The sequence below is a fragment of the Pararhodobacter marinus genome (assembly GCF_003122215.1).
Classification (GTDB): Bacteria; Pseudomonadota; Alphaproteobacteria; order Rhodobacterales; family Rhodobacteraceae; genus Pararhodobacter; species Pararhodobacter marinus.
The window spans coordinates 1-55007 of sequence record NZ_QEYD01000016.1; the positions used below are offsets into that span (position 1 = coordinate 1).

At 67.6% G+C, this 55007-nt stretch carries 55 protein-coding genes (1 of these 55 running past the window's edge); 23 read left to right on the forward strand and 32 right to left on the reverse strand.

The window, feature by feature from the left end; translation table 11 throughout:
• Positions 1 to 83 precede the first annotated feature (83 nt).
• From C4N9_RS20060 to C4N9_RS20075, 4 genes are all read left to right on the forward strand, one after another.
• Positions 84 to 599, forward strand: a complete 516-nt coding sequence (locus C4N9_RS20060; RefSeq protein WP_109535125.1) for a DinB family protein — start codon at positions 84 to 86, stop codon at positions 597 to 599.
• Positions 600 to 612: 13 nt separating this feature from the next.
• Positions 613 to 2259: an FAD-dependent oxidoreductase gene (locus tag C4N9_RS20065; protein ID WP_109535126.1), complete on the forward strand. Its 1647-nt coding sequence runs from the start codon at positions 613 to 615 to the stop codon at positions 2257 to 2259.
• A gap of 2 nt (positions 2260 to 2261) precedes the next feature.
• Positions 2262 to 2450 (forward strand): DUF2783 domain-containing protein, encoded by a 189-nt coding sequence (locus tag C4N9_RS20070; protein ID WP_109535127.1) that lies wholly within the window; start codon positions 2262 to 2264, stop codon positions 2448 to 2450.
• A 219-nt stretch (positions 2451 to 2669) separates the two neighbouring features.
• Positions 2670 to 4043: an L-serine ammonia-lyase gene (locus C4N9_RS20075; protein WP_109535128.1), complete on the forward strand. Its 1374-nt coding sequence runs from the start codon at positions 2670 to 2672 to the stop codon at positions 4041 to 4043.
• Between the two features lie 148 nt (positions 4044 to 4191).
• Here the strand turns inward: C4N9_RS20075 and C4N9_RS20080 are convergent, their stop codons facing one another.
• Positions 4192 to 4884, reverse strand: coding sequence for a thiamine diphosphokinase (locus C4N9_RS20080; RefSeq protein WP_109535196.1), 693 nt, complete (start codon positions 4882 to 4884; stop codon positions 4192 to 4194).
• A gap of 184 nt (positions 4885 to 5068) precedes the next feature.
• Here C4N9_RS20080 and C4N9_RS22145 point away from each other — a divergent pair, with 184 nt between their 5' ends.
• Positions 5069 to 8185, forward strand: a complete 3117-nt coding sequence (locus C4N9_RS22145) for a hypothetical protein (RefSeq protein WP_109535129.1) — start codon at positions 5069 to 5071, stop codon at positions 8183 to 8185.
• A 63-nt stretch (positions 8186 to 8248) separates the two neighbouring features.
• Here C4N9_RS22145 and C4N9_RS20090 read toward each other — a convergent pair whose 3' ends face one another.
• Together C4N9_RS20090 and C4N9_RS20095 are read right to left on the reverse strand one after the other, a co-directional pair.
• Entirely contained in the window at positions 8249 to 8482 is a 234-nt protein-coding gene (locus C4N9_RS20090; RefSeq protein ID WP_109535130.1) for a DUF2842 domain-containing protein, read from the reverse strand.
• Positions 8483 to 8484: 2 nt separating this feature from the next.
• Entirely contained in the window at positions 8485 to 9780 is a 1296-nt protein-coding gene (locus C4N9_RS20095; RefSeq protein ID WP_109535131.1) for an adenylosuccinate synthase, read from the reverse strand.
• Between the two features lie 208 nt (positions 9781 to 9988).
• Here C4N9_RS20095 and C4N9_RS20100 point away from each other — a divergent pair, with 208 nt between their 5' ends.
• The 6 genes from C4N9_RS20100 (at position 9989) to C4N9_RS20125 (ending at position 14583) form a co-directional block, all read left to right on the forward strand.
• The gene (locus C4N9_RS20100) at positions 9989 to 10405 is read left to right on the forward strand and encodes a VOC family protein (RefSeq protein ID WP_109535132.1); all 417 of its coding nucleotides are present in this window, start codon (positions 9989 to 9991) and stop codon (positions 10403 to 10405) included.
• A gap of 289 nt (positions 10406 to 10694) precedes the next feature.
• Entirely contained in the window at positions 10695 to 11093 is a 399-nt protein-coding gene (locus C4N9_RS20105; RefSeq protein ID WP_109535133.1) for a DUF6524 family protein, read from the forward strand.
• Complete coding sequence (locus C4N9_RS20110; protein WP_342748833.1) at positions 11077 to 11490, forward strand: VOC family protein; 414 nt, start codon at positions 11077 to 11079, stop codon at positions 11488 to 11490. The genes C4N9_RS20105 and C4N9_RS20110 overlap by 17 nt, the downstream gene beginning before the upstream one ends.
• 111 nt (positions 11491 to 11601) lie before the next feature.
• Positions 11602 to 12150, forward strand: coding sequence for a preprotein translocase subunit SecG (secG, locus tag C4N9_RS20115; RefSeq protein ID WP_109535134.1), 549 nt, complete (start codon positions 11602 to 11604; stop codon positions 12148 to 12150).
• Positions 12151 to 12355: 205 nt separating this feature from the next.
• Positions 12356 to 13999 (forward strand): CTP synthase, encoded by a 1644-nt coding sequence (locus C4N9_RS20120; protein ID WP_109535135.1) that lies wholly within the window; start codon positions 12356 to 12358, stop codon positions 13997 to 13999.
• Positions 14000 to 14085: 86 nt separating this feature from the next.
• Positions 14086 to 14583, forward strand: a complete 498-nt coding sequence (locus C4N9_RS20125) for a hypothetical protein (protein WP_109535136.1) — start codon at positions 14086 to 14088, stop codon at positions 14581 to 14583.
• 47 nt (positions 14584 to 14630) lie between these two features.
• Here the strand turns inward: C4N9_RS20125 and C4N9_RS20130 are convergent, their stop codons facing one another.
• The 4 genes from C4N9_RS20130 to C4N9_RS20145 form a co-directional block, all read right to left on the reverse strand.
• Positions 14631 to 16229, reverse strand: a complete 1599-nt coding sequence (locus C4N9_RS20130; protein ID WP_109535198.1) for a peptide chain release factor 3 — start codon at positions 16227 to 16229, stop codon at positions 14631 to 14633.
• A gap of 76 nt (positions 16230 to 16305) precedes the next feature.
• Positions 16306 to 16494, reverse strand: coding sequence for a hypothetical protein (locus C4N9_RS20135; protein WP_109535137.1), 189 nt, complete (start codon positions 16492 to 16494; stop codon positions 16306 to 16308).
• 147 nt (positions 16495 to 16641) lie between these two features.
• Complete coding sequence (locus tag C4N9_RS20140) at positions 16642 to 16863, reverse strand: hypothetical protein (protein ID WP_109535138.1); 222 nt, start codon at positions 16861 to 16863, stop codon at positions 16642 to 16644.
• 312 nt (positions 16864 to 17175) lie between these two features.
• On the reverse strand, positions 17176 to 17997 hold the full coding sequence (locus tag C4N9_RS20145) for a sensor domain-containing diguanylate cyclase (RefSeq protein WP_168192301.1): 822 nt from the start codon (positions 17995 to 17997) through the stop codon (positions 17176 to 17178).
• A gap of 401 nt (positions 17998 to 18398) precedes the next feature.
• On the opposite strand from C4N9_RS20145, the gene C4N9_RS20150 reads away from it, so the two are divergent.
• Both C4N9_RS20150 and C4N9_RS20155 read left to right on the forward strand, forming a co-directional pair.
• Complete coding sequence (locus tag C4N9_RS20150) at positions 18399 to 19931, forward strand: DEAD/DEAH box helicase (protein WP_109535140.1); 1533 nt, start codon at positions 18399 to 18401, stop codon at positions 19929 to 19931.
• Positions 19932 to 20198: 267 nt separating this feature from the next.
• The gene (locus tag C4N9_RS20155) at positions 20199 to 21710 is read left to right on the forward strand and encodes a globin-coupled sensor protein (RefSeq protein ID WP_146195188.1); all 1512 of its coding nucleotides are present in this window, start codon (positions 20199 to 20201) and stop codon (positions 21708 to 21710) included.
• 164 nt (positions 21711 to 21874) lie between these two features.
• Here C4N9_RS20155 and C4N9_RS20160 read toward each other — a convergent pair whose 3' ends face one another.
• From C4N9_RS20160 to C4N9_RS20180, 5 genes are all read right to left on the reverse strand, one after another.
• Complete coding sequence (locus C4N9_RS20160) at positions 21875 to 22129, reverse strand: hypothetical protein (protein WP_109535142.1); 255 nt, start codon at positions 22127 to 22129, stop codon at positions 21875 to 21877.
• A 113-nt stretch (positions 22130 to 22242) separates the two neighbouring features.
• Entirely contained in the window at positions 22243 to 23613 is a 1371-nt protein-coding gene (locus tag C4N9_RS20165) for a glutamate--cysteine ligase (protein ID WP_109535143.1), read from the reverse strand.
• Between the two features lie 57 nt (positions 23614 to 23670).
• Complete coding sequence (locus tag C4N9_RS20170; protein ID WP_109535144.1) at positions 23671 to 24186, reverse strand: hypothetical protein; 516 nt, start codon at positions 24184 to 24186, stop codon at positions 23671 to 23673.
• Positions 24179 to 25054, reverse strand: a complete 876-nt coding sequence (locus tag C4N9_RS20175) for a GNAT family N-acetyltransferase (protein ID WP_109535145.1) — start codon at positions 25052 to 25054, stop codon at positions 24179 to 24181. The genes C4N9_RS20170 and C4N9_RS20175 overlap by 8 nt, the downstream gene beginning before the upstream one ends.
• 48 nt (positions 25055 to 25102) lie before the next feature.
• Entirely contained in the window at positions 25103 to 25840 is a 738-nt protein-coding gene (locus C4N9_RS20180; RefSeq protein WP_109535146.1) for a 16S rRNA (uracil(1498)-N(3))-methyltransferase, read from the reverse strand.
• Between the two features lie 21 nt (positions 25841 to 25861).
• Between C4N9_RS20180 and ubiA the strand changes: the two genes are divergently transcribed.
• The 4 genes from ubiA (at position 25862) to C4N9_RS20200 (ending at position 30097) form a co-directional block, all read left to right on the forward strand.
• On the forward strand, positions 25862 to 26866 hold the full coding sequence (gene ubiA, locus C4N9_RS20185; protein WP_245902645.1) for a 4-hydroxybenzoate octaprenyltransferase: 1005 nt from the start codon (positions 25862 to 25864) through the stop codon (positions 26864 to 26866).
• 70 nt (positions 26867 to 26936) lie between these two features.
• Entirely contained in the window at positions 26937 to 28895 is a 1959-nt protein-coding gene (locus C4N9_RS20190; RefSeq protein ID WP_109535148.1) for an OmpA family protein, read from the forward strand.
• 70 nt (positions 28896 to 28965) lie between these two features.
• Positions 28966 to 29289, forward strand: coding sequence for a hypothetical protein (locus C4N9_RS20195; protein WP_109535149.1), 324 nt, complete (start codon positions 28966 to 28968; stop codon positions 29287 to 29289).
• 133 nt (positions 29290 to 29422) lie between these two features.
• Complete coding sequence (locus tag C4N9_RS20200; protein ID WP_146195189.1) at positions 29423 to 30097, forward strand: hypothetical protein; 675 nt, start codon at positions 29423 to 29425, stop codon at positions 30095 to 30097.
• Positions 30098 to 30124: 27 nt separating this feature from the next.
• Here the strand turns inward: C4N9_RS20200 and C4N9_RS20205 are convergent, their stop codons facing one another.
• From C4N9_RS20205 to C4N9_RS20280, 16 genes are all read right to left on the reverse strand, one after another.
• On the reverse strand, positions 30125 to 30565 hold the full coding sequence (locus C4N9_RS20205; protein WP_109535151.1) for a molybdenum cofactor biosynthesis protein MoaE: 441 nt from the start codon (positions 30563 to 30565) through the stop codon (positions 30125 to 30127).
• A 4-nt stretch (positions 30566 to 30569) separates the two neighbouring features.
• Positions 30570 to 30815 (reverse strand): molybdopterin converting factor subunit 1, encoded by a 246-nt coding sequence (gene moaD, locus C4N9_RS20210; RefSeq protein WP_168192304.1) that lies wholly within the window; start codon positions 30813 to 30815, stop codon positions 30570 to 30572.
• 2 nt (positions 30816 to 30817) lie between these two features.
• Positions 30818 to 31486, reverse strand: coding sequence for a CDP-diacylglycerol--glycerol-3-phosphate 3-phosphatidyltransferase (gene pgsA, locus C4N9_RS20215; RefSeq protein ID WP_109535199.1), 669 nt, complete (start codon positions 31484 to 31486; stop codon positions 30818 to 30820).
• Between the two features lie 40 nt (positions 31487 to 31526).
• The gene (locus C4N9_RS20220; protein WP_109535153.1) at positions 31527 to 33077 is read right to left on the reverse strand and encodes a PAS domain-containing protein; all 1551 of its coding nucleotides are present in this window, start codon (positions 33075 to 33077) and stop codon (positions 31527 to 31529) included.
• A 76-nt stretch (positions 33078 to 33153) separates the two neighbouring features.
• Positions 33154 to 35013, reverse strand: a complete 1860-nt coding sequence (gene uvrC / locus C4N9_RS20225; protein WP_109535154.1) for an excinuclease ABC subunit UvrC — start codon at positions 35011 to 35013, stop codon at positions 33154 to 33156.
• A 289-nt stretch (positions 35014 to 35302) separates the two neighbouring features.
• Positions 35303 to 36085 (reverse strand): SDR family oxidoreductase, encoded by a 783-nt coding sequence (locus C4N9_RS20230; protein WP_109535155.1) that lies wholly within the window; start codon positions 36083 to 36085, stop codon positions 35303 to 35305.
• A 7-nt stretch (positions 36086 to 36092) separates the two neighbouring features.
• Positions 36093 to 37031 (reverse strand): calcium/sodium antiporter, encoded by a 939-nt coding sequence (locus tag C4N9_RS20235; protein WP_109535156.1) that lies wholly within the window; start codon positions 37029 to 37031, stop codon positions 36093 to 36095.
• Positions 37028 to 37231, reverse strand: a complete 204-nt coding sequence (locus C4N9_RS20240; RefSeq protein ID WP_109535157.1) for a hypothetical protein — start codon at positions 37229 to 37231, stop codon at positions 37028 to 37030. The genes C4N9_RS20235 and C4N9_RS20240 overlap by 4 nt, the downstream gene beginning before the upstream one ends.
• 13 nt (positions 37232 to 37244) lie before the next feature.
• Complete coding sequence (locus C4N9_RS20245) at positions 37245 to 38054, reverse strand: S49 family peptidase (protein ID WP_109535158.1); 810 nt, start codon at positions 38052 to 38054, stop codon at positions 37245 to 37247.
• Positions 38055 to 38141: 87 nt separating this feature from the next.
• The gene (locus tag C4N9_RS20250; RefSeq protein WP_109535159.1) at positions 38142 to 38813 is read right to left on the reverse strand and encodes a hypothetical protein; all 672 of its coding nucleotides are present in this window, start codon (positions 38811 to 38813) and stop codon (positions 38142 to 38144) included.
• 84 nt (positions 38814 to 38897) lie between these two features.
• A complete protein-coding gene (locus C4N9_RS20255; RefSeq protein ID WP_109535160.1) occupies positions 38898 to 39503 on the reverse strand; it encodes a hypothetical protein in 606 nt (201 codons plus the stop codon).
• Between the two features lie 52 nt (positions 39504 to 39555).
• Positions 39556 to 40122 (reverse strand): hypothetical protein, encoded by a 567-nt coding sequence (locus tag C4N9_RS20260; RefSeq protein ID WP_109535161.1) that lies wholly within the window; start codon positions 40120 to 40122, stop codon positions 39556 to 39558.
• Positions 40119 to 41060 (reverse strand): aspartate carbamoyltransferase catalytic subunit, encoded by a 942-nt coding sequence (locus C4N9_RS20265; RefSeq protein WP_109535162.1) that lies wholly within the window; start codon positions 41058 to 41060, stop codon positions 40119 to 40121. Before C4N9_RS20265 ends, C4N9_RS20260 begins: the two co-directional genes overlap by 4 nt.
• Before the next feature lie 152 nt (positions 41061 to 41212).
• Positions 41213 to 41614 (reverse strand): thioredoxin family protein, encoded by a 402-nt coding sequence (locus tag C4N9_RS20270; RefSeq protein ID WP_109535163.1) that lies wholly within the window; start codon positions 41612 to 41614, stop codon positions 41213 to 41215.
• 19 nt (positions 41615 to 41633) lie between these two features.
• Positions 41634 to 42347 (reverse strand): cytochrome c biogenesis CcdA family protein, encoded by a 714-nt coding sequence (locus tag C4N9_RS20275; protein WP_109535164.1) that lies wholly within the window; start codon positions 42345 to 42347, stop codon positions 41634 to 41636.
• A gap of 90 nt (positions 42348 to 42437) precedes the next feature.
• A complete protein-coding gene (locus C4N9_RS20280; RefSeq protein WP_109535165.1) occupies positions 42438 to 43607 on the reverse strand; it encodes a YbfB/YjiJ family MFS transporter in 1170 nt (389 codons plus the stop codon).
• A 167-nt stretch (positions 43608 to 43774) separates the two neighbouring features.
• On the opposite strand from C4N9_RS20280, the gene pheS reads away from it, so the two are divergent.
• Both pheS and C4N9_RS20290 read left to right on the forward strand, forming a co-directional pair.
• Entirely contained in the window at positions 43775 to 44836 is a 1062-nt protein-coding gene (gene pheS / locus C4N9_RS20285) for a phenylalanine--tRNA ligase subunit alpha (protein WP_109535166.1), read from the forward strand.
• A gap of 14 nt (positions 44837 to 44850) precedes the next feature.
• Positions 44851 to 45450 carry an HAD-IA family hydrolase gene (locus C4N9_RS20290; protein WP_168192302.1) on the forward strand — a complete coding sequence of 200 codons (600 nt, stop codon included), beginning with the start codon at positions 44851 to 44853 and terminating at the stop codon, positions 45448 to 45450.
• Between the two features lie 202 nt (positions 45451 to 45652).
• Here C4N9_RS20290 and C4N9_RS20295 read toward each other — a convergent pair whose 3' ends face one another.
• A complete protein-coding gene (locus C4N9_RS20295) occupies positions 45653 to 46639 on the reverse strand; it encodes a 2-dehydropantoate 2-reductase (RefSeq protein ID WP_109535168.1) in 987 nt (328 codons plus the stop codon).
• Between the two features lie 60 nt (positions 46640 to 46699).
• Here C4N9_RS20295 and dapF point away from each other — a divergent pair, with 60 nt between their 5' ends.
• Positions 46700 to 47527: a diaminopimelate epimerase gene (gene dapF / locus C4N9_RS20300; RefSeq protein WP_109535169.1), complete on the forward strand. Its 828-nt coding sequence runs from the start codon at positions 46700 to 46702 to the stop codon at positions 47525 to 47527.
• 14 nt (positions 47528 to 47541) lie between these two features.
• Positions 47542 to 48801 carry a tRNA (N(6)-L-threonylcarbamoyladenosine(37)-C(2))-methylthiotransferase MtaB gene (gene mtaB, locus C4N9_RS20305; RefSeq protein WP_109535200.1) on the forward strand — a complete coding sequence of 420 codons (1260 nt, stop codon included), beginning with the start codon at positions 47542 to 47544 and terminating at the stop codon, positions 48799 to 48801.
• 195 nt (positions 48802 to 48996) lie between these two features.
• Here the strand turns inward: mtaB and C4N9_RS20310 are convergent, their stop codons facing one another.
• The 3 genes from C4N9_RS20310 to C4N9_RS20320 all read right to left on the reverse strand — a co-directional run bounded on the left by C4N9_RS20310 (position 48997) and on the right by C4N9_RS20320 (position 52224).
• Positions 48997 to 50892 carry an acyl-CoA synthetase gene (locus C4N9_RS20310; protein ID WP_109535170.1) on the reverse strand — a complete coding sequence of 632 codons (1896 nt, stop codon included), beginning with the start codon at positions 50890 to 50892 and terminating at the stop codon, positions 48997 to 48999.
• Between the two features lie 102 nt (positions 50893 to 50994).
• Complete coding sequence (locus C4N9_RS20315) at positions 50995 to 51930, reverse strand: alpha/beta fold hydrolase (protein WP_109535171.1); 936 nt, start codon at positions 51928 to 51930, stop codon at positions 50995 to 50997.
• Between the two features lie 9 nt (positions 51931 to 51939).
• Positions 51940 to 52224, reverse strand: a complete 285-nt coding sequence (locus C4N9_RS20320; protein WP_109535172.1) for an SCP2 sterol-binding domain-containing protein — start codon at positions 52222 to 52224, stop codon at positions 51940 to 51942.
• A gap of 152 nt (positions 52225 to 52376) precedes the next feature.
• On the opposite strand from C4N9_RS20320, the gene C4N9_RS20325 reads away from it, so the two are divergent.
• Together C4N9_RS20325 and C4N9_RS20330 are read left to right on the forward strand one after the other, a co-directional pair.
• Positions 52377 to 52931, forward strand: a complete 555-nt coding sequence (locus C4N9_RS20325) for a tetratricopeptide repeat protein (RefSeq protein ID WP_245902646.1) — start codon at positions 52377 to 52379, stop codon at positions 52929 to 52931.
• A gap of 87 nt (positions 52932 to 53018) precedes the next feature.
• On the forward strand, positions 53019 to 55007 hold the 5' portion of the coding sequence (locus C4N9_RS20330; protein ID WP_109535174.1) for a helicase-related protein. Its footprint extends 1008 nt past the window's final position; the window shows 1989 of its 2997 coding nt (coding positions 1–1989); the start codon lies at positions 53019 to 53021; its stop codon lies off the right edge, out of view.

Genomic DNA, 55007 nt, shown 5'->3' on the forward strand with positions numbered 1-55007 from the left:
CGAGGCCCGCGGCATCGACACCCCCCGCATCTGGACCGCCGAGCGCGATCAGCAGATGTGGAACGACCTGCAGGGGTAAGGCGATGCGCGACCCGTTCCTGACGATGGCCCTGAACAATGCCTGGGCGAACGCGACGCTCTACCGGGCGCTGTCGGGGCTGTCGGAGGACGGGTTCGCGGCCCCGCGCCCGGGCTTCTTTCCGTCGCTGAAGGAAACGCTCAACCATATCTGGCTGGTCGATCTTTACTATATCGACGCGCTGGAAGAGGCGGGCGAGGGGCTTGCGGTCTATGACCGGCCCGAACAGGACAGCATGAGCGCGCTGGCAAGCGCGCAGGCCGAGGCCGATCTGCGCCTTGCGCGGTTCTGTCAGGCGTTGACGCCCGCGATGCTGGACGCGCCGCGCGCGACGCAGCGCCCCGAAGGGCCGGTGACCGAGCGGGTCGGGCCGATCCTGCTGCATCTGTTTCAGCACCAGATCCATCACCGGGGTCAGGCGCATACGATGGTGGCCGATGCCGGAATCGCGCCGCCGCAACTGGACGATTTTCACCTTGAATACGGCCGCGTGCCCAGCGCGCAGGCCTATTTCGGCTGACGGAGGAGCCCCGATGTTCGACGACCGCTACACGCTTGCCTACAAGCTTTATCCCTACGAGAAATCCGCCGATCAGGATCTCGACACCCCCGTCCGGCACCCGGTCGTGGTGGTGGGCGGCGGGCCTATCGGTGTCGCCACGGCGCTGGATCTGGGCCAGCAGGGGATCCCGGTTCTGGTGCTCGACGACCACGAAGGCGTCGGCATGGGCTCGCGTGCGATCTGTTTCTCGAAGCGCTGCCTCGAAGTCGCCGACCGCTATGGCTGCGGCACGCCGATGGTGGAAAAAGGCGTGACGTGGAACCTGGGCAAGGTCTTTCATCGCGACCATAAAGTGTTCGAATTCAACCTTCTGCCCGAGGATGGCCATAAATACCCGGCCTTCATCAACCTGCAGCAGCCCTATTTCGAAAGCTTCATGATCGAACGCCTGCGCGCGCTGCAGGCCGAGGGCGCGCCGATCCAGCTGCGCGGCAAGAACCGCGTCGATGCGATCGAGGTGAAGGACGACCATGTCGTCCTGACGGTGATGACCCCGGACGGCCCCTATACGGTCGAGGCCGACTGGCTGGTCGCCGCGGACGGCGCGAACTCGCCCCTGCGCGACAAGCTGGGGCTGGGCTTTACCGGCAAGGTGTTCAAGGACAGCTTCCTGATCGCCGATATCCGCATGAAGGGCGACGTGGATTTCCCCACCGAACGCTGGTTCTGGTTCGAGCCCAGCCATGGCGAGGGCGCCTCGATGCTGCTGCACCGCCAGCCCGACAATGTCTGGCGCGTCGATTTCCAGATCGGCTGGGATGTCGATCGCAAGGAAGAGATGAAGGAAGAGAATATCCGCCGCCGTCTCGACGCCTTCCTGAAGGGCGTGGAATACGACATGGTCTGGTCGTCGATCTACACGTTCCAGTGCAAGCGGATGGAAAGCTTCCGCCATGGCCGCGTGTTCTTTGCCGGGGACGCGGCGCACCAGGTCTCGCCCTTCGGCGCGCGGGGGGCCAATTCGGGCATTCAGGACGTCGACAATCTGGGATGGAAGCTGGGGCTGGTCATCAGCGGCAAGGCGCCCGAGGCGCTGCTCGACAGCTATTCGGCCGAGCGCGAGCATGGCGCGGACGAGAATATCCTCAACTCGACCCGGTCGACCGATTTCATCACGCCCAAATCCGAGACATCGAAGATCTTCCGCGACGCGGTTCTGGCCCTGTCGGACAAGCACGATTTCGCCCGGCCCTTCGTCAATTCGGGGCGCCTGTCGGTGCCCTGCTATTATGACGGGCTGCCGCTGAACGGCGCGGACGACCTGCCCGGCGGCCCGGCCCGCGCGCGCCCCGGCGCGCCGTGCCCGGACGTGCCGCTGGGCGACGGGTTCCTGATCGAGCGGCTGGGCGCGCGCAAGGGGGCGGCGTTCCAGATCCTTGCCGTGGATGCCGAGGTGCCCGAGACCTTCAGCGCGCACGGGCTTGATCTGGAGGTCGTGAAAGTCTCGGCCGCCGACGCGCCGCTTCTGCGCGAGCGCTATCTGGGCGAGGCGCGGTCGGCCGTCTACCTGATCCGCCCCGACCAGCATGTCGCCGCGCGCTGGGAGACCTGGGACGACCGGGCGGTCGCGCAGGCGCTGGGTCGCGCGACGGGGCATGACATCGGCAAGGAGCAGTGAGAATGGGACAGCTGAACACCACCCGCAACGTGGCGCGCGCCGACGACGTCTATCAGATGCTGATCGACGCGCATGAGGGCAAGACGAAGGACGAAAGCGACGCGTTCAACGCGCGGCTAATCCTGACGCTGATCAACCATATCGGCGACGAGGCGGTGATCGCCGAAGCGCTGTCCGTGGCCGAGGGCTGAGCAGGCCCGAAGGCGGCCGAAGCGCGCTCCACCCGCCCACCCCCGCGCGCTTCGGCCGCCGCCCAATTCCGGCGGCGCGCGGGCGGCGAGGGCGCGGCCGAGTATTTTCGGCAGCGTGAAGGGGGAGGGCGCAAAAGCGGTCCCGGTGGTCGCTGATGGTCGATTGGCGCGGGGCAGGGCCGCTAGGGTGGCGCGAACATCCTTTCGGAGCGCGCGTCCATGTTTCTGTCCGTCTTCGACATCTTCAAGATCGGCGTCGGCCCGTCATCCTCGCATACGATGGGGCCGATGGTTGCCGCCGCGCGCTTTCTCGACCGGCTGCGTGGATCGCCGTTTCAGCCGCATGGCCTGCGGGCCTCGCTGCATGGGTCGCTGGCCTTTACCGGCGTCGGTCACGCGACCGACCGCGCGGTGATCCTGGGTCTTGCGGGTTTCGTGCCCGAGAGCTTCGACGCCGCGCGCGCGGATGCCGTCATGGCCGAGATCGCCGCGACGAAACAGGTGAACCCGCCCGACCTGCCGGCGATGCGCTTCGATCCCAAGGAGGACCTGATCTTCGATTACGGCCCGGCCCTGGCGGGGCATGCCAACGGGATGATCCTGATGGCCACCGATGCGCAGGGCGACGTGATCGCGCAGGAGACCTATTACTCCATCGGCGGCGGATTCGTCGTTACCGAGGCCGAGTTGCATGCCGGCGAGAACGGTCCGGGCGCGGTGCCGGTGCGCTATCCGTTCGAGAGCGCCGAGGCCATGCTGACGATGGCGCGCGAGAGCGGGCTGTCGATTGCCACGATGAAGCGCGCCAACGAGTTGACGCGACGCAGCCCCGAGGAGCTGAAAGCGGGGATCGCGCGGATCTGGTCGGTGATGAATGCCTGCATCGAGCGCGGGCTCGAGGGCGAGGGCATCCTGCCCGGCGGGCTGAAGGTGAAACGGCGCGCGCGCGGCATCCATCAGGCGCTTCTGGCCGAACGGGGCCTGAACCTGACCGCGCCGCATGTGATCAACGACTGGATGTCGGTCTATGCGATGGCCGTGAACGAGGAAAACGCCGCCGGCGGGCAGGTGGTGACGGCGCCGACCAACGGGGCGGCGGGCGTGGTGCCGGCGGTGATCCGCTACTGGCTCGATCATGTGCCGGGCGCGTCCTCGGACAAGATCGAGGATTTCCTGCTGACGGCCGCGGCGATCGGCGGGCTGATCAAGCACAATGCCAGTATCTCGGGCGCGGAATGCGGCTGCCAGGCCGAGGTCGGCTCGGCCGCCTCGATGGCGGCGGCGGGGCTTTGCGCGGTGATGGGGGGCAGTCCCGAACAGGTCGAGAACGCCGCCGAGATCGCGCTCGAGCACCATCTGGGCATGACCTGCGACCCGGTGAAGGGGTTGGTGCAGGTCCCCTGCATCGAACGCAACGGGCTGGGCGCGATCAAGGCGGTCTCGGCGGCCTCGCTGGCCCTGCGCGGGGACGGGGCGCATTTCATGCCGCTCGACAATTGTATCGAGGCGATGCGACAGACTGGCGCGGATATGAGCGAGAAATACAAGGAAACGGCGCTGGGCGGGCTGGCGGTCAACGTGCCCAATTGCTGAAGCGGGCAGGGGGGCTTTGCCCCCCGGTTCGGGCTGCGCCCGACCCTCCCCCCAGGATATTTGTGGAACAAAGATGAGGGGCGCCGAAAAGGTCAGGCTTTCGCGCGATATCGGATAAGTGCCAGCATGTGGCAGTTATCTAGGGCGTTCAGGCGAGATCGGGTCGGATTTGTGAAAGAGCAGGCCAGGAGGGCGCCTCTGCCAGTCCCGCCAGCAGGGCATCGAGCGACGCAACGGGGATCAGCAGCAGCATTTGCGGCGCGGCGGGGGCGAGGCTGACGGGACCCGTCCGCGCTGCATTCGAGGTGCCGATACGCCCCAGCGGATCGAAGCGCAGCGGATCGGTCGGCCATTCGAGCCCGTTCGAGGCGCAGCGCAGCGGCGCCAGCGGGTAAAGCGAGACGCGGGTGCCGGGATCGAGCCGCAGGTCCAGCTCGGGCGGGCAGAGCAGGCACAGATCCTCGCCGGTATCGAGAATGAGGCGTCGCTCGGGGTTGCGCGCGAGCGTGCTCATCGCGGCCAGCGTATGGTCGAGCCGCGCGCCGGTGAATCCCACCGCGATCAGCACCGGCGCCGAGACCGCCGCCAGCACCTTGTCGAAATCGGTGGTCTCCTGATCGGGATCGTGGTGGATGCGCCCGGGGCCGAGCGTCTCGCGCGCGGCATCCGAGAGCGAATCGAGATCGCCGACCACCAGATCGGGCCGGTATCCCAGCGCCAGCGCCGCATCCGCACCCCCATCCGCCGCCACCAGGTGCGGCGCCACCGAGAGCGCCCGCCTGAGCGATTCCCCGCCCGGCGCGCCCCCGCCGATCAGGGTGATGCCCTGCGTTTTGGTCATGAGAACCGACATGGCCGCTACATGTCGCGATGGCCCGGCGCTTGTCAATTGGGGCAGGGCCGGGCAAGCTTGGCCACAATCCGATCAAGAAATTACCTTGGGCGCTCCTTACTGGCGCACCCTTGAGGCAGTCAAAGTCGAGCCTGAGATGTAGACCTCGAAATCATTGAGGGTTGAAAAGCGTATGGTCGGTCCGAGCAAAATCCTGACGGTGTCCTATGGGACCTTCTCGTGCACCCTCGAAGGGTTCGACGAGCCGTTCAGCACGATGAAGGCGATCGCCGAGTATTTCCGCGACCTCGCCGCCGAGGACCGCTATTTCGGCGCCGAGCCGCCGACGCCCGATGCCGAGATGCTGCACAAGATCGCCGAGCGCGAGATCAAGCGCAGGGTCGAGGCGAGCATCCAGGAAAACGGCGTCGTGCTGCGTCCGCAGATCGAGGCGGCGCAGGCGGAAGAGGAACAGTCCGAACAGGACCCGGCGGAGGAAAGCAGCGAGGGCCGCCCCGACGGGGAAGCGCCGCGCCATGCGGCCAGCGCCCGGACCCTGGCCGCCGCCGATGCGGTCGAGGCCGCGGCCAGCCGGGGGGACAGCCAAGCCGAGGCGGGCATGGACGAGAGCGGCCAGCTTGGCGATATCTCGGCCAAGCTGCAGCGGATCCGCGCCGCCGTCGCGCAGGTGCGTGCCGCCGAAGAACAGGACGCGCCGCAAGAGAGCCTTAAGGACGCCGTTCAGACCGCGATCCACGCGGAAGACGATGACGACGCCGGGGCGCAAGGCGAATGGGATGCCCCTGAAGCGCTGGTCGATACGCCCGTCGAGTTGCAGGCGAACCAGCCGGGCGCCGATACCGAGACGCTTGCGCAGTCCGCGTCCTTTGAGGCCGAGCAGACCGAAGCGTCGACGCCCTGGGCGGCCGAGGGCTGGATCGATACCGCGTGGGAGCAAGGCCCTGCCGCGCCCGCCTTCGAGCCCGAAACCGTCTCGCAGGATGGCTGGTCGCAGGATGACGGCCAAGGCCCGGACGGGGGCTGGCAGGACGAGAGCGTTTCCGGCGCCGCGCCGTATCCCGCCCCGCAGAACGCTTATTTCGGCGACAATCAGGTCTATGCCGATCGGCAATTCGACGCCGGTCAGTCCGCGCCTGCCATGAGCGACGCGACCGGCTACGCCGCTTCCTATGAGCCCGCGCCGTTCGACGCCGCGCCGCTTTATGGCTCGATGGAGGAACTGGCCGACGAAACCGCCGATGGCGATGCCGCTGCGGAAGAAGCGGCCCGTATCGAGGCTGAGCGTCTTGACGCCGAGCGGCTGGAGGCCGAACGCCTTGAAGCGGCCCGTCTGGAAGCCGAGCGAGTGGCCGCCGAGGAAGCGGCGCGTCTGGAGGCGGAGCGCCTGGCGACCGAGGAAGCGGCGCGCCTGGAGGCCGAGCGTCTGGCGGCCGAGGAAGCCGCGCGTCTGGAGGCCGAGCGACTGGCCGCCGAGGAAGCCGCACGTCTGGAGGCCGAGCGTCTGGCCGCCGAAGAGGCCGCGCGTCTGGAGGCGGAGCGTCTGGCCGCCGAGGAAGCGGCGCGTCTGGAGGCCGAGCGTCTGGCGGCCGAAGAGGCCGCACGTCTGGAGGCGGAGCGTCTGGCCGCCGAGGAAGCTGCGCGTCTGGAGGCCGAGCGTCTGGCGGCCGAAGAGGCCGCACGTCTGGAAGCTGAACGTCTGGCAAAAGAAGAGACCGACCGGCTGGAGGCCGAGCGCCGGGCCGCGGAAGAGGCCGCGCGGCTTGAAGACGAGCGGCAGGCTGCTGCCGTCGCCGCCCGGCTGGCGGAAGAAGGTTCGATGTCTGACATTGAAATGTCAGACGACCTTCCGGGCGAAGAAGAGGTGGTCGCCGCCGAAGCTGCGCGCCTGGCCCATGAGCGCGACGCCGCCTTCGAGAACGCCCCGGAAGCCTCTGACAAAAAAGACGAAAGCACCGAAGGTCGCGACGACGAGAGCGAGCGTTTCGCCGCCGAGCGTCAGCGTCTGGAAGCGCAGATCCGCGCCGAGCTTGCGGCGCGCGACAACTGGGGGGACGCGGCTGCTCCGAAAGCGGATGCCGAAACGCCCGCCGCGCCGCGTCAGGGGCGCCGCGTTGTGATCGTGCGCCCGGGCCCGCGTCCCGCCGCGCAGGCCCGGCCCGAGCCGGAACAGGCGCCCGAACCCGCGCGCCCGGACAGCACCGAAAGCGTGCGTGCCACGATGGCCGCCTTCGCCGAAGACGGTTTTGCCGATGAAGAGGCGCTGACCGAGGCCCCCTCGGCCGCTGAACAAAAGGACGACGCTGTCCCCGCCGCCGAAGCGCATGCCGATACCCGCACCGGGGTCGAGGACGGGGCCGAAAACGGGGCCGAAAACGGGGCCGAGGACGAAGACGACGACATCGAGGCCCGCGTCGCCCGGGCGCTGGGCGATACCGGTCTTGCCGCCGAGGAAGAGGCCGCGCTGGTCGCCGAGCTCGCCGCGGTCGAGCGGGAATCGGAAACCGCCCGCCGCGCCGAAAGCGAGCGCCGCGCGCTGCTGCGCGGCGAGGCCGCCGATGCCGCCGTCGACCGGCTGATCATCCAGGCCGACACCGAATTGTCGAACGAGGACGCCCAGCGCCGCCAGTCGACGCTGAGCCACCTGAAAGCCGCCGTCATCGCCACCCGCGCGGACGAGGAAGCGGGCTCGGCCCGCAACCCCGAAGTCGCCCAGCAGGCCGAGATCGCCCGCTACCGCGCCGATCTGGAACGCTCGGTGCGCCCCAACGGGGACGAGGCCGCCGACGAGGGCAGCCCGCGCCGTCCGCAGCGCCCGGTGACCCAGCGCACCCAGCGCCCGCGCAGCGCCCAGCCGCCCCTGGTTCTGGTCAGCGAGCAGCGGATCGACCGGCCCGCCGAGACCGAGCTCGTCCGCCCCCGCCGGATCAATACCGGCGCTCTCGCGGTCGAGGAATTGTTCGACGAGGACGCCCCCGCGACACCGATGCCACGGGGCAAGGCCTTCGACGATTTCGTCGGGCCCATGCATCTGACCACCCTTGCCGAACTGACCGAGGCCGCTGCGGCCTATATCACGCATGTGGAGGGGCTCGAGGAATTCTCGCGCCCGCAGGTGATGCGGCATGTGGTTTCCACCAACCTGCCGATGACGCGCTCGCGCGAGAACCTGCTTCGCACCTTCGGTCTGCTGATGCGCCAGGGAAGCCTGGCGCGTTCGCGTCGCGGCCAGTTTCAGCTTGCCCCCGGATCGGAATTCGCCGAACAGGCGCGCCGCTTCGCCGGGCAGTGACCGCCCGCGACAAACGGGCCGGTCAACGAAAACGGGCGCCGATCCCTCGGCGCCCGTTTCGCGTTACAGCTCGTCGTCCGGCCTGTCGTCGGGGTCGGCCTGCCCGACGCCCTTGAACACCGCTTTCAGGGGCAGCGCCCAGACCACGCCCAGCGCGGCATAGATCGCCAGCTCCAACAGGATCGGCGGCCGGTCGAACAGGTTCACAAGGCTGATCGCCACGACGATATAGAGCGGCAGCGCCACCAGCAGGACCAGAAGCGACAGCCGCCGCCGTGCTTTGTACGACAGCGCCATGATCAATCCGCGAACGGGTCGGTGACGAGGATCGTGTCCTCGCGCTCGGGGCTGGTCGAGACCAGCGCGACGGGGCACTGGATCAGCTCTTCGATGCGGCGGATATACTTGATCGCCTGCGCCGGCAGATCGGCCCAGGACCGCGCGCCGACGGTCGATTCCGACCAGCCGTCCATCTCTTCATAGACCGGCGTGCAGCGCGCCTGGCTTTCCGAGGCGATGGGCAGGTAATCCAGCCGCTGGCCGTCCAGCTCGTAGCCCACGCAGATCTTCAGCACGTCGAAGCCGTCGAGCACGTCGAGCTTCGTCAGCGAAATGCCCGACACGCCCGAGGTCGCGCAGGTCTGGCGCACCAGCGCCGCGTCGAACCAGCCGCAGCGGCGCTTGCGACCTGTCACGGTGCCGAACTCATGGCCCCGCTCGCCCAGCCGTTGGCCGACCTCGTCGTTCAGCTCGGTCGGGAAGGGGCCTTCGCCCACCCGCGTCGTGTACGCTTTCACGATGCCCAGGACGTAATCGATCGAGGTCGGACCGACGCCCACCCCGGTCGCCGCCTGTCCGGCGATGACGTTGGACGAGGTGACGAAGGGATAAGTCCCGAAATCGATGTCCAGAAGCGCGCCCTGCGCCCCTTCGAACAGGATCCGCTTGCCCGCCTTGCGCGCCTCGGTCAGCACTTTCCAGACCGGCGCCGCATAGGGCAGGATCTCGCCCGCAATGGCGGTCAGATCGGCGAGCAGCCGTTCACGGTCGACAGGCTCGATGCCCAGCCCCCGGCGCAGCGGGTCGTGGTGCTGTAGCGCGCGGTCGATCCGCGCGGCCAGCGTCGCGGGATCGGCCAGATCGGCCACCCGGACCGAGCGGCGACCGACCTTGTCCTCGTAGGCCGGGCCGATGCCGCGCCCGGTCGTGCCGATCTTCGTGCCCTTCGAGGCCGCCTCTTCGCGCGCGCGGTCCAGTTCGCCGTGGATCGGCAGGATCAGCGGCGTGTTCTCGGCAATCATCAGCGTCTCGGGGCTGATCTCGACGCCCTGCTCGCGGATCTTGGCGATCTCGGACACCAGGTGCCAGGGGTCCAGAACCACGCCATTGCCGATCACGGACAGCTTGCCGCCCCGCACCACGCCCGAGGGCAGCGCGTTCAGCTTGTAGACCTTGCCGTCGATGACAAGGGTATGGCCGGCATTATGGCCCCCCTGAAAGCGCGCGATCACATCCGCGCGCTCGCTGAGCCAGTCGACGATCTTGCCCTTGCCCTCGTCGCCCCATTGGGCGCCCACGACAACCACGTTGGCCATGACGGAGTCCTTCCCCGGTTTGGTGAAACCGTGCGTTCTATAACGATGCGCGCGCGCGGGTGAAACAGTCTTTTCGGGCCGCGCGCGCTTTCGCCCCACGCTGCGTGCCGGTGAGCAAAGGCCGGCCGGTCTTGAGCCGATCACATCGAGGGCATAAACCCTAGCGGGGCGGCGCGGAGCCGCCCGCAGGGAACAAGGAGGACGCCGCATGATCGCCTATGTCACCGTCGGCGCGGACGACATGGCGCGTGCCCGCCGCTTCTACGATGCGCTCCTGCCCGCGCTGGGCTACGGGCTCGACGAAGGCCCCGAGGGGCTGAGCTACGCGCTGCCGGTCCCGCCCGGTCAACGCCCCGTTCTGCCCGATTTCTACGTCAAACCCCCGTTCGACGGCGCCCCGGCCAGGGCAGGGAACGGGACGATGGTCGCCTTCCTGGCGCGCAGTCAGCAACAGGTGCGCAGGCTCCATGCCGCCGGTCTCGAGGCCGGGGGCACGGATGAAGGCGCGCCGGGCTTCCGCGCCGACTATGGCGCAGATTTCTACGTGGCCTATCTGCGCGACCCGCAGGGCAACAAGATCGCGCTCTTCTCCAACGACCCCGACGAGCCGGGCCGCGACGACTGACAACCGGAACTCGCGCTAGCCACGTGGCCGGATCTCCTCCGTGCCGGCCCCTCGGCGCATCGGCGACGTTTACTCGAACCAAGGGTGCGGGGCGGACAGGGTTCGGCCCGCGCCGCGTCCCCCTTTCATTCTGCCACAAATACTCATGCGACCGCCCCACCCGGGATGACGCAGGGACGAGGGCGCCGCACAGACGCGGTCCGCTCACACCCCCGTGCAGGCCGTTCCTCTGGACAGCGTGCCGCCTCTTGGGCACCTATGGGGACACCGTTTCAAAAGGTTTTCCCGTATGCCCTTTCTCATCCGCTGGCTCATCGCCTTCGTCCTGGTCGCCGCCACCTGGAACCCCACGCCGTGGAATTTCACCCGCTGGGCGCTCGATACCGGGACCACGCAGCTGCCGGTCACGGTGCTGGCGGGGCTGATCCTGCTCATTGGCTGGATCATCTATCTGCGCGCGACGCTGCGCTCGATCGGGCCGCTGGGGATGGCGCTGGTCGCTGCCGTCTTCGCCGCGCTGATCTGGGTGCTGGTCGATTACGGCATCATCGACATTTCCGATCCCGGGCTGAACGCATGGCTCGGGATCCTGATCGCCTCGCTGGTGCTGGGGATCGGGCTGAGCTGGTCGATCGTGCGGCGGCGAATCAGCGGGCAGGCGGATGTGGACGATGTCGATGTCGAGTGACCCCGCCAATGCCATGCTCAGCTACCTGACCTTGGGTACGGGCGATCTGGACCGCGCGCAGGATTTCTACGACGCCGTGCTGGGTGCGCTGGGCTATACCCGGCTTGAGAACGACGCGCATGGGCGGGGATATGGCCTGCCCGGCGCTTCCCATAGCGGCTTCTGGATCAACGAGCCCTATGACCGCCGCCCCGCCGGTGCCGGGAATGGTACCATGGCCTGTTTCAACGCGCCCTCGCGCGCGGCAGTGCGGGCATTTCACGCGGCGGGCCTTGCCCATGGCGGCCGCGACGAGGGCGCGCCGGGTCTGCGCGATTACGGCCCGCATTTCTACGCCGCCTATCTGCGTGACCCCGATGGCAACAAGCTGTCGGCGGTCTGCGAGGCGCCGGAATGAGGCCACGCGCGCCTGATCGCGGCTGAAACACGCGGCCACAGGCGGGCCAAGGGGCTTGCGCCCCCAAATTGAGCATCATAGATAGGCGCGAACCGAGACAAAGGCCGCCCCATGCAGACTGTCGTCCTGATCATCCACCTTCTCCTCGCGCTGTCGCTGATCGGCGTCGTGCTCTTGCAGCGCTCGGAAGGCGGTGGATTGGGGATTGGCGGCGGTGCGATGGGGCCGCAGGCCGGGCGTCCGCCGCTGACCGGGCTGGCCAAGCTCACCTGGGGCTTCGCGGCGGCTTTCATCGTCACCTCGCTGGCGCTGACCGTGATCGGCGCGTCGAATTCCGCCGAGACCTCGGTGCTCGACCGGCTGGGTGGCGGGGCCGAGACCGCGCCCGCCGGCGACACGCCGTCGATCCCGCTGCCCGACATCCAGCTGCCGCCCTCGGGCGACCAGCCGGCGCTGCCGCCCGCCGGGGACGAGCCCGCGCTGCCGCCCGCCGAGGCCCCGGTACAAGCTCCGGCAGAGGCACCCGCCGAGGCTCCCGTTGAGGCTCCGGCCACCGACGCTGCGCCGGAAGCTGCCCCCGAAACCGCCCCCGAAACGGCGCCCGACGCCGCGACCGGGACGGGCGACGAGACCGCGCTGCCGCCGGTTCCGGCCGAGTAACCACCACAGACCCCTCCGAATCCCGGTGTCCCGGATCCAGGCGATCCGGGCCGCTCAATCCGACTTTTTCAACCCACATTTTGGGCCCAGCGCCCTGTCCGCTCAGCATGTTGCGTCCGTATTGCGGATCGCGCGGGATTGCGCTATAGCTCGACTCCCGTGATCCGGCCATTCTGGGCGGCGACGAACACGGGAGTTTCCGAACATGGCGCGCTACGTTTTCATCACCGGCGGTGTGGTGTCGAGCCTTGGTAAAGGCCTGGCCTCGGCGGCGTTGGGGGCGCTTTTGCAGGCCCGTGGCTTCACCGTGCGCCTGCGCAAGCTCGATCCCTATCTCAATGTCGATCCCGGCACGATGTCGCCCTTCGAGCATGGCGAGGTCTTCGTCACCGATGACGGCGCCGAGACCGATCTCGACCTTGGCCATTACGAACGTTTCACCGGCGTGCCCGCGCGCAAGACCGATTCGGTGTCCTCGGGGCGGATCTATTCCAACGTGCTCGAGAAAGAGCGTCGCGGCGATTACCTCGGCAAGACGATCCAGGTCGTTCCGCATGTGACCAACGAAATCAAGGACTTCCTTGCCGTCGGTGATGACGAGGTCGATTTCATGTTGTGCGAGATCGGCGGCACTGTCGGCGATATCGAGGGCCTGCCCTTCTTCGAAGCCATCCGCCAGTTCATCCATGAACGCCCGCGCGGCCAGTGCATCCTGATGCATCTGACGCTGCTGCCCTATCTGGCGGCGAGCGGAGAGCTGAAGACGAAACCCACCCAGCACTCGGTCAAGGAACTGCAATCGATCGGCCTTGCACCCGACGTGCTGGTCTGCCGGTCCGAACATCCGATTCCGGAAAAGGAACGCGCCAAGATCGCGCTGTTTTGCAACGTGCGTCCCGATGCCGTGATCCCGGCCTATGACCTGAAGACGATCTACGAGGCGCCGCTCGCCTATCATCGCGAGGGGCTGGATCAGGCGGTTCTGGATGCCTTCGGCATCACCCCGGCGCCGCGTCCCAACCTGACGCGCTGGGAAGACGTGATGGACCGTCTGACCCATGCCGAGGGTCAGGTCCGCGTGGCCATCGTCGGCAAGTACACGCAGTTGGAAGACGCCTATAAATCCATCGCCGAGGCGCTGACCCATGGCGGCATGGCCAACCGCGTGCGGGTCAAGGCCGAATGGATCGATGCCGAGCTGTTCGAGACCGGCGATCCCACCGCCGTGCTGGAAGGCTTCCACGCGATTCTCGTCCCCGGCGGCTTTGGCGAGCGCGGGACCGAGGGCAAGATCCGCGCCGCGCAATGGGCGCGCGAGCGCAAGATCCCCTATCTGGGGATTTGTCTGGGGATGCAGATGGCGGTGATCGAGGCCGCGCGCAATCTCGCCGGGATCAAGAATGCCGGGTCCGAGGAATTCGACCACGAAGCCGGCGCCAAGCGCTTCGAGCCGGTGGTCTATCACCTGAAGGAATGGGTGCAGGGCAATTACAAGGTCCAGCGCTCGGTCGGGGACGACAAGGGCGGCACGATGCGGCTGGGCGCCTATGACGCGGCTCTCAAGGCCGATTCGCTGGTCGCGCAGGTCTATGGCGCGACAGCCATCGAGGAACGCCACCGCCATCGCTACGAGGTCGATATCCGTTACCGCGAGCAGCTCGAGGAAAAGGGTCTGTGCTTCTCGGGCATGTCGCCCGATGGTCGCCTGCCCGAGATCGTCGAGCACAAGGGCCATCCGTGGTTCATCGGCGTGCAGTTCCACCCCGAGCTGAAATCGAAACCCTTCAAGCCACACCCGCTGTTCGCCGATTTCGTGCGCGCGGCGGTCGAGGTCTCGCGGCTGGTGTGACGATCCGGACCGCTGTCCAAGGGGGCGATTTCGGCGGGCGATTTGGCGCTTTGCAGATCGCTTCCCGCATGGGATGATCCGGCGTCATGAGCTTGATTGGCGCCTATCTTCTTCTGTCTGCCATCGCGCTTGTCGGCGCACTCGCCGGGGGGCTTGCGGTGGCGATGCGCGTGGCCCCGTATCGCGGGACCAATCCCGATTTGCCCCTCACCACGCGGCTGGCGATCTTTGCCACGACGGTTGTGGCCGCGCTGCCGCTTCTGGCGGTGTTCCTCGGCCTGATCGACATGACGGGGCTGGCAACCTACGGGCTGCTTGCGCTGACTTTGGGAGCGGGGGCGCTGATGCTGATCGTGCCGCCCGCGCGGCTGCCGCGATCCGAACCGGCGATTCTGGCTGCGCTTGCCGTTGCGGCGATCTGCGCGGCGGCGGCGCTGTTTTCGGCCAGCGTGCAGCTGCGCGACGCCCGAGACCGCGTCCATCGTGCCTGCGGCGCCGCCACCGACACGATTCTGGCCGAGCGGGCCTGCCGGGCGCATGTCGACAGCGTCCTGTCCTTGCCCGAGGGGATCGAGGCGCCGTGACGCGCGGCCCCTGAAGGCTAGCCCCTGAAGCCCGCCCGCGCCCGTGATCAGACCATCATTTCCTTGGTCGCCGTCAGCTTGACGCCCGGATGGTCGCGTTCGATCCGGTCGATGTCCCATTGCAGGCGCGTCAGGTAGACCAGATCGCCGTCATGGTCTGTCGCAATGTGCTGTTTGTTGACGTTGACGACCTTCTCGACCGCCGCCTTCTCGCCCGAGATCCAGCGCGCCGAGGTGAATTGCGAGGGCTCGAAACGGACGGGCAGGCCGTATTCCAGCTCGATCCGCGAAGCCAGCACCTCGAATTGCAGCGCGCCCACGACGCCCACGATGAAACCCGACCCGATGGACGGCTTGAACACCTTCGCCGCGCCTTCCTCGGCGAATTGCATCAGCGCCTTTTCCAGATGCTTGGCCTTCAGCGGGTCGCCCGCGCGGCAGGTCTGCAACAGTTCCGGGGCGAAGGACGGGATGCCGGTGAAGCGCACCGCCTCGCCTTCGGTCAGCGTGTCGCCGATGCGAAGCTGGCCGTGGTTGGGGATGCCGATGATGTCGCCCGCCCAGGCCTCTTCCGTCAGCTCGCGGTCCGAGGCGAGGAACAGCACCGGGTTCGACACCGCCATCGGCTTGCCCACCCGCACATGCTGCAGTTTCATCCCGCGCTGGAAATGGCCCGAGGCCAGCCGCACGAAAGCGACACGGTCGCGGTGCTTGGGGTCCATGTTGGCCTGCACCTTGAACACGAAGCCCGTGACCTTGGTCTCTTCGGGGCCGATCTGGCGCTTGTCGGTGTTCAGGGGCTGCGGCTCGGGGCCGAATTCAGCCATGCCCGCCATCAGTTCGCGCACCCCGAACGAGTTGATCGCCGAGCCGAACCAGATCGGCGTCATCGAGCCGTTCAGCACCTGCTCGCGGTCGAAGGCGGGCAGCAGTTCGCGCGCCATCTCGACCTCTTCGCGCAGCGTCTCCAGCATCGCGGCCGGGATATGCTGGGCCAGTTTCGGATCGTCCAGCCCGCTGATCTTGACGCTTTCGCCCACCCGGTTGCGGTCGGCGCGATCCATCAGTTCCAGCCGGTCGTGCAGCATGTCGTAACAGCCCAGGAAATCGCGGCCCTGGCCGATCGGCCAGGACGCGGGCGTCACGTCGATGGCAAGGTTTTCCTGGATCTCGTCGATGATCTCGAACGTGTCGCGGCTTTCACGGTCCATCTTGTTGCAGAAGGTCAGGATCGGCAGGTCGCGCAGGCGGCAGACCTCGAACAGCTTCTGCGTCTGACTTTCCACGCCTTTCGCGCCGTCGATCACCATGATGGCCGCGTCAACCGCGGTCAGCGTGCGATAGGTGTCCTCGGAAAAGTCCGAGTGACCGGGCGTGTCGACAAGGTTGAACCGGTAGGTTTCGAAATCGAACGACATCGCCGAGGCCGAGACCGAGATCCCGCGATCCTTCTCCATCTGCATGAAGTCCGAGCGCGTGCGCCGGGCCTCGCCCTTGGCGCGCACCTGGCCCGCCATCTGGATCGCGCCGCCGAACAGCAGGAACTTTTCGGTCAGCGTGGTCTTGCCGGCGTCGGGATGCGAGATGATCGCAAAGGTCCGGCGGCGGGCGATTTCAGGCGGAAGGGTGGGGCGATTGTCCAGCATGCCGCGCCTGTAGCTCAAAGCGCGCAAGGTGTCCATTGGCGCGTGCTGCAGGCCCGGCGGGCGGTCAGTCCGCCCGTCAGGCGCGTTCGGGCGTCTGGGGGATGACCAGCGTGTCGGGCCGCGCGGGCGGCGCTTGCAGCATCCGCAGCGAAAGGGCGCAGACCCCCTCGGAATTGCACGGCGCCGGGGGCGTCGACGCCACGGCGATGGAGCCGTTCAGGGTCAGGGTAAGCAGCGTGGCAAGGGCAAGGGCGGTACGGGTCATGGGGCAGGTCCCGGCTGGATCGTGGCAGGCAAGGCAAGGCGCCTTCGGTTGCAGGGAGAACCCGCCACCCGACCGGCAAGTTCCGGTGCCGGCGCGAAAATTCCGGCGCCGGCCTGCGGGGCCCGCCTCTGGCGACTGCGTTCCGTCTCAGTTCCGGCCTGTCTCTGCGGTGACGGCCGATGCGCGCAGAGCCAGCCCCTCGGGCCGTTGCGGGGGCGGGGTCAGCATCCGCAGCGGCAGCGCGCAGACCGCATCGTTGCGGCAGGGCGCGGTTTCAATCGGGTCCATTTCACCCTCCATGGCTGCGGCGAGCGAGCCATCGAGCGACAGGGTGAGCAGGGCGGCCAGGGCAAGAGGCAGGCGAGTCATGGCGGGTCCTTCTGGGCAAAGGGGCGGTGTGGCGCGCCGTTCAGGTCGTCGCGCCGCGGATGCGATGCCCATGGGTCGTGCCAGCCCCCCTCTGCGTTCAAAAAACGGAGCCGATCCGCCGGAGAGCGGACAAAAAAAGACCGCCCGAAGGCGGCCTGAGAAGATTCAAGGGACAAACAAACGAAGAGGCCAGGCCCGAGGGAAAGCCCGGCCTCGTCACCTTGCAAACGCCGGCCCGTGGGAAAGGTTCCGCCCGGCGAGGAAAAAAGTGAAAAATGTTGGCCCGCCCGGAAGGACGCGGATCTCGGGGCGTCAGTTCCGCAGCGCCGCCGGGGCGGGAAGCTCGTCGTCTTCCACGCAGACGCGGTTACGGCCCTCGGATTTGGCGAGGTACAGCTGGCTGTCGGCGCGGTCGGTCCAGTCCTCGACATCGATCACGTCATGCGTCGCCTCGGCCACGCCGAAGCTCGCCGTGACGCTGATCTGGCCATAGCCCGGGATCGGCAAAGCGCCGATGGCGGCGCGGATGCGCTCGGCCACGTCCGCAGCGCGCTGTGCCCCGGCATTTGCCACCAGCACCGCGAATTCCTCGCCGCCGACGCGACCGAAACTGTCCTCGACGCGCAATTCCTGCAACACGCAGCGCGCGACGGCCTTCAGCACCGCGTCGCCCGCGGCGTGGCCCCAGGTATCGTTGATGGACTTGAAGTGATCGAGGTCGAACAGCACCAGCGAGGCGCGTCCATGGCTGCGCTCATGGGCGGCGAAGGCCTTGCGCAGGATCTCGTGGAACGCGCGGCGGGTCATGGCCCCGGTCAGAACGTCGCGGCTGGCCTCGCCCCACAGGTCCACCTGATCGACCACCAGGCGGGCGAAGCCTTCGAGCAACTGACAGTCGCGGTCGGTGAATTCACGCTCGGCGGTGTCGAGGATGCGCAGCGAGCCGATCACATCCTGGTCCCTGATCAGCGGAATTTCCAGGAACGAGCGATAGACGCCGCCATCGGCATTGGCCGGGGCGCCGTGCAATGCGATGGACACCGCGGGAACCGAGAAGACCGATTTGATCAGGTCGATTGCGGCGGCGAATTGCGCGGGTCCGGGCAGGGCTGCCTGGATCGGAGTGTTCAGCATGCAATCGTCCTCGGCCCCGCAAGGCGCGGCACTGACTGGCTGGGATACGGAAACGCGGGCACTCATCACAACATCCTGGTCGTTCACGACGGATGCCTGATTAGTGGCGCCGGAATGCGACCGGGATGGGGACGGGCTGGGGCGAAAACAAGGTTAAATCCTGATTAACCCACGCAAAATTCCCCGGCTCTGCCGCAATTTCGCCGCAAAGCCGCGGGCAGTCCGAAGCGGGGACCGAAGCGGGGGCGTCATATTTCCCTCGGTCATTGACGCAAGCGGCAAATTACGTTAGGTCGCTCCATCGGTCACGGCCTTGCGCGCGTGGCCCGACCGCTGCCGGGGCGCGACGACTGGCGTCCCATAAATCCCTTGCGGCCCGATGCCGCAACAGATGGACGCCCATGACGAAATTTACCGATCTGAAACTGGACCCCAAGGTCCTGAAGGCCGTTACTGAAGCCGGCTACGAAACGCCGACGCCAATTCAGGCGCAGGCCATTCCCGAAGCGCTGGAAGGCCGCGACGTGCTGGGCATTGCCCAGACCGGCACCGGCAAGACCGCCAGCTTCACGCTGCCGCTGATCACGCGCCTGTCGCGGGGCCGCGCCCGGGCCCGGATGCCGCGCTCGCTGGTGCTGGCTCCGACGCGCGAGCTGGCCGCGCAGGTGGCTGAAAACTTTGATATTTACGCCAAGCATACGAAGCTGACGAAGGCGCTTCTGATCGGCGGCGTGTCGTTTGCCGAACAGGACAAGCTGATCGACCGTGGCGTCGATGTGCTGATCGCCACCCCCGGCCGTCTGCTCGACCATTTCGAGCGCGGCAAGCTGCTGCTCACCGGGGTCGAGGTGATGGTCGTCGACGAAGCCGACCGTATGCTGGACATGGGTTTCATCCCCGATATCGAGCGGATCTTCCAGCTTACGCCCTTCACCCGCCAGACGCTGTTCTTCTCGGCCACGATGGCCTCCGAGATCGAGCGCATCACCAACATGTTTCTGTCGAATCCCGTCCGGATCGAGGTCGCGCGTCAGGCGACGACCGCCGAGACGATCGAACAGCAGCTTATCGAACTCTCGCCCACCCGCCGCGACCGTGCCTTTGCCGAGAAGCGCGCGCTGCTGCGCGCCCTGATCGAGTCCGAGGGCGAGGCCTGCACCAACGCGATCATCTTCTGCAACCGCAAGATCGACGTGGATGTCGTTGCCAAGTCGCTGAAAAAGCACGGTTTCGACGCGGCGCCGATTCATGGCGACCTGGATCAGTCGGTGCGCACGCGCACGCTGGAAGGCTTCCGGGACGGCTCGATCCGGCTGCTGATCGCCTCGGATGTGGCGGCGCGCGGGCTCGATATCCCGGCGGTGAGCCACGTCTTCAACTTCGACGTGCCCTCGCATTCCGAGGATTACGTCCACCGCATCGGGCGCACCGGCCGGGCGGGCCGCAAGGGCAAGGCGTTTACCATTGCCACGCCGTCCGACGACAAATACCTGGCGGCCATCGAAAGCCTGCTACAAAAGCCGCTGCCGCGCGGTAGCGCGCCCGAAGGCTATGCCGAGGCGGCGGCCAGCGCGAAGCCCGACCGCAAGCGGTCCGAGAAATCCGACAAGCCGACCCGCAGCCGCCGTACCCGGGGCGAGCGCGCGCCCAAGCCGCAGGACGACGCGCCGGTGACCGAGGTCGAGGAAACCGCCGCTCAGCCCGAGATGGCCGAGGCCACGGCGCCCCGTGACGAGGCCCCGCGCGAGGAAAAAGTCCGCGAGCCGCGTCCGGAAAGCCGCAATGACCGTTCCCATGACCGGGGCAATGATCGCAACGGGGATCGGGGTGATCGGAACGGTCGGGGTCGCCGCAACCGTGACGAGCCGGTGGTTGGCATGGGCGATCACGTCCCCGATTTTCTGCTGCGCGAGTTCCGCGCCAAGGCCAGCTGAGCCCGTATTCCGGGGCCGTGAGGAAGCACGCCCTGCTTGTGACGTTCTGTGACCATGACCACTTTGAAAGCTGGCGCGATCATCGCGCCAGCTTTCTGATTTTATAGCGAATTTTCATTCTCCGGCAGCAGCGAAACCCTACTTTCGGGGCAGGGTTTCATCCGAAGACAGACCTCGGGCTGACCGGCGACGAAGGTGTCCGGGCAATTCCGGTTCCGGTGCGCCAGCCCGTTGACCCTTTCTCAACATTTCGAGCGTTAGCTGCCGTTGCCGAGCCTTTCCCCACGCGGAACCCACGCTCGTTTTCTGGAGCACGAGATGAAAGCGGAACTTGACGAAGAACTTTCCCGATTCGGGTTGGACAAGGCAGCACTTGGATGGCTGGGCCGGGCCTGGACGCTGATCGAACCCGACCTCGACAGGATCCTTGACGCGTTTTACGCCCGCGTCGGCGCGGATCCCTCGGCGCTCGGTTTCTTTCACGACGACAGCCGCATCGCCGCCGCTCGTCAGGCCCAGAAAACGCATTGGAGCCTCTTGCTGTCAGGCAATTTCGGGGACGAATACGCCGCCTCGACAGAGCGTATCGGCCGGACCCACGCGCGCATCAAGCTGCCGCTCGACGTCTACATGTCGGCCTATGCGGGGGCGTCGTCGGGCATCTTGCGGATACTGGTCGCAAAGCGTGGCCGGTCCATGCTGCCGGCGGCCTCGCGGGGCGTCGGCGACATGGTCGCCGCCGTCAATCGGGCCTTCGCCTTTGACATCGCGCGCGTGACCTCGATCACTTTCGCCGTCTGGAACGAAGAGCTGGAGCGGGCCTTTCACCATCTCGAAGGTGCCATCCGTCAGCTTGAGGCGGGGAATCTCCGGCATCAGATCCCGTCGCCGCGCGACAGCGATTTCCCGGAACGCTACGATGGTCTCCGGCTGCAGATGAACAAGGCGGCCGCCCGGCTGGATCGCACCCTGGCGGGCGTCGACAGCCATCTTTCCGCGGTGATCGGCCAGTCGGAGCGGGTGTCTGACATGGCGGATGACCTGTCGACACGCACCAACAGCCAGGCTGCCTCGCTGGAAGAAACGGCAGCGGCCATGCAGGAGATCACCGAAACCGTCGCATCAGCGGCGAGCATGACGGAAAGCGCCCGGGAGGTGACGGGCGAGGCCCAGAGAGAACTGGAAGAAGCGTCGCGCGCGGTTGCCGCCGCCTCGGATGCGATGCACGAGATCCAGGCATCCTCGCAAAAGATTTCAAGCATCACCCAGATGATCGAGGATATCGCGTTCCAGACCAACCTGCTGGCGCTCAATGCCGGGGTTGAAGCCGCCAGGGCCGGGACCGCCGGTGCCGGCTTCGCCGTGGTCGCGACCGAGGTTCGCAATCTTGCGGTGAATGCCGGCACGGCGGCCAAGGAGATCAGGCAGCTGATTGCCACCAGTTCCAGCCAGGTGGAAAGCGGGGTCGATCTGGTCGGCAGAACCGGGCAGCATCTGCGGGGATTGGTGAGCAGTTTCACCCAGGTCGATGATTTGTCCCGCCACATTGCCAAGGCCGCGCAGGAACAATCTCACGGGATCCGGGAAATCAACGTCTCGATCTCGCAGATGGACACGATCACCCAGAAGAACGCGGCGATGGTGGATGATACGCAGCATCAGGTCTCGCGCATGAAGCAGTCGCTGTCGGACGTCACCGGCCTGTTGGGGCAGTTCCGCTTCAATGCCCTGTCGGCACCGGCGGACAACGAACCCGAATATTTTTTGCGTGCGGGCTAAGGTCGCCCCCGATCCGCAAGGCGTGTGTCCGGCAGGCGGCCACGGAGCGAGGCCCCCGTGGGCAAGAGGCTTTCAAAGGGCAGGCCGCCCCATGGGCGATAGCGGTTCCCGCCCATGCGACAAAATCCGCGCGCGCCGCGCTTCAGAATCCGGCCTGCGCGGGCTCAGCGCTGTGCCAGCAGGTCGGCGGTGCGCTTTGTGTTCTGGTAGATGCCAAGACCCAGATACATGAAGCCGGCGATCAGCGTGACATAGAGAAGACCGCCGATCAGCACGCCCACCGCGACCAGAGCGCTGGGGACGCCGCTCTGCGGCGGCAGCATGAACATCGCGCCGGCGGCGACCAGCACGCCCAGCAGCAGGATGACGACCAGGACGTTGATGAGCTTTTCGAGCATGTTGATGAAAAAGTCGCGCATGGATGGCTCCTGAAAAAAGGATCTGGAAAGGGTCGGAGGCGCAGCAAAGCACGAGGGGCGCGACGCGGCAAGCCGCGCGCGCCCCTCCGGTCCCGCCCATCCGGCGGTGGCGATCAGTAGCTGTATTCGCCGTAGATCCGCGACAGATCGCCGTTCCAGTCCCCGTGATAGCGCGCCAGCAGCTCGTCCGCCGGGGCCTGCCCGGTTTCCAGGCTGTCCTGCAGCGCGCTCAGGAAATGCGTCTCGTCGGGGACAAGCCCGCCGGCACCCGGGCGCGCGCGCGCCTTCAGGCCCGCCTGCGCGATATCGACGACCTGTTTCGCCAGATCCATCATGGTGACGCCCGGAACCTCGGCCTGCAGCCCGTCGACGCTGGCCGCGACACGCAAACGGTCGCGGGTTTCCAGGTCCCAGTCCTTGCACAGGTCCCAGGCCGCATCGAGCGCGCTCTGATCGTAGAGCAGCCCCACCCACAACGCGGGCAGCGCGCAGAGCCTGCGCCACTGGCCGCCATCGGCGCCGCGCATTTCCAGGTACTTCTTCAGCCGCGCTTCAGGGAAGATCGTCGTCAGGTGATCGGCCCAGTCCGACAGCGTCGGCATCTCACCGGGCAGGGCGGGCAGTTCGCCATTCAGGAAGTCGCGGAAGGACTGGCCCAGCGCGTTGATATACTTGCCGTCGCGATAGACGAAATACATCGGCACATCGAGCGCGTAATCGACGTAGCGCTCGAACCCCATCCCATCCTCGAAGACGAAGGGCAGGGTCCCGGTGCGCGAGGGGTCGAGATCGCGCCAGATGCGCGAGCGCCACGATTTGTGGCCGTTCGGCTTGCCCTCGAAGAAGGGCGAATTAGCGAAGAGCGCGGTGGCGACGGGCTGCAAGGCCAGCGCGACGCGCAGTTTCTGCACCATGTCGGCTTCGGAGGCGAAGTCCAGATTCACCTGCACCGTGCAGGTGCGGTACATCATCTGCGTGCCATGCGTGCCGACCTTGGGCATGTAGTCGGTCATCAGCCGGTAGCGCCCCTTGGGCATCATCGGCATCTGTTCATGCGTCCATTCCGGCGCCGCGCCCAGCCCGATGAAACCCACGCCCACCTCGTCGGCGATGGATTTCACCTCGCGCAGATGCTCGTTCACCTCGTCGCAGGTCTGGTGGATCGTCTCGAGCGGCGCGCCCGACAATTCCAGTTGCCCGCCGGGTTCCAGGCTGACATTCGCCCCGTCGCGCGTCAGGCCGATGATCTTGTCGCCTTCCAGAACCGGGTCCCAGTTGAAGCGGTCGCGCAGCCCTTCCAGCACCACCCGGATCGAGCGGTCGCCGTCATAAGGCAGCGGCTTGTGGCTGTCCTTGCAGTAGCCGAACTTCTCGTGCTCGGTGCCGATGCGCCAGTCTTCCTTGGGCTTCGAGCCCGAGGCGAGGTATTCGGCCAATTGGTCGCGATGCTCGATCGGCCCGCCGCCGGATTGGGGGATAGACATTGTTAACTGGCGCTCCGGGCTGGTCTTTGGAACGTCAGACCTGTCGCGTGGGGCGGCTCAAGTCAAGAGGCGGCGCGTGGGATGGCGCCAAATCAGCCGGGCGCGCGGCGCCGGCCCGTCATCGACCATGCGCAGAAGGCGCTTCATCTCGAAGCCCGGAAGCTGCGCGAAGGCGTCGAACAAGGCCGGATGGCCGGTCGCGGCGCGCGGGATTGCCAGGATCGTGCCGTCGAAGGCTTCGAGCAGCCAGAATTGCGCATCGGCGCTGAGCGACAGCGCCAGAACGTGGTCGATGGCCACCACGCCGCCACCGCGCGGACCCAGGTAGCGGATCTCGCCCTCGATCACCTCGACGACGCCCGTGGCGATGCCCGGGGCGGCAAAACGCGCGCGCTGTGCCGCGCCCAGCGTCAGCCCCGCGCCGACAAGCGCCAGCAGCCAGCCCGCCCAGGGCACCCAGCCCGGGCCGGTCAGCCCCCACCAGATCCCCACCAGCGTGACCACCAGCGCGCCGCCGGTCTCGCCCCAGCGGTGGAGCGCCGCGCGCATCTCGGGGCGGATGAAATCAAGCATCCACAGGACCCCTCGGCGTTGTCAGCAGGGCAATGGCGAAATCGCCTATGCGTTCGAACCCGATCGCCTCGTAGGCGCGGCTTGCAGCGGGCGAGGCGGCGGAAAGGATGGCCTGGCTGACGCCGCATGCCCGGGCCTCGGCCAGATGCAGGGCGACGGCACTGCGCGCGGCACCCGCATTGCGATGCCGGGGCGGGGTATAGACGCCGCCCACCTGCACCATGTCGGGCAGACGCGCGTTGAAGGCGGTCATCGCCAGCGGGACGCCATCGCGTTCGAAGATCCGCGCAGTCTGCTCGAGGATCGCGCGGGCCGCCCGGCTGCGGCCAAGGGCGGTCGCCCGTTCGGGAGCGGCGCCCAGCGTCTCGGTTTCCGAGGCGGTATACCAGGCTTCGAGCAGCGGCAGATCGGCGGGCAGCGGCCGCCGATTCGCCCCCGGGGCCAGCCCGTCTTCGCGCAGCCGCGAGAGGTCGAGCCCGTAAAGGGGCTCAATCCGGCACGAGGCCTGCGCCGGGTCGTCCATCTTCAGCGCCGTGCAGGCCTGTTTCACCTGCAGGACCGCGCCGGTCAGGCCCAAGAAGCGGCGGGCGCCGATCCAGCTGGCCACGGCCTGCCATGTCGCAGGGTCCGCCTGGGGCGCCTGAAAGGTGCCACAACCGGCATTCGTCAGCCCAAAAACGCCGGTGATCGCGCCCGCCGCATCCCGGGTCAGCACCACGTCCATGGCGCGCGGCGCCTCCGTATTGCCCAGCCCGTGTTCGCGCAGGTTCGAGCGCAGGAACATCGAGCTTTCGGCCCGCACGCGCAGGAAATCCTCGATCTCGGGCAGGTCGGCATCCGTGGCCGGGAAGAGACGGGGCAGGGACATGGGCTGTTTGGTGTCCGGTTTCGCGGGCTGTGTAAAGGGCCGGGGCCTTCAGCCGCTCCAGTCGCCGTGCCGGACCTGCCAGAGCGTCAGCGCCGCCACCGCCGCCGTGTCCGCGCGCAGGATGCGCGGGCCAAGACCCAGACGCCGCACGAAGGGCAGGGCGGCCAGCCGCGCGCGCTCAGGCGCGGAAAAACCGCCTTCGGGGCCGATCAGGATCGCGGCGGGGGCGGGGGCGGGTTCGGCGATCTCGTCGCCCGCAAGGCTTTCATCGGCCCACCACAACAGCCGCTCTTCGGGCCAGTCCGCCAGCAGCCGGTCCAGCCGCGACAGCTCGGCCACCTCGGGCACGAAGGTGCCGCCCGATTGCTCGGCCGCCTCGACGGCATGGGCCTGCAGCCGGTCGCGGCGGATCCGCTCGGAATTGGTGAACTCGGTCTGCACGGGCAGGATGCGGGCGGCGCCCATCTCGACCGCCTTTTCGACGATGAAGTCCGTGCGCGCCTTCTTGATCGGCGCGAACAAAAGCCACAGATCGGGCGGATCGAGTTGCGGCGCGCTCTGGGCCAGAGGCGCCAGAACCCCGCCGCGCTTGCCCAGATCGACGATCTCGGCCCGCCATTCGCCGTGGCGTCCATCGAAGACCGCCACGGCATCGCCCGCGCCCATCCGCATCACGTTGCCCAGATAATGCGCCTGCTGTTGTGTCACAGCGACGTGTTGCCCTTCCGCCAAGCCTTGCTCTACATAGAGCCGGACCTTGGGGCGTTCGGTGTCTTGGGGTGTCATCTTGGGCATGGACGGGACTGTATGACCGGGGCAGGGCAAACACCAGAGGGCGACGAGGGCCACCAGACCGCGCCCGACAGCGCCGATACCGCGATCAGGGACCGGGTCGACGGCAGCTGGGTCGATACCAAGGCGCCCGAGGATCTGCGCCCCTATCTGCGTCTCAGCCGCGCCGACCGGCCGATCGGGACGTGGCTGTTGCTGCTGCCCTGCTGGTGGGGCGCGCTTCTTGGCGCGCTGGCCGCGCCCGAGACGCGCGGGCTGACCACGCTGTGGATCATGATCGCCTGCGGGCTGGGCGCGGTGCTGATGCGCGGCGCAGGCTGCACCTGGAACGACATTTCCGACCGCGACATCGACGACAAGGTCGACCGCACGCGCAACCGGCCGCTGGCCTCGGGCGCGGTCTCGGTGCGCGAGGCGCTGATCTGGATGGCGATCCAGATGGTGGCATCGTTCCTGCTGCTTCTGACCTTCAACGCCGCCGCCATCGCGCTGGGTATCCTCGCGCTGTTGCCGGTGGCGATCTATCCCTTCGCCAAGCGCTTCACCTGGTGGCCGCAGGTCTTTCTGGGCCTCGCCTTCAACTGGGGTGCGCTGCTGGCCTGGACCGCGCAGACCGGCAGTCTGGGCTGGCCCGCCGTCATCCTGTACGTCTCGGGCATCGCGTGGACGCTGTTCTACGACACGATCTATGCCCATCAGGACCGCGAGGACGACGCGCTGATCGGGGTGAAATCCACCGCGCGGCTGTTTGGCGAGAATACCGAGAACTGGCTGCGCGGTTTCCTCGTGGCGTCGGTCGTGCTGATGTCGCTGGCGATCATCTACGCGCTGGCGCCTCTGGCCGAACCGCTGCGGTTGTCGCTGGCTCTGGCGGGGGCCTGGGCGTTTGGCGCGCATCTCAACTGGCAGTTGGGGCGGCTCAACATCCACGACAACGACGTGCTGCTGCGCCTCTTCCGCTCCAACCGCGATGCGGGCCTGATCGTTGTGCTGATTCTTGCCGCTGCGTTGATGGTGTGATTGCATCGCCCCCGCCATCCGGCTAGGTCAGGCCAGATCGGCCCGACCGGGCGACGCTCACGGAACACCCATGGCACACAAAACCCTGATCGTTTCGATCGTGGCTTTTCTGGTGGCGGCCTGCCTTGCGCTGGTCACGTCGCTCGTCCTAGTCGGCATGGTCGAGAGGCGCACGGGCGATGCGGTGACCGGCGCCTTCCGCCGCGCCGGGATCACCTGGGCCGAGATCGATGTGGACGGGCTGAATGTCGGGCTCAGTGGCACCGCCCCCACCGAAAGCGCCCGCATCCGCGCGCTGCAGGTCGCGGGCGAGGTGATCGACATCTCGCGCGTGTCGGAAACCATCGTCGTCCCGGTCCGCACCGCCATCGTCGCCCCCACCTTCCGGGTCGAGCTGATGCGCAACCGCGACGAACTTTCGGTCATCGGTCTCGTCCCCGAGACCCGCGAGGGCGAGCCCCTGGTCGACCGGCTGGCCGAGGCGCTGCCGTCCCTCGATGTCGTCGACATGCTGCAGACCTCGAATTACGCGGTGCCGGGCGGCTGGGTCGCGGCGGTCAATTTCGCGATCGAGGCGCTCGAGCGGTTCGATGTCGGCCGGATTTCGGTCACGGCGGGCCGGATCGAGGTCGAGGCGCTGGTCGACGGCCCCACCCAGCGGCGTGAGATGGAACAGGCCCTGCGCGCCATCGCCCCGCGCGGGCAGGTGCTGCAGCTCGATCTGGTCGCGCCGCGTCCGGTCGCGGCGCCCTTCCTGCTGCGCGTCGATGCCGAGGGCGGGGCGCTGCAGACGGCCTCTTGCGTGGCCGACACCGCCGAGGCCCAGGAGCGCATCGCCGCCGCGCTGAGCGCGGCAGGCGTCACCCGGCGCCTGAACTGTCCGCTGGCCTTGGGCGCGCCGACGCCGCGCTGGGGCGAAGGCGCCGCCGTCGCCATCGCCGCCCTGGCCGAGTTGGGCGAGGGCAGCCTGACCATCTCGGACGGCACCGTGATCCTGTCGGCGCCGCATGACATCGACGCCACCGCCTTCGACCGCGCGGTCGGCCGTCTGGAAACCGCGCTGCCCGAAGCGTTCAGCCTCAACGCCGTGCGGCTTGACCCGCCGGTCGCGGAACAGGACGGCGCAGGCGCCGCGCCCGAGATCCAGCTCACGCTGACCGACGAGGGCCGCCTCTCGGTCGCGGGGCGTCTGCCGGACGAGCGGATCCGTGCCGCCGTGCGTGCCTTCTCCGGCGCCCGGTTCGGCCCCGACGCGGTCGAGGTCGCCACCCGGCTCGATCCCGAATTGCCCAGCGGGTGGTCGGTTCGCGTGCTCACCGCCATCGAAGCGCTGGCCGAATTGCATCACGGCAGCGGCGTCGTGCGCGCCGACCGCGTGTCGATCCGCGGCGTTTCGGGCAATCCCGACGCCCGCAGCCAGGTCACGCAGGCCCTGCTGCAGGGGCTGGGTGCACAGGCCAATATCGCCGTCGACGTCACCTATGACGAAGCGCTGGACCCCGTGGCCAACGCCCCCACGCCCGACAATTGCGAAGCGCGGGTGCAGGCGATCCTGGCCGAGGACAAGATCACGTTCGATCCCGGCTCGACCGAGATCAACGCGGCGGCGGGTCGGGTGCTGGACCGGATCGCCGACGTGCTGCGCGAATGTGGCGAGCTGCCGCTGGAAGTCGCCGGATATACCGACAGCCAGGGGCGCGAGGAGACCAACCTCAATCTCAGCCAGGCCCGCGCCGAGGCGGTGATCAACGGCCTGTTGTCGCGCCGCGTCCTGGTCGCCTCGCTGGTCGCGCAGGGCTATGGCGCCGCCGATCCCATCGCCGACAACGGCACCGAGGCCGGGCGCGAGGCCAATCGCCGGATCGAGATCCGCCTGATCCGCCCCGAACCGCCTGCCGAACCGCTCGACCCGGCGCTCGAAGCCGAGCTGGAATTCGAGATCCGGGAAGCCGATGACGACACGATCCGACCGCGCCGCCGCCCCGGCAGCGAGCCCGCGGTCGAGGAAACCGAGGGCAGCGGCGATTGACCTCGGCGCGATAGACCGGCATGACCGAAGCCACTGACAAAAGCCCCATGCGCGCGCCGGAGAGACTGGAATGAACCGCACCGAATTCGTTGTCGTGACCCTGATCGTCCTGACCGCCGCCTTCGCGCTGGGTTGGTTCGTCAATTGGGTCGTGCATCGGTTCACGCGCGTCACGCAGGCCGATCTGGGCGAACTCGAACGCATGGCGCAGGCCCTGCACGAGGCCGAGGAAACCCGCGATCAGGCCATCGCCTATATCCAGCACCGCGACGAGGAAGTCAGCCGCGAGATGTCGGCGCTGCAGGCCGAATTGCGCGCCGCGATGGAAGGGCTGCGCGATGCCCGCTACGAGGCCGAGAACCTGCGGCAGCGCCTGGCCGAGCAGGGGCAGTGACCCGCGCGCGGCAGGCCTCCGTCTTCGTCTGCAAAGCCCGCCCCCCGCGTACACATCGCCGCGAGCAGGTCTTGCCCGGTGTCCCGCGCACAGGCAAAGTGGCGCCCATGGTAACGCCGAGCGAGACGACACGATGAGGGCTCGTTCCCAGCACCCCACCCGGTTCCTGCCCGGGCGTATCCTCTGCCCCGAAGCCCGGATGATGCCGTCTCGGCAGCTTCTTTGTGCCGCGGCGCTGGCGCTCAGCCTTGGCAGCGCGCCGGGGGCGATGGCGCAAAGTCTTGCCGACAGCGCTGCGCGGATCGAACAGCTGATCGAGTCCGGGCAGGGGGCCGAGGCGGTCGAGGCCGCGCGCCGGTTCCTTCAGCAGGTCGCCGAGCGCACCGGCTTCGGCGTCGCCAACGCACAGCTGACCGTCGGGGTGGCCGAGGGGTTCGGCATGTTCGAGCCGCGCGCCGATAACCGTTTCCTCGTCGACGAACCGATCCATGCCTATGTCGAGGTTTACGGCTTCAGCCTGTCGCCGCTCAGCAACGGCGCGAACCGGCTGCTGTTCGACGTGTCCTTCACGCTCGATTCGCCCGAGGGCGAGCAGCTGACAGACGGGATGATCTCGATGGGCGAGGTTCAGCTCGATTCCTACCGCGAACCGATCGACGGCTATTTTCACCTGACCTACCGCGTCACCGGCGCCGTCGGAGCCTATATCCTGCGCACGCGGGTGGTGGATCGCGCCAGCGGCGAGACGGCGGAATTTTCCCTGCCAGTAGTGTTTTCCGAGCCCGGCGCGGCGACCTCCGAGAAATAGCCTGCAGCGGACGCCGCCTGCCGCGTTTTACCAGCGCTTCAGCGCGCTTTCGTCACGCTCGGCGGCCTCGACCCAGGCTTCACCGGTCGCGGTGATTTCCTTTTTCCAGAAGGGCGCGCGGGATTTCAGGTAATCCATCAGGAATTCGGCCGCGGCGAAAGCCTCGGCGCGGTGGCGCGCGGCGGTGGCGACCATCATGATCGTCTCGCCGGGGGCCAACGGGCCATGCCGGTGAAGGATCAGCACGTCGGCCAGGTCCCAGCGCTCGCCCGCCTCCGCGGCGATCTTGGTCAGCGCGCGCTCGGTCATGCCGGGATAATGCTCGATCTCCATCCGCGCCAGCTGGCCGCTCGCATCGCGCACGATGCCGCAGAAGCTGACCACGGCCCCCGCGCCCGGGGCGCGGGCGGCGAAAGCGTTGCATTCGGCGCCGTAATCGAAAGGTTCGGCCTGAACGCGGATCTCCATCGCCTCAGCCCCCGGTCATCGGCGGGAAAAAAGCCACTTCGCGCACGCCCGCGAGCGGCGCGTTGAAATCGCTCAGTTCCTGATCCAGTGCCACGCGTACGGCGGCGAGATCGGAAAAGGCCAGCGCGTAGCGGTCGTCCTTCGCGCGCAGTTCCTCGACCAGCTCGGCCACGGTGCCCGCGCCGGTCTGAACCGTTTCGCGCGGTTCGCCGATGCGTTCGCGCAGCCAGGCGAAATACAGGATCGTCAGCGTCATTCCGAGCCGTCCTTCAGATGCGGCAGGGCCTTGCGCAGATAGTCCCAGCCGGTGATCGCGGTCAGCAAAGCGGCGACCCAGATCAGCAAGAGGCCGATGGCCCAGACCACCTCGCCGCTGACATTGGCCAGCGACAGCATGTTGATGTCGGCGTCGATGCCGGCATCGGTCATTTCGCTGATCAGCGCGTTGTTGCGGGCGAGCGCCTGCTCGCGCACATATTCCAGCCCCAGCGCCGCGAACAGGGTCGAGATCGCGATCATCTGCGCGGTGGTTTTCCACTTGGCCAGCTTCGTGACCGCCAGCAGGCGCGACGTGTTGCCCAGATATTCGCGCAGCCCCGAAACGAAGACCTCGCGGAACAGGATGATCGTCGCGGGCAGGATCAGCCAGGGATCCATGCCCGAATAGCCGGTGATCACCAGAAGCGCGATCACCACCATCGCCTTGTCCGCGATCGGGTCCATCATCGCGCCGATTCGGCTTTCCTGCCGCCACAGCCGCGCCAGATAGCCGTCGAAGTAGTCGGTGATCGCCGCGACCAGGAACAGGACCAGCGCGAACCAGTCCGCCCAGGGGCGTGCGAAATAGAGAAACATCACCGCGACCCCGGGGGCGGCGAGCAAGCGCAGCAGCGTAAGCGAGTTGGGCAGGTTCCAGCGCATGGGCCGTTGGTAGCCCATGCACGAGGCGTGGGGAAGGGGCCTATTCCGCGGCGTATTCGGATGCGTCGTCGTCCGCCGGGTGGGGGACGCGGCCCGCATTACGCCCGGCGTCCGGTTCGCGGCCACGCCCCGGGTGATCCGGGCCCGGTACCCTGCCGGAACGCGCATCGGCGCGCGCGCCCGGATCGGCCCGTGCCGCTGCGCCCAGGCCTGCTGGGGCACCCGATGCGGGGCTGCGTGTCGCCGATGAACCCGCGCCCTTCCCGGCAGATGTCGGTGCCGTTGTTCGCGCCGTCACGCTCCGGTTGCCGGCGGCTGTTTCGGCGGCGGCGGCGGATTCGAGGCGCGAGGCGGTGATCATCGACAGGCTGGTCTGGATCGCGACGGCCAGACTGGACAGGCTTTGCAGGCTTTCGGTGATTTCCGACTGCACGTTGTCGATCTGGTCCAGCGTTGCCGAGCACGCCGCTTCGAACACGTCGTCGCGCCGGCTTTCGACCCGCCCGAGAATGCGGATCGTGTCGAGCCCCAGCACAAGCCGCCGGATCTCGAAGGCAGAGGCGATCAGCTGGGTCGCCATCTTGCCCGCCTCATCGAGCGAGGCTTCGACCTTGGTTTCGCTTTCGGTGCCCAGTTGCTGGACGATCAGATGCTCGCGGCGCTGTTCGTCACCGTCGAAAGAGGGGGGCGGGCGGCGGATATGTTCCGACATTTCCAGATGCAGTCGCGCGCAATTGGCAAGGATCAGCGCCCGGCGCACGGCGGAATCCATGCGGCCGCAGATATTCTGCTCGCCCGTGACGAAATTGGTAAGCCGTTCCGAGATATTGTCGAACGAGGTCTTGTAGTTCATCGAGATCTGGCTGATCGGCCCGCCCTGCGGTTCCAGACGGGCGGCGATCAGGCGCATGTTGACGGGCAGCAGCTTCAGGCTGTCGAACAGTTTCACCAGCCGCGTCTGCTCTTGCAGCGCCTTGGACAGGGCGCCGACCAGCTCCGTCAGATGGGTCGCGGTCTTGTCGGCGCTGCGGTTCAGCACCTGGTCACGCGCGGTGGTTTCGCGTTGCAGGGCGGTGCTCATGAACTCGGCATAGGACTGGAATCCCATGTCGTGCAGCCGTTCCAGAAGCAGCTCGGCCGATTTTTCCGCGCTCAGATTCTCCGTCTCTTCGCGGCGCCTGAGCCTGGCGTATTCGCTGCGAATCGTGTGGAACAGCGGCGAGGAAGGCTTCATCCGGACCGAGAAATAGCCCCCTTCACAGGGAATCGCGGCCGCGAGGACCCAGTAATAGCGCCCGTCCTGCGAGCGGTTCTTGACGTAGCCCACCGCGGGATCGCCCGCTTTCAGGCATTGCCAGAAGATATGGAAGAACCCCTTGGGCATGTCGGGATGGCGCACGATCTTGTGCGGCGCGCCGACCAGTTCGCGCCAGTCATAGCCCGACAGGCGCCGGAAGACGTTGTTCGCCGCCTGGATCAAGCCGCGTTCATTGGTCCGCGAATAGATCAGTTCTTCGGTGTCGAAGGGCATGTCCTGCCCGGAATCGCGCGCGGCCTGCGCGAAGCTGGAGGAGGTCGGTGTCTGTGACATGAGCGCACGCAATGAGGAAAGCCAACGCCCCCAGCATCGCGCCCGAACCTTTCGAACCCGTTACCGGCGCCGCGCTTCACTCGCCCGTGTGAAAGAAATTGTAGATCGTCTCGGCCATCGCCTGAGAAATCCCCTCGACCGCGCGCAGATCGCTCAGCCCCGCGCGGCTGACCGCCTTGGCGGAGCCGAAATGGGCCAGAAGCGCCCGCTTGCGCGCGGCGCCGATGCCTGGAACCTCGTCGAGCGGCGTCTTGGTCGTGGTCTTCGCCCGCGCCGCGCGGTGGGTGCCGATGGCGAAACGGTGGGCCTCGTCGCGCAGGCGCTGGATGAAATAGAGAACCGGGTCGTTGCGCTGCAGCGCGAACGGGTTTTCGCCCGGGCGGTGGAATTCCTCGCGCCCCAGGTCGCGCTCGAGCCCCTTCGCCACCCCCACGAAGGGCACGTCGTCGATGCCGAGGCTGGTCATCACCTCGGCCACCGCCGACACCTGCGGCGCGCCGCCGTCGATCAGCAAGAGATCGGGCCAGGCGGGCGTCTGGCGGCCGGGATCTTCTTTCAGCAGCCGTTCGAAGCGGCGCGTCAGGACCTCTTTCATCATGCCGAAATCGTCGCCTGGCGCGGTCTTGATGTTGAACTTGCGGTATTGGTTCTTCATCCAGCCTTCGGGCCCCGCGACCACCATCGCGCCCACCGAATGCGCGCCCTGGATATGCGAGTTGTCATAGATCTCGACCCGCTGCGGCGGCTCATCGAGGCCGAATGCCTCGGCCAGACCGCGCAACAGCCGCGACTGCGCCGCGCTTTCCGACATCTTCCGGCCCAGGCTTTCGCGCGCATTGCGCAAAGCGTTCTCGACCAGCTCGGCCTTTTCGCCGCGCTTGGGGATGGTCAGCGCGACATTGCGGCCCGCGCGGGCGCTGAGGAGTTCGTGGATCAGGTCCTCGTTGTCGATGGGATGCGACAGCAGGATCTGCCGGGGCGGGGGCTTGCCGTCGTAGAATTGCGCAAGGAAGGCTTCGAGTATCTCGCCTTCTTCCGCGCCGGCGCCGGTGCGCGGATAGAAATCGGCATTCCCCCAGCTCTGGTTCGCGCGGATGAAGAAGACCTGCACGCAGGCCTGCCCCTTTTCCAGGTGCAGCGCCACGACGTCGGCTTCCTCGACGCCCTGCGGGTTGATGCCCTGCGATTGCTGCACGGCGGTCAGCGCGCGGATCCGGTCGCGCAAGGCCGCCGCGCGCTCGAATTCCATCGCCTCCGAGGCGTCCTGCATTTCCTTCGCCAGCTCGCCCTGGATATGCGAGGTCTTGCCGGACAGGAACCGCTCGGCATCGGACACGAGATCACGGTAAGCTTCGGGCGTGATCAGGTTCACACAGGGACCCGCGCAGCGCTTGATCTGGTAGAGCAGGCAGGGGCGCGAACGGTTGGCGAAAACGCTGTCGGTGCAGGAGCGCAGCAGGAACACCTTCTGCAGCTGGTTGAGCGTCCGGTTCACCGCCGAACCGCTGGCGAAGGGGCCGAAATAGGTGCCCTTGGACGTGCGCTTGCCGCGATGCTTGCGGATCTGCGGAAAGGCGTGGTCCTTGGCGATCAGGATATTGGGAAAGCTTTTGTCGTCGCGCAAAAGCACGTTGTAGACGGGCTTGAGCTGCTTGATCAGGTTCTGTTCCAGAAGCAGCGCTTCGGTCTCGGTCCGGGTCGTGAGGAACATCATCGACCGCGTTTCCGATATCATCCGCGCGATCCGGCCCGAATGCCCCGACGGGCGTGCGTAATTCGACACCCGGGCCTTCAGGTTGCGCGCCTTGCCCACGTAGAGCACCCGCGCCTCGGCATCGAGCATGCGGTAAACCCCCGGCGATCCGTCCAGCGTACGGACGTAGCTGGCGATCAGCGCGTGGCCCGTAAGCTCCGGGATGTCAGGCGTGTCGGTCATGAGATGATTCTGCTCTTGCTGCAAGTGTACTGCGCCGGAATACAAGCGCAAAGCTTTCCACGGAATCTGTGGATAAGGCTGTGAAGAGCCTGCGGGCAAAGGCGAGAAACCCTTGTATCGCTGGGCATTCCGTGATGTGCCTATTATTTAGGCGGTTTTGCAAGGCTTTGATATTGCTTGCAAAAAATCTTTCCCGCGCCAACCCCCTGAAATTCTTAAAGTTTTGGTGACGTGTTTGTGACAGCGCCGCGCGCGGTGGACAAGCTGACGCAGGGGCCACCGCAAAGGCTTATTCGACGCCCAGGATATCGGGGGTTTTCCAGCCCAGATGCTGGCCGCCATCAACGCAGATCAACTGCCCTGTGACGGCCTTTGCATCCAGCAGATAGCCCAGCGTGGTGCAGATATCCTCGGGGTCGGATCCGCGTCCCAGGACGGTGTTGGCGCGCTGTCGGGCGAAGTGGTCCTCGGTCTGGCGGGCGCCGCGCATGGTCGGGCCGGGACCGATCGCGTTGACGCGGATCGCGGGCGCCAGCGCCTGCGCCGAGGTCCGGGTCAGCGCCCAGAGCCCCATTTTCGCCAGCGTGTAGGTCATGAATTCGGGTGTCAGTTTCTGCACCCTTTGGTCGATCATGTTGACGATCAGCCCGGTGGGCAGGGGCTCTCCCTGCGCGTCGGTGCCGGCGGGGGCGGCCTGCGCCGCGAAAGCCTGCGTCAGCACGAAAGGCGCGCGCAGGTTCGATTCCATGTGACGGTCCCAGCCCTTGCGGGTGGCGCTGCTCAGGGTGTCGTATTCGAAGATCGAGGCATTGTTGACCAGAAGCGACAGCGTCCCCCCCAGCGCCTTGGCGGCGGCGGGCAAGAGCGCCTGCGTTTCGTCCTCGTCCAGCAGATCGGCCTGCAGCGTGACCGCTTTCACGCCCTTGTCACAGCAGGCTTCGGCCGTGGCCTCGGCCCCGTCGCGCGAGGTCGCGTAATGCAGCGCCACGTCCCAGCCGCGCCCGGCGAGGTAAAGCGCCATCTCGGCCCCCAGCCGCTGACCCGCCCCTGTAATCAATGCCCGTCCGTTCATGCTATCCTCAGAACATCTGTACGACATAGGCCACATAGGCCGCGATCAGCAGAACGCCAGCGATCCGCCCAATGCTGCGCCCGGTCACGACGAAAATTCCCAACAGCGCGGACGAGGCCAGCATCACCCACAGATCCACCCGCAGCATGGTTTCGGGCACCGGCATATCGCCGAAGAACGAGGCAATGCCGATGATCGCCAGAAGGTTGAAGATGTTCGAGCCGATCACATTGCCCATCGCCACCCCCGCCTCGCGGCGGAACGCGGCGGCGACGGTCGTCGCCAGTTCCGGCAGCGAGGTGCCGATGGCCACCAGCGTCAGGCCGATCACCGCCTCGGACACGCCGAGCGCGGTGGCGACATCGGTGGCACCCGCCACCAGCAGGTTCGCGCCCACCGGCAGGCCGATGATGCCGCCCAACAGGTAGATGGCGATCTTCAGGCCCGAGATCCCCTCTTCGACGCCTTCCAGGTCGTCGGCCTCGGAGGCGCTGCGGCGATGCGCGCTGGCCCGGGCATAGCTGTGCCACAGCATCAGCCCCAGCCCCGCCAGCAACACCAGCCCGTGGATCCACGTGATCGGACCCAGGAACGCCAGCAGGATGAACAGCAGCGTCGCGCCCATCATCGTCAGAAAATCGGACATCAGCGAGCGTGCCACGGGGACGGCGGCGATGATCGCGGGGATGCCCAGCACCAGCAGGATGTTGGCGATGTTCGAGCCCACGACATTGCCCAGCGCAAGATCGGGCACGCCGTCCAGGATGGCGTCGACCGAAACCAGCAATTCCGGTGCCGAGGTACCGAAGGCCACCACCGTCAGGCCCACGATCAGCGCGGGCACGCCCAGCTTCAGGCTCAGGTTCACAGCGCCTTTCACAAGGAAATCGCCGGCGACGACCAACAGGGCGAGGCCGGCCACGATCATGCCGATATCAAGGATCATTTCAGGTTTCCGCAGTCAGGACGCTCGCAGGGCTGCGAGGAGGTGCCGAGGTTCACGCGCTTGCAGGTCGGGCAGCGCAGCCGGTCCAGAGCGGCGCGCGGGCGTCCGTCACCCAGCCGGTTCTTCGGGCGCAGCGCCTTCTGGATCATCCCCATCGCCAGGATGAACAGAAGAAACAGGATGACGACGCGGATGATCATGCCGGATCTGCCCTCACAATCCCAGCCGCGCCCAGAGCGCCGCTTCCTCGATTCCGCCCAGCGCGTCCTGCGCCAGCGACAGGCCCAGGCGCGACAAAAGGCGCCGGCGCGGGCCGAAGACGCGGAACCGGGTCTTTTCGCCATAGCGCGCCTTCAGCACCGGGCTGGCATGGCCGATGGCATCGGCCAGCCCCAGCCGCACCGCCTGATGGCCCAGCCAGAAGCGGCCGTCGAACAGGTCGGTTTCGGTGCTCAGCTTGGCGCCGCGGCGCGCTTTCACATGGTCGATGAACACGCCGTGCATCTGTTCGAGCAGGTCATTGAGCCGCGCCACGTCGTCGGGGTTTTCCGGGCGGAACGGGTCGAGCTGGCTTTTCGAGCGCCCGGCGGTATGCACGCGGCGCTCGATGCCGAGCTTGCCAATGGCCTGATCCAGCCCGAACCCCGCCGCGACGACGCCGATGGAGCCCAGGATCGAGGCCGCGTCGCAGGTGATGTCGTCGGCCGCCGAGGCGATCCAGTACCCGCCCGAGGCAGCCGCATCCTCGACAAAGGCATGGACCGGCACGCCGGTTTCCTCGCTCAGGCGGCGGATGCGGGCTCCGATCAGCGCCGATTGCACCGGCGAGCCGCCGGGCGAGTTGATCAGGAGCCCCACCGCGCGCGGCTTGCCGGTCTTGAAGGCACGTTGCAGAAGCGGAGCCGTGCTTTCGTCAGACAGCCGTCCCCGGCCCCCTGCCGCGATCATGCCCTGAAGGCGTACGAGATTGACGCGCGGCGGTCTTTGCGTCAGGCGCGCGGGCAGGGAGAGGGCGTATTTCATGCTCCCCGATGTAGGGGCGGGGCGCCCCCCCAGCAAGGGCTGCCGTCGCGCGGCCCGGGGAATTTTCCGCCGCGCCGGGCAGGTGGGTCAATCGCCCCGCCCGGTATCGTCGCCTGCATCCTTCCCCGCGCTGGCCGCTTCCTCGCGCGCGGCCTTCGCCCGCAACAACAGCCCGTAGACCCGGCGCGCATCGGTGATCCGTTCGAACCCCTTGTAGGTCGTCGTGGTCCGGGTCCGCCGGTGGCGCCCGCCCACACCGCCCGGCATGCCGGGAACGACGCCGGGGCCCGGCAGGCTGCGATGCGGCGTCGTGGTCGTGTAGCTGGAGGTTTGCCGGCGAAACCAGACGGTGCCGGGATTGCCCTCGGCCAGCGACAGCGCGTTCATGTCCTCGAAACCGTGGCGCTCGAGCTTGCGCTTGCCGCGCAGGTCGGTGGCGATGAAGGCCGCGCGGTCGGTCAGCGTGTACCACGTGTTGCGCCGGACATGGGCCTCCCAGATCGGCGCGCCGATCATCATGTAGAGCCCGACCAGAACGAAGGGCACGCCGAAGAGCGGGAACAGGTCGAAGCCGTCGGTCGGCGACATCCAGCGGGCGCCGGCGATCCAGAGCACGGCAAAACCGGTAAAGAAGATCGCGAAGACCAGCTTGAAGCCGAAGAAATCGCCCGGCCGCAAGCGGCCATCGGGGCGGTCCTGCCACAGGATCTGTTCCCCCTCGTCGAGGATCCCTTCCCAGCCCGCCGGAACCTTGCTCATCAATCGTCTCACTGAAATGGAACGCAAATATCGCGCGACGATGTCGCGAAGCGCGCAGGCGATCAAGCGCAAAGCGCGGCTTGCTCAGCCGTTCACGGCCTTGCGATGCGGCGCCATCAGCGCATAGACCGTCTCGGCCCCGTCGATGCGGCGAAAGCCGACGCGCTGATACTCGGTATGCCGGCGGACATTCACGCCCTGGCTCGAGCGGGTCGTATAGGTGACGCTGTCTTGCGCAAACCAGACATTGCCCGGGCCCCCCCGCTTCCCCGGCTCGAGCGCGATGCCGCGCATCTCATCCATGCCGTAGCGCCTGAGCATCCGGCGCCCGAACATATCGATCGCGACGATGGCCGCGCGGTCGGTCAGCGTGTACCACGTCCCCCGCCGGATCCAGGCATCAAGCGCCAGCCGTCCCAGCGCGAAATAGAGCGCCCCCAGCCAGACCAGGCCGATGACAAGCCAGATCGCCACCGCCAGCCCGGCCTGCAGCCAGCCCGCTGACAGGGGCGGCAGGATCGACGGCGCGGCAGCAAGGAACATCGTGGTGATGCCCAGCACGAACAGGCCGATGCGCGACTGCGCCTGAGCGATGTCGCGCCAGATGATCCCGGTGCCGGGGCGTCCCTGCCACAGGATTTGTTCGCCGGGTTCGAGAAAGCCGTCCCATTCGGGGGAAGAGTTCGTCATGTCTGCCTGCTTCGGGATCGGGCATCCATGTTCGCGCGCGGTCGCGCGTCGATCAAGTCCGCTCGGCGACGAGGCCGCGCTTGATCGCCAGAAGATGATCGTGGACCGTCCTGGCCGCGTCGCCGATCCGCTCGAAACCGATATCGACATCGTGGCTGCGCCCGCCGCTGCGCACCCGTGCGCGGGCGAAGGTGACGCCGTTCCAAGCGGTGCCGATGGGCGAGTCCGCCGAGATCGGGTAGCTTTGCACCGTGACCCGCCCCGTGCGGTCGGATCGCGCGATGATGGCGCGGCGGGTGGTCAGCGCGTAGCGCGTGTTGCGCCGGCGCCGTGCGTCGCGCAGATGCAGCCAGGGCCCCAGGAAGAACGCCACCAGCCCGAAGAACACCACGCCGGGCAACACCGCCATCGCGGCAAGCTGTGGCAGCAGCAGGACGAACATCCCCACAAGGATCAGCATGCCGAAGCCGAAGCCCAGCGCCACAACCGCCTCGATCGCGTGACGCCAGACGAAGACCAGCCGCCCGTCGGGGCGGCCCTGCCATAACAGCGTCTCGCCCGGTTCCAGCCGGGACTGCCAGCCCGCCTGGTCATCGGTCCCGGCGGCCGCGCCCGTCATGCGGCGCGCGCGGCACGCAGGTTGCGCGCCAGCAGATCCATCGCCGCCATCCGCACGGCCACGCCCATCTCGACCTGTTCCTGGATGACCGAGCGGTTGATGTCGTCGGCAATCGTGCCGTCGATCTCGACGCCGCGGTTCATCGGCCCGGGATGCATGACGATGGCGTCGTCCTTGGCGAAGGCGAGCTTCTCGGCATCGAGCCCGTAGCGGTGGTAATATTCGCGCTCGGACGGGATGAAACCGCCATCCATCCGCTCTTTCTGCAGCCGCAGCATCATCACGACATCGGCGCCTTCCAGCCCCTTCTTCATATCGTCATAGACCTCGCAGCCGAATTCCGCGACGCCCGTGGGCATCAGCGTGGGCGGGCCGATCAGCCGCACGCGGTTTTCCATCTTGCCCAGAAGGATCAGGTTCGAGCGCGCCACGCGGCTATGGGCGATATCGCCGCAGATGGCGATGGTCAGCCGGTGCAGGCGGCCCTTCTTGCGCCGGATCGTCAGCGCGTCGAGCAGCGCCTGCGTCGGGTGTTCGTGCCGCCCGTCGCCCGCGTTCAGCACCGCGCAATTCACTTTCTGCGCCAGCAGGTCGACCGCGCCCGAATGCGGGTGACGCACGACCAGCAGGTCGGGATGCATGGCGTTGAGCGTCAGCGCGGTGTCGATCAGCGTCTCGCCCTTCTTCACCGACGAGGTCTGCATCGACATGTTCATCACATCCGCCCCCAGCCGCTTGCCGGCCAGTTCGAACGAGGCCTGCGTGCGGGTCGAATTCTCGAAGAACATGTTGATCTGGGTGAGCCCGCGCAGCGCATCGGAATGCTTGTCGCCCGAGCGGTTCTGTTCGACATAGGTCTCGGCTAGATCGAGGATCGTGGTGATTTCCGCCGGGTGCAGCGGCTCGATCCCGAGAAGATGGCGGTGCGTATAGGTCATGGGGCCTCGCTGATCGGTACCGGGGCGGACTGATCGCGGTATAGGAACCGCCGCGCGACGGGGCAAGAGGGCACCAGGGAGGGGGGCGCGCCCCCCTCGCGCTGACGCGCTCACCCCCCGGGATATTTGTGGAACAAAGACGGGCGCGGCTGTCAGGCGGTCAGCGCCAGGTCGAACAGCGCCTGAATGTCCGAGACCGAGGTGCCCGCGATGGTGCGGCCCAGCTCCTGCTCGCCTTTGAGCGCGATGATGGTCGAGCGGCGCGGCACGTTGAAGCGGCGCGAGAGCTCGCCGTCGCCGTACTCGTCCCAGTCGACATGGATCAGCGTGAGGTTCCGGTCATAGGCCGGGTTCTGCGCGCGAAGCTCCTCCATCACGCGCTGCTGGCGCGCGCAGGTCGAACACCACGTCGCGTAGAAATCGAGGATGATCCGGTCGCCGCGCGCCATCGCCTCTTCGGCCAGGCCGGGCGTGTAGGCGACGAATTGCGCGCGCGCGGCCATCGGCATCAGCGAGACGGCGGCGGTGAGGGCCAGGAAATCGCGTCGTTGCATGGGGGGCTCCTTTCGGGGGTCAGATCAGGATGGAGAGGTCGTTGAACCAGTCGGGCAGCGTCTCAATCGCCCAGAATTCGAGCCGTTTGTGCAGGCCGAACCAGAGCGCGGTGCCGATGAGAACGAAGCTGACGCCGATCACCGGTTTGGCGCGGGCCGAGAGGCGGCGCAGCAGGGCGGCGCGGCGGGCGAGCGCCTCGCGCGCGCCATAGGCCAGCGCCAGCATGATGCTGGACACGCCCGCCGCGAAGGCCAGCATGATCGCCCCGGCCAGGACAAGATCGTCGCCCGTCGAGGCCAGCGCGATGGCGCCGCCCAGCGTCGGGCCGATACAGGGCGACCAGACCGCGCCCAGAAGCGCGCCGCCCAGCGCCATCTGCCAGGGGCGCGCGCGGTCGAGCCGGGCGAATCCCGCATCGGCGCGCGCGGCAAGGCCCGTGGTGGCCGTGGCGAAGCGGGCATTGAAGGCGGGCACCAGCAGAACCAGCCCGAAGCCGATCATCGCCAGCGCGGCGGCCCCCTCGACGCTTTCGGGGCGCAGGCCCAGCGCGGGGCCGAGCCGGGCGAGCGCGAGGCCAAGCAGGACGAAACTGGCCGACATGCCGGCCATCAGGAAAAGCGGGCCGCGCCGGTCCCCGGCGCTGGCCGTGGCCAGCACGATCGGCAGCACCGGCAGGACGCAGGGATTGAGCAGCGTCAGCAGGCCTGCGAGATAGCCGAAAAGAATGTCCATCGGGGCTCCGAAGGGAAAGGCTTTCCCTGCGATACGAAACCGGGGCGCGGTTCGTTGCCGGGCGGCGATGACAAATCCGTGAACGGGGGGTCACAGCGCCTTCTGGCGCGACGCCGCCAGTGCGCCCAGCAGCAACAGCGCGGCAGCGGCCAGCAGGCTGGGGCCGATGCTGCCCGTCCGGTCGCCCAGCCAGCCTGCGGCATAGGGGCCCAGCGTCTGGGCCACCGCGAAGACCACGGTGAACAGGCTGATCGCGCTGCCCCAGCTTTCGGGCGGCAGGTTCTGGCGCGTGAAGCTGGTGATCGCGGGCGGCGCCATGAACACGCTCAGCCCGAAGACCGCCGCCGAGACCACGAGCCCCGCCGGTCCCGCCCAAAGGACCGGCAGCGCCGATCCCGCCGCGATGGCGCACAGCACCAGCGCCAGCGGGCGCCCCGAGGCATGGCGCGCGAAGACCCCGCGCCACAGAAGCGGCGACACGGTGATGCAGCCGCCCAGCAGCACCCAGACAAGCGCCACCTGCAGGGTGCCCGCCGCCTGTTCGCGCATCCAGGACGACAGGAAGGTGAGATAGACGATATAGCCCAGCCCGAACCCGGCATAGCCCAGGAACTGCGCGCTCATGGCCCTCAGCGGCAGGGGCGGGGCGTCGGCGCTGCGCCGGGGCACGGCGGGGGCCCGCCACGCCGCCCACAGGCCCAGCGGCAGGCAGGCAAGGCTCAAGCCCCCCACGATCAGCCATGCCCAGGGCCAGGCGGCGTCGCCCCAGCCGCTCAGCATCGCGGGCAGCGTGGCGCCGCACAGAACGATGGCCGAACCGCCGCCCGAGCCGAACAGGATGCCGATCCCCAGCGCATTGCGGCGCGGATCCCCGGCCCAGAGCCGCGCGGCCAGCGCGCCGGCGGTCGAAAAGGACAGCGCGCCGAACAGCCCGGTCAGGAAACGCCACAGGCTCTGCCACCACAGCGCGGGCACAAGCCCCGTCGCCACCAGCGACAAGGCCGTGACCGCCAGGCCGATGGCGAACAAACGCGCCGGGGCCAGGCGGCGCAGCGCCAGCATCGTGCCCACCGCCCCGGCGATGTAACCCAGCGCATTCGCGGTGTTGAGCCAGCCCGCCTGCGCATAGCTCCAGTCCAGATCGGCGCGCATCGCGGGCAGGATCAGGCCATAGGCAAAGCGGCCGAAGCCATTCGTGACCAGAACGCCCAGCGACAGGCCGGTCAGAACCAGCCAGGGATTGGCCTCGGGGCGCGACATCGGGGATCCTCCGCGGTGTTTACCCGCCAGCCGGGAGTCACCCGGCGGCGGCAGAGCGGCATGGTGGCGCGCCGCCCCGGCGTCAACAACCCCGCGCGCACCCGCCCGCGCTTGCAATCACGCCACGTCACGGATAGCAGAAGTCTCGGATTCTGGAGGCCGTCGTCATGCAAGACCTGCGCGAAACCTATCTTGCCCGCATCTCGGGCGCTGCCGATCAGGCGGCGCTGGAAGAGGTGCGCCTCGCCGCGCTTGGCAAGAAGGGCGAGATCAGCCTGAAGATGCGCGAGTTGGGCCAGATGTCGCCCGAAGAGCGCCAGACCGTGGGCAAGGCGCTCAACGAGCTGCGCAACGAGCTGGACAGCGCCTTCCGTGCGAAGAAGGCGGCGCTGGAAGACGCGGCGCTCGATGAGCGGCTCAAGGCCGAATGGCTGGATGTGACGCTGCCCGCCCGCCACCGCGCGCGCGGCACGATCCACCCGGTCAGCCATGTGACCGAAGAGGTCACGGCGATCTTCGCCGATATGGGCTTCCGCGTCGCCGAGGGGCCGCAGATCGAAACCGACTGGTACAATTTCGACGCGCTCAACATCGCGCCCGAACACCCCGCGCGGCAGGAACACGACACGTTCTTCATGCACCGGGCCGAGGGCGACAACCGCCCGCCGCACGTGCTGCGCACGCATACCTCGCCGGTGCAGATCCGCGCGATGCAGGAGCAGGGCGCGCCCATCCGCGTGATCGCGCCGGGCCGCGTCTACCGGATGGACATGGACCTGACGCATACGCCGATGTTCCACCAGGTCGAGGGCATGGCCATCGGCGAGGATATCTCGATGGCCAACCTGAAATGGGTGCTCGAGGAATTCTTCACCGCCTATTTCGGCACCAAGGTGAAGACCCGCTTCCGAGCCTCGCATTTCCCCTTCACCGAGCCCTCGGCCGAGGTCGACATCCAGTGCTCGTGGGAAGGCGGACAGCTGCGCGTGGGCGAGGGGGATGGCTGGCTCGAAGTGCTGGGCTCGGGGATGATGCATCCCAAGGTGCTGCAGGCGGGCGGGATCGACCCGGACACATGGCAGGGCTTTGCCTTCGGCATGGGGATCGACCGCATGGCGATGCTGAAATACGGCATCCCCGATCTGCGCGCGTTCTTCGAAAGCGACCTGCGTTGGCTGCGCCATTACGGCTTCGGCGCGCTGGAAGCGCCGAGCGTGCACGCGGGCTGAACGGCGCGCCGCCGGTGGTCACCCCTGTCGTCTTCGATATCGGCAAGGTGCTGATCGACTTCGACCCGGTGGCCGCTTTCGCGCCCGAACTCGGCGGGCGCGACCGGGCCGACGCATTTCTGGCGCGCATCGACTTCGCACGCCGGAACCTGCGCGGCGATGCCGGAACGCCGTTCGCCACGCTTGCGGCGGAATTGGACGATGCCGCGGACCGCGCCCTGCTGGCGCGCTATCCCGAGCTGTTTCCCCGCGCCATCGCCCGGTCCATCGAGGGCAGCTTCGCGCTGATCGAGCGACTGCGCGCGCGCGGGCATCCGGTCCACGCGATCACCAATTTCTCCGCCGAGACATGGCCCACGGCCCTGCGCCTGCATCCCCGCCTGGGCGAGGTCTTCGACGTGACGCTGGTTTCGGGGCAGCTGGGAATCGTCAAGCCCGACCGCCGGATCTTCGACCGGCTGACCGAGCGGACCGGCGCCCGGCCGGAGGCGTGCCTTTTCATCGACGACAACGCGGCGAATGTCGCCGGGGCGCGCGCGGCGGGCTGGCAGGCGCATCTGTTCAAGGGGCCTGCGCGGCTGGAGCGGGCCTTGGTAGCCGAAGGGCTTCTGTAAGCAGGGAGCGCCTGCGGTACAGGGCAGGGGGGCGCTGCCCCCCTCGCGCTGCGCGCTCACCCCCCGGGATATTTCCGGCGTAAAGATGCGCGGTTAACGACGTATTCACGCCCCATCTTTGTTCTCAAAATATCCACGGAGGGGGGCCGGGGGAGGGGCGTGCCTCTCCCCCGGGCGGGGGTGCGGGGGCGGCAGCCCCCGCTCACGCGGGAACGGTTCTCAGGTCGGCCAGAAGGGCGGAGGCGCTCAGGTTTCGGCCGGTTCGTGCGGCCTCGATCACCAGCGCGGTCAACCGGGCATTGACCGGTGCGGTCCGGCCCAGCCTTTCGGCCAGCCGCGCGACGGCGCCGTTCAGGGCGTCGAGTTCCGGCGCGCGCCCTGCCCGCAGATCGTCGGCCATGGACGAGCGCGCCAGCGGGTCGATGGCCAGCATCTGCGCCGCCACAAGCCGAAACAGCGGATCGGGCAGCCGCAGCACGCGCGGGATCCAGCGCGCGGGCAGGGGCGAGAGGCGGGCGAGGGGTTGACCGGCCTCGTGACAGAGCGCGAGGAATTCCTCCTGCGCCAGCGCGAGGCAGCGCCGGTAATCGCGCTGTTCGAGCTGGGCGCGCAGCGGCAGGCCCGACAGCGCGTTGATCGCATTGTTGAGGTTGAGCATCAGCTTGGCCCAGAGAACGGGCGCCATGTCGGCATGGATTTGCAGCGGCAGACCGGCGGCGGTGAAGGCCCCCTGCACCGCATCGGGCACCGGCCCGCTATGCAGCGCCCCCCCGGTGCCCCGGTGCAGCGCGTCCTCCTCCTGCCAGGCGACGTTGAAGGCGACCATGCCGGGGACCACCGGGTGTTCCAGAACGCGGGCCAGCGTGGCGGCGTTGTCAATGCCGTTCTGCAGGCTGATGATCGGGATGCCGGGCGTCAGGGACGCTTTCAGGGCTACGGCCGTTTCGGTGTCGCGGCTTTTCACGCAGATCAGAACCAGATCCGCCCCTGCCGCGCCCTCTGCCCCCGGGGCGAAGCGCAGCGGCCCGGTCCGCACGCGCCCGCCGTCGAAATCCGTCAGCTCGAGCCCCCGTGCCAGCGCGGGGGCGAGGCGCGGGCGCCCGATCAGCGTCACCCCCGCGCCGCCCGCGGCGAGCCGGCCACCGATATAGCACCCGACGGCTCCTGCGCCGAAAACCGCGATTCTCATGGCCGATCCCCTTCCGTCTCCCACTGGCAGCGCCCGGCGAAAGCGCCTATATGCCCCGCCATGACCAACACAGCCCAGAGCCTTCCCTTCCGCAAGATGCACGGAGCCGGCAACGACTTCGTGATCCTCGATTCGCGCGGGCGCGACCGGGTGACGACGCCGAAACTGGCGGCGGCTTTGGGCGACCGGCACCGGGGGGTGGGGTTCGATCAGCTGGCCGAGCTGCACGATGCCGGGAATGCCGATTTGGCGCTCGATTTCTGGAACAGCGACGGGACCATGGCGGGCGCCTGCGGCAATGCCACGCGCTGTGTGGCCTCGATGGTGATGGACGAGACCGGGCGCGACGCTCTGACCATCCGTACCGCGCGGGGGCTTCTGGCCGCCGAGCGCCGCAACGGCCGCGTCTGGGTCAATATGGGTCCGCCGCTGACCGATTGGGACAAGATCCCGCTCAGCGCGCCGCAGGACAGCCTGCATCTGCCGCTCGACGGCGACCCGGTGGGTGTGGGCATGGGCAATCCGCATTGCGTCTTCATCACCCATGACGCCGAGAAGGTCGCGCTGGAAGAGCAGGGCGCGCGGGTCGAGCGCGATCCGCTGTTTCCCGAGCGCACGAATGTCGAATTCATCAGCCTGCTGGGCGAGGATCACCTGCGCATGCGGGTCTGGGAACGCGGCACCGGCGTGACGCTGGCCTGCGGCTCGGGCGCCTGCGCGGCGGCGGTGGCGGCGGTGCGGCGGGGCCTGACCGGGCCGCGCGTGGTGCTCGATCTCGATGGCGGCAGGCTTGAAGCCGACTGGCGCGACGACGGCGTCTGGCTGACCGGGCCGGTGGCCGAGGTGTTCCGCGCCGAGCTGACGGCGGAATTCCTGGCCGGGCTATGAGCGGGGCGCCGGATATCACGCCGCCCGTCTTCACGACGCTGGGTTGTCGGCTCAACGCCTATGAGACCGAGGCGATGAAGGATCTTGCGCAGGCGGCGGGGGTCGCGAATGCGCATGTCGTCAATACCTGCGCGGTCACGGCCGAGGCCGTGCGCAAGGCGCGGCAGGAAATCCGCCGCATCGCGCGGGAAAATCCCGGCGCCTCGATCATCGTCACAGGCTGCGCCGCGCAGACCGAGCCCGAGACCTTTGCCGCGATGCCCGAAGTCACGCGGGTAATCGGCAACCACGAGAAAATGCAGCCCGAGACCTGGGTGGGCATGGCGCCCGACCTGATCGGCGAGACCGAGCGCGTGCAGGTCGATGACATCCTGTCCGTGCGCGAGACGGCGGGCCATCTGATCGACGGCTTCGGCACCCGCGCGCGCGCCTATGTGCAGGTCCAGAACGGCTGCGACCATCGCTGCACCTTCTGCATCATCCCTTATGGCCGGGGCAATTCGCGCTCGGTCCCGGCGGGGGTGGTGGTCGAGCAGATCAAGCGTCTGGTCGGCGCGGGGTACAATGAAGTGGTGCTGACGGGGGTCGACCTGACCTCGTGGGGCGCCGATCTGCCGGCCGAGCCGAAGCTGGGCGATCTGGTGCGGCGGATCCTGAAACTGGTGCCCGACCTTCAGCGGCTGCGGATCTCGTCCATCGATTCGGTCGAGGCCGATCCCGCGCTGATCGAGGCGATCGCCACCGAGCCGCGCCTGATGCCGCATCTGCACCTGTCCTTGCAGGCGGGCGACGACATGATCCTGAAGCGGATGAAACGCCGCCACCTGCGCGACGACGCGATCCGTTTTTGCGAGGAGATGCGCGCGGCACGGCCCGACCTGATCTATGGCGCCGACATCATCGCCGGTTTCCCGACCGAAACCGAAGAGATGTTCGAAAACTCGCTGAAGCTGGTCGAGGAATGCGGGCTGACATGGCTGCATGTCTTTCCCTATTCGCCCCGCAAGGGCACGCCCGCGGCGCGGATGCCGCAGGTCGCGAAACCGCAGATCAAGGAGCGCGCGGCGCGGCTGCGCGCGCTGGGCGAGACGGTCGCCGCGCGCCACCTGGCGCAGCAGGTCGGGCGCGATCACCGCGTGCTGATGGAAAACCCCCGGATGGGCCGGACCGAGCAATTCACCGAAGTCGTGTTCGAGAGCGACCGCCCGGTCGGCCAGATATTGCCCGCCCGGATCCTGGGGCATGACGGACGGCAGTTGCAGGCGGGTTCCTGAGGGCCGGCGGATGCGCCATGTTCTGCGCGAGGAAGGGGGGCTGTCTGCCCCCCTCTTGGCCTTTGGCCAATTCACCCCCCGAGGATATTTGTGGCGTAATGATGGGCGGTTAACCGGGTGTTAACGCCGGATCGCTGTCCTTTGGAATGCCCGGAAGGGATAGGCGAGCTCGGCGTAGCGGAGCGCTGGCGCGCGTCAGACCTTTTCCCACGGGACCGAGAACTGGCCCAGGATCTCGGTCAGTTTCGCGTCATCCACCCCGGGCGCCGCGTCGATGCGGGCCACGAGGCCGCGTTTCTTGTCCTCGATCACCTCGGCCACCGTCGCGTCGAGCTTCGCCTCTTTCAGCGTCTCGTCGAAGACCCGGGTGATCGCCAGCCGCCGCAGGTCGGGTTTGAAGACCTTGCCGACCGCGGTTTTCGGCAATTCGGGCAGAATCTCGATGTATTTCGGCACCGCCGCGCGTTCGGGGATGCGGTTCGCGGCGTGATCGGCCAGGTCGCGCTCGGTCACCGTCTTGCCGCCCACCAGTTCGACATAGGCGCAGGGCAATTCGCCCGCCTTGGCGTCGGGCTGGCCGATGGCGCCGACGAAGGCGACCGAGGGATGGCTGAGCAGCGCCTCCTCGATCATCGCCGGGTCGATATTATGCCCGCCGCGGATGATCAGGTCCTTGGCGCGGCCGGTGATCCACAGATAGCCATCGGCGTCGATCCGTCCCAGATCGCCGGTGCGCAGCCAGCTTCCATCCGCGTAAAGCCCGTCATTCTTGGCTTTCTCGGTATAGGTCGAACCGGGGATCACGCCGGGGTTGGAGATGCAGATCTCGCCCACCTCGTCGGGGCCGCATTCCTTGCTGACGCCGCCATCGGCGCCGTGATGCAGGATGCGCACGTTGCAATAGGGGAAGGGGATGCCGACCGAGCCCACCTTCTTCTCGCCGCTGATCGGGTTGCAGGACACGAGGCAGGTGGCCTCGGTCAGCCCGTAGCCTTCGATGATCGACACGCCGGTCGCTTCCTCGAACCGGCGGTAGAGTTCCTGCGGCAGCGGGGCCGAGCCCGAGAAACCGCTCTTGAGGCTGGCGATATCGGCATTGACCGGGCGTTGCATCAGGGCCGACAGCGCGGTCGGCACGGTGATCACGAAGGTCGCCTGCCAGCGTTCGATCAGCTTCCAGAAATTGTCGAACACCCCGTCGCCCCGGTAGCCCGCGGGCGTCGGCATCACCACATGCGCGCCCGCGCAGGTGACCGACATCAGCACCGGATAGGCCGCGAAGACGTGGAAAAGCGGCAGCGGGCAGAGCACGACGTCGGTTTCGCTCATCAAGAGCGTCGCGCCGATCCAGCCGTTATAGAGGATGCCCGAATGGCGGTGCTGGGCAACCTTGGGCAGGCCCGTGGTGCCGCCGGTATGGAAATAGGCGCAGACCGGGTCGTTCTTGGCCTGATCGAAGGTCAGCCGCTGCGAGGGCTGCTTTTCCATCTCGCGGTAGAAGCTCAGGACGCGCGCGGTGTGGTGCACCGGGTTCTTGGGCCGGATCAGCGGGATGATCATCTTCTTGATGCCGGTCACGTAGTGGTTGAGATCCACCTCGAGCACGGTCTTCACGGAGGGCGCGTTCGCCACCGCCTCGGCCACTTTCTGCGCCACGTCGGATTTCGGGAAGGCGCGCAGCGTGACGACGACTTTGGCCTTCGTCTCGCGCAGGATTCCGGCGATCTTCTCGGGCTCCATCAGCGGGTTGATCGGGTTGACGATCCCCGCCGTCATCGCGCCGAACAGCGTGATCGCGGTTTCGTTGATCGTGGGCAGCACGAAGGCCACGGTGTCGGTCGGCCCCACACCGAGGCTGCGAAACAGGTTCGCGGCCTGTGTGACCTTGGCGTGGAACTCGGTCCAGGTCAGCGTTTCGGCAGCGGCGCCGTCATCCGAGAACAGCTGGAACGAGACGGCATTGCGCCGGCCATGCGTCAGCGCGGTGCGCGTGACCTGATCGTAGACCGTGGCGGGCATGTCCCGGTCCGCCCAGGGCATTTCGGCCTCGATGGCGTTGCGATCCGCAAGGCTTGCGAATTTGCTCGTCATTTGTGTCGTCCTCCCAGACGCGCCTGTCGCGATCAGGCGATCTTGGCGCGAAGACAGGGGGGTTGCAATCGCCCGCTCCGCCTGCCGTCGCGTCGCTGTCTTTCAGCTAGCGTGACGCGCGAACAAGGCCATGCTGCGGCCCAGGAAATCGTCGCGGATTTCGGCGCGCTCCATCAGCAATTCATGCCGGGCGCCGGGATATTCGACCAGCTCGGCGCCGGGCCAGTTGGCAACGCGCGCGCGAATCTGCGCGGGGCCGACGATGGCCTCGTCGAGGCCCAGCCCGAACAGGGCCGGGATCGCGGGCGAGGGCGCTTGCGCCAGCGCTGCCATCTCGCGCAGGGCCGCCCCCATCCAGCGCAGCGAGGGTCCGCCCAGCCCGAAGCGCGGCTCGGCGGCGATCTGCGCCTTCATCCGCGCGTATTGCTCGGGGTCGGTGGTCAGGTTGTTTCCCTCGAACCGCTCGGTCGCGATGCCATAGGTCGGACCCGTGGTCGGTGCATAGCCGTTGTCCAGCCGGAAGAGCCGCGCCAGTCCCGCCACAAGCCCCAAGGCGCGCAATTGCCCCGCCGGGTTCGACAGGCCCAGCATCGGCGCGCTGAAGGCGATGGCGGGCGGGGTCTTGCCGCGGATCAGCCCGCGCAGCGCGATGCAGCCGCCCATGGAATGCGCGAGCCACGGCACGCGCGCGCCGGCGATGTCGCGGATCGCGTCGAGCGCCACGTCCAGATCGCGCTGGAATTCGGCGAAATCGCCCACATGCCCCTTCAGCCCGTCACTGAAGGCCCGGTCGGCCAGCCCCTGTCCGCGCCAGTCCAGCGCGAAACTGCCCCAGCCGGCGGCGTGCAGATCGCGCGCCACCAGCCCGTATTTCTCGATATACTCGGTGCGCCCGGGCAGGATCAGCACATGGCCCTTGCCGCCTTCGGGCGCGGGCCAGTGGCCAAGCCGGATGCGAGCGCCGTCAAGCGCCGTCAGGTACCGCGCATGGCCGCCCGGCGGGCCGCCATCCCGTTCAAGCGGGCGCGCGACGGCCATCGCCGCGCGTCAGCCCAGAACCGAGGCGAGCTTCATCGCCTCGCCCATCGAGCCGTCGATCTTCAGCTTGCCCTGCATGAAGGCCATGGTCGGGTTCACGTCGCCTTCCATGATCGCCTGGAACGTCTCGGCCGAGGCGGTCAGGGTGACATCCGTGTCATCGTCCGATTCGCGCACGCCCGCGCCGTCCAGAACGATCGAGCCCTCGTTCTCGATGACGAATTTCGCCGAGCCGTCGAAGCTGTCCACCTTGGCCGAAAGCGCTGCGACGGCCTGGTCGATGATCTCGCTCATGATGTCTTGTCCTGATCGTGATGGGGGAAGAATTGAACGGGCCCGACGACCCCCTCGCTTTTCCGGTCGGGTACGCTATTTTCGGGACTATGGCGCAGGCGAAACGCATCCTCAATCCTGTCGTGGCGGCAACGCTGACGTTAACGTCAATTATGACGCCCGCAGCCATGGCCGTGCCCTTTTCTGCGGCGTTCGTGCCCGCGTTCTTTGCGCGCCCCGCTGGTGCGCAGGCGACCGACCTGGCGACGCTGCTTGATGAACTGGCCGATCCGCAACAGGAACGCTGGATGCGCATCGAACGGCAGATCCTGCGCGAATGGGGGCAGTCGGGCTCGGCGACCATCGACTACCTGTTCCAGCGCGGGCAGGAGGCGCTTCAGGCCGGGCAGGCGGAAACCGCGATCTCGCATTTCAGCGCGGTGATCGATTACGCGCCCGATTTCGCCGAGGCCTGGAACGGTCGCGCCACCGCCTACTTTCTGGCCAACAGGCTGGGGCAGTCGCTGTCCGATATCGAACAGGTGCTGCGGCTCAATCCCCATCATTTCGGCGCGCTGGCCGGGCTGGGCCAGATCATGGAGCAGCTCGAACGCGATCAGGATGCGCTGAGGGCCTATCGCGCCTCGCTTGCCATCCATCCCCATCAGCAGGGCGTGATCGACGCGATGCGCCGGCTTGAGCTTGCCTCGGAAGGGCAGGCGCTTTAGCACCGGGCGGGCCGGGCGCGTCACAAACGTTTCGGGCGAGAAGCCCGTGGACATCAAGCCCGTGGACCGAGGCAGCAGGCAGATCGCATGAATACCAAAAGCCGGGTTACGGCGGTCCTGGGTCCCACCAATACCGGCAAGACCCATTACGCCATCGAGCGGATGCTCAGCCACCGCACGGGCGTCATCGGCCTGCCGCTGCGCCTGCTCGCGCGCGAGGTCTATGACCGCATCGTGGCGCTGCGCGGCCCCTCGGTCGTGGCGCTGGTCACGGGCGAAGAGCGCATCGTGCCGGAGCGCACGCAATACTGGGTCTGCACGACCGAGGCGATGCCCCTGGAAATCGGCGCCGATTTCGTCGCCATCGACGAGATCCAGCTCTGCGCCGATCTGGACCGGGGCCATGTCTTTACCGACCGGCTGCTCAATGCGCGCGGCCTGCACGAGACGCTGTTCCTGGGCTCGGACACGATGCGGGGCGCCATTGCCGCACTGATCCCCGGCGTGCAATTCGTGCGGCGCGAGCGGATGTCGGTCCTGTCCTATGCCGGATCGAAAAAGATCGCCCGGATGCCGACGCGCTCGGCCATCGTCGCGTTCAGCGTGGAGAACGTCTATGCCATCGCCGAGCTGATCCGCCGTCAGAAGGGCGGCTGCGCCATCGTCATGGGCGCGCTGAGCCCGCGCACGCGGAACGCTCAGGTGGATCTCTACCAGAACGGCGATGTCGATTACCTGGTGGCGACGGATGCCATCGGCATGGGGCTGAACCTCGATATCCGGCACGTGGCCTTTGCCGGCACCTCGAAATTCGATGGTCGCCGGATGCGCCCGCTCAATCCTGACGAGCTGGCGCAGATCGCCGGGCGGGCAGGGCGGCACACGTCGGCGGGCACCTTCGGCGTCACGGGCGAGGCACGGCCCCTGCATCCCGAGGTCGTCGAGGCGATCGAGAACCACCAGTTCCTGCCGGTCCGCAAACTGCAATGGCGCAATGCGCGGCTGGAATTCGGCACGGCCGAGCGGCTCATCGACAGCCTGGAGCGGCCCACGCGCGACGAATGGCTGACCCGCGTGCGCGAATCCGACGACCTGATGGCGCTGAAAAGCCTTAACGCGATGCCCGAGGTGACGTCGCGGCTGCGCAATGCCCGCGACGTGCGTCTGCTGTGGGATGTGTGCCGGATCCCCGATTTCCGCGGGATTTCGCATACCGAGCACACGACCCTCTTGGCGAAGCTCTTCGAGTTCCTGCATGATGGGGGTCGCATACCCACCGACTGGCTGGCCCGGGCGATTGCGCGGATCGACCGGACACAGGGCGACATCGATACCTTGTCGCGACGGCTGGCCTTTATCCGCACATGGACTTATGTGGCGCAGCGGGCCGGTTGGGTGGATGACGAAAGCCATTGGCGCGGGGAAACGCGCGCTGTAGAAGACCGCCTGTCGGATGCGCTGCACGCGCGGCTGACCGCAGCATTTGTTGACCGGCGCACGAGCGTGTTGATGCGCCGGTTGAACCAGAAGGAGAGCCTTGTGGCCGAGGTGAACGACAAGGGTGAAGTGACGGTGGACGGGGAACTCCTCGGCCGTCTCGAAGGGTTCCGCTTCCGTCAGGACAAAACCGCGTCCCCGGACGAAGCCAGGACCCTGCGGCAGGCCGCCGTCGCGGCGCTGGCGCCCGCGTTCAACCTGCGCGCGGACAAGTTCTATAACGCCCCCGATACCGAGATGGATTTCACCGAGCAGGGTGGCCTGATGTGGGGCTCGGAAGCGGTCGGCAAGCTGGTTGCCGGCGCCGATGCGCTGCGTCCGCAGGTGCAGGCTTTCGTCGACGACGAAGCCGGGCCGGATGTCGCCGAGAAGGTGCGCCGCCGCCTGCAGCATTTCATCGACCGCAAGATCGCCGCGCAGTTCGAGCCGCTCGTGAACCTGCAGCGCGACGAAACGCTGACCGGCCTGCCGCGCGGCTTTGCCTTCCGCCTGGTCGAAGCGCTGGGCGTGATCCCGCGCGAAGGCGTCGCGGACGAGGTGAAGACGCTCGATCAGGAAGCCCGTGGCGCGCTGCGCAAG

Coding starts and splice junctions, on each gene's coding strand:
- C4N9_RS20250 (WP_109535159.1), bottom strand. CDS start 38,813: ATGAGCAAGGTTCCGGCGGGCTGGGAAGGGATCCTCGACGAGGGGGAA.
- C4N9_RS20230 (WP_109535155.1), bottom strand. CDS start 36,085: ATGAACGGACGGGCATTGATTACAGGGGCGGGTCAGCGGCTGGGGGCC.
- C4N9_RS20105 (WP_109535133.1), top strand. CDS start 10,695: ATGCCCTTTCTCATCCGCTGGCTCATCGCCTTCGTCCTGGTCGCCGCC.
- C4N9_RS20095 (WP_109535131.1), bottom strand. CDS start 9,780: ATGGCCAACGTGGTTGTCGTGGGCGCCCAATGGGGCGACGAGGGCAAG.
- C4N9_RS20110 (WP_342748833.1), top strand. CDS start 11,077: ATGTCGATGTCGAGTGACCCCGCCAATGCCATGCTCAGCTACCTGACC.
- C4N9_RS20245 (WP_109535158.1), bottom strand. CDS start 38,054: ATGAAATACGCCCTCTCCCTGCCCGCGCGCCTGACGCAAAGACCGCCG.
- C4N9_RS20140 (WP_109535138.1), bottom strand. CDS start 16,863: ATGACTCGCCTGCCTCTTGCCCTGGCCGCCCTGCTCACCCTGTCGCTC.
- C4N9_RS20235 (WP_109535156.1), bottom strand. CDS start 37,031: ATGATCCTTGATATCGGCATGATCGTGGCCGGCCTCGCCCTGTTGGTC.
- C4N9_RS20065 (WP_109535126.1), top strand. CDS start 613: ATGTTCGACGACCGCTACACGCTTGCCTACAAGCTTTATCCCTACGAG.
- C4N9_RS20295 (WP_109535168.1), bottom strand. CDS start 46,639: ATGAGAATCGCGGTTTTCGGCGCAGGAGCCGTCGGGTGCTATATCGGT.
- C4N9_RS20200 (WP_146195189.1), top strand. CDS start 29,423: ATGAGGGCTCGTTCCCAGCACCCCACCCGGTTCCTGCCCGGGCGTATC.
- C4N9_RS20120 (WP_109535135.1), top strand. CDS start 12,356: ATGGCGCGCTACGTTTTCATCACCGGCGGTGTGGTGTCGAGCCTTGGT.
- C4N9_RS20240 (WP_109535157.1), bottom strand. CDS start 37,231: ATGATCATCCGCGTCGTCATCCTGTTTCTTCTGTTCATCCTGGCGATG.
- C4N9_RS20125 (WP_109535136.1), top strand. CDS start 14,086: ATGAGCTTGATTGGCGCCTATCTTCTTCTGTCTGCCATCGCGCTTGTC.
- C4N9_RS20070 (WP_109535127.1), top strand. CDS start 2,262: ATGGGACAGCTGAACACCACCCGCAACGTGGCGCGCGCCGACGACGTC.
- C4N9_RS20205 (WP_109535151.1), bottom strand. CDS start 30,565: ATGGAGATCCGCGTTCAGGCCGAACCTTTCGATTACGGCGCCGAATGC.
- C4N9_RS20265 (WP_109535162.1), bottom strand. CDS start 41,060: ATGACCTATACGCACCGCCATCTTCTCGGGATCGAGCCGCTGCACCCG.
- C4N9_RS20220 (WP_109535153.1), bottom strand. CDS start 33,077: ATGTCACAGACACCGACCTCCTCCAGCTTCGCGCAGGCCGCGCGCGAT.
- ubiA (WP_245902645.1), top strand. CDS start 25,862: ATGACCGGGGCAGGGCAAACACCAGAGGGCGACGAGGGCCACCAGACC.
- pheS (WP_109535166.1), top strand. CDS start 43,775: ATGCAAGACCTGCGCGAAACCTATCTTGCCCGCATCTCGGGCGCTGCC.
- C4N9_RS20315 (WP_109535171.1), bottom strand. CDS start 51,930: ATGGCCGTCGCGCGCCCGCTTGAACGGGATGGCGGCCCGCCGGGCGGC.
- C4N9_RS20100 (WP_109535132.1), top strand. CDS start 9,989: ATGATCGCCTATGTCACCGTCGGCGCGGACGACATGGCGCGTGCCCGC.
- C4N9_RS20310 (WP_109535170.1), bottom strand. CDS start 50,892: ATGACGAGCAAATTCGCAAGCCTTGCGGATCGCAACGCCATCGAGGCC.
- C4N9_RS20325 (WP_245902646.1), top strand. CDS start 52,377: ATGACGCCCGCAGCCATGGCCGTGCCCTTTTCTGCGGCGTTCGTGCCC.
- C4N9_RS20270 (WP_109535163.1), bottom strand. CDS start 41,614: ATGCAACGACGCGATTTCCTGGCCCTCACCGCCGCCGTCTCGCTGATG.
- C4N9_RS20130 (WP_109535198.1), bottom strand. CDS start 16,229: ATGCTGGACAATCGCCCCACCCTTCCGCCTGAAATCGCCCGCCGCCGG.
- C4N9_RS20175 (WP_109535145.1), bottom strand. CDS start 25,054: ATGTCCCTGCCCCGTCTCTTCCCGGCCACGGATGCCGACCTGCCCGAG.
- C4N9_RS20170 (WP_109535144.1), bottom strand. CDS start 24,186: ATGCTTGATTTCATCCGCCCCGAGATGCGCGCGGCGCTCCACCGCTGG.
- C4N9_RS20060 (WP_109535125.1), top strand. CDS start 84: ATGCGCGACCCGTTCCTGACGATGGCCCTGAACAATGCCTGGGCGAAC.
- C4N9_RS20090 (WP_109535130.1), bottom strand. CDS start 8,482: ATGGCGCTGTCGTACAAAGCACGGCGGCGGCTGTCGCTTCTGGTCCTG.
- dapF (WP_109535169.1), top strand. CDS start 46,700: ATGACCAACACAGCCCAGAGCCTTCCCTTCCGCAAGATGCACGGAGCC.
- C4N9_RS20260 (WP_109535161.1), bottom strand. CDS start 40,122: ATGACGGGCGCGGCCGCCGGGACCGATGACCAGGCGGGCTGGCAGTCC.
- C4N9_RS20160 (WP_109535142.1), bottom strand. CDS start 22,129: ATGCGCGACTTTTTCATCAACATGCTCGAAAAGCTCATCAACGTCCTG.
- secG (WP_109535134.1), top strand. CDS start 11,602: ATGCAGACTGTCGTCCTGATCATCCACCTTCTCCTCGCGCTGTCGCTG.
- uvrC (WP_109535154.1), bottom strand. CDS start 35,013: ATGACCGACACGCCTGACATCCCGGAGCTTACGGGCCACGCGCTGATC.
- C4N9_RS20135 (WP_109535137.1), bottom strand. CDS start 16,494: ATGACCCGTACCGCCCTTGCCCTTGCCACGCTGCTTACCCTGACCCTG.
- C4N9_RS20080 (WP_109535196.1), bottom strand. CDS start 4,884: ATGACCAAAACGCAGGGCATCACCCTGATCGGCGGGGGCGCGCCGGGC.
- C4N9_RS20280 (WP_109535165.1), bottom strand. CDS start 43,607: ATGTCGCGCCCCGAGGCCAATCCCTGGCTGGTTCTGACCGGCCTGTCG.
- C4N9_RS20190 (WP_109535148.1), top strand. CDS start 26,937: ATGGCACACAAAACCCTGATCGTTTCGATCGTGGCTTTTCTGGTGGCG.
- C4N9_RS20195 (WP_109535149.1), top strand. CDS start 28,966: ATGAACCGCACCGAATTCGTTGTCGTGACCCTGATCGTCCTGACCGCC.
- C4N9_RS20075 (WP_109535128.1), top strand. CDS start 2,670: ATGTTTCTGTCCGTCTTCGACATCTTCAAGATCGGCGTCGGCCCGTCA.
- C4N9_RS20150 (WP_109535140.1), top strand. CDS start 18,399: ATGACGAAATTTACCGATCTGAAACTGGACCCCAAGGTCCTGAAGGCC.
- C4N9_RS20320 (WP_109535172.1), bottom strand. CDS start 52,224: ATGAGCGAGATCATCGACCAGGCCGTCGCAGCGCTTTCGGCCAAGGTG.
- C4N9_RS20180 (WP_109535146.1), bottom strand. CDS start 25,840: ATGACACCCCAAGACACCGAACGCCCCAAGGTCCGGCTCTATGTAGAG.
- pgsA (WP_109535199.1), bottom strand. CDS start 31,486: ATGCGCTGGAACCTGCCCAACTCGCTTACGCTGCTGCGCTTGCTCGCC.
- C4N9_RS20255 (WP_109535160.1), bottom strand. CDS start 39,503: ATGACGAACTCTTCCCCCGAATGGGACGGCTTTCTCGAACCCGGCGAA.
- C4N9_RS20275 (WP_109535164.1), bottom strand. CDS start 42,347: ATGGACATTCTTTTCGGCTATCTCGCAGGCCTGCTGACGCTGCTCAAT.
- C4N9_RS20165 (WP_109535143.1), bottom strand. CDS start 23,613: ATGTCTATCCCCCAATCCGGCGGCGGGCCGATCGAGCATCGCGACCAA.
- C4N9_RS22145 (WP_109535129.1), top strand. CDS start 5,069: ATGGTCGGTCCGAGCAAAATCCTGACGGTGTCCTATGGGACCTTCTCG.
- C4N9_RS20145 (WP_168192301.1), bottom strand. CDS start 17,997: ATGCTGAACACTCCGATCCAGGCAGCCCTGCCCGGACCCGCGCAATTC.